Origin of the sequence: Pseudovibrio sp. W74, assembly GCF_001623085.1 — a bacterium.
GTDB lineage: Bacteria > Pseudomonadota > Alphaproteobacteria > Rhizobiales > Stappiaceae > Pseudovibrio.
In genome coordinates, this window is record NZ_LMCJ01000064.1 from 119041 (window position 1) to 176711 (window position 57671).

Annotated in this window: 50 protein-coding genes and 1 tRNA gene (1 of these 51 running past the window's edge); 18 read left to right on the top strand and 33 right to left on the bottom strand. The window is 50.8% G+C overall.

Annotated features, from left to right (window positions below; all coding sequences use genetic code 11):
• The 4 genes from PsW74_RS29565 to PsW74_RS27610 all read right to left on the bottom strand — a co-directional run.
• The coding region (locus PsW74_RS29565) for an efflux RND transporter permease subunit (RefSeq protein WP_208988192.1) at positions 1-1391 on the bottom strand (1391 nt) is incomplete at its 3' end.
• Positions 1392-1398: 7 nt separating this feature from the next.
• On the bottom strand, positions 1399-2553 hold the full coding sequence (locus PsW74_RS27600) for an efflux RND transporter periplasmic adaptor subunit (RefSeq protein WP_063286906.1): 1155 nt from the start codon (positions 2551-2553) through the stop codon (positions 1399-1401).
• Positions 2550-4073, bottom strand: a complete 1524-nt coding sequence (locus PsW74_RS27605) for an efflux transporter outer membrane subunit (RefSeq protein ID WP_082830730.1) — start codon at positions 4071-4073, stop codon at positions 2550-2552. Before PsW74_RS27605 ends, PsW74_RS27600 begins: the two co-directional genes overlap by 4 nt.
• A gap of 300 nt (positions 4074-4373) precedes the next feature.
• Entirely contained in the window at positions 4374-5498 is a 1125-nt protein-coding gene (locus PsW74_RS27610; protein WP_057464789.1) for a glycosyltransferase, read from the bottom strand.
• Between the two features lie 375 nt (positions 5499-5873).
• Here PsW74_RS27610 and purU point away from each other — a divergent pair, with 375 nt between their 5' ends.
• The 5 genes from purU (at position 5874) to PsW74_RS27635 (ending at position 9808) form a co-directional block, all read left to right on the top strand.
• Positions 5874-6731 (top strand): formyltetrahydrofolate deformylase, encoded by an 858-nt coding sequence (gene purU / locus PsW74_RS27615; protein WP_063286905.1) that lies wholly within the window; start codon positions 5874-5876, stop codon positions 6729-6731.
• Positions 6732-6739: 8 nt separating this feature from the next.
• Positions 6740-7666, top strand: coding sequence for a bifunctional methylenetetrahydrofolate dehydrogenase/methenyltetrahydrofolate cyclohydrolase (locus tag PsW74_RS27620; protein WP_063286904.1), 927 nt, complete (start codon positions 6740-6742; stop codon positions 7664-7666).
• Between the two features lie 244 nt (positions 7667-7910).
• On the top strand, positions 7911-8321 hold the full coding sequence (locus tag PsW74_RS27625) for a type III secretion system chaperone (RefSeq protein ID WP_063286903.1): 411 nt from the start codon (positions 7911-7913) through the stop codon (positions 8319-8321).
• A gap of 126 nt (positions 8322-8447) precedes the next feature.
• A complete protein-coding gene (locus PsW74_RS27630) occupies positions 8448-8921 on the top strand; it encodes a type III secretion system chaperone (protein ID WP_063286902.1) in 474 nt (157 codons plus the stop codon).
• Positions 8918-9808 (top strand): Rho GTPase-activating protein, encoded by an 891-nt coding sequence (locus PsW74_RS27635; RefSeq protein ID WP_063286901.1) that lies wholly within the window; start codon positions 8918-8920, stop codon positions 9806-9808. The genes PsW74_RS27630 and PsW74_RS27635 overlap by 4 nt, the downstream gene beginning before the upstream one ends.
• A 58-nt stretch (positions 9809-9866) precedes the next feature.
• On the opposite strand, the gene PsW74_RS27640 is transcribed toward PsW74_RS27635, so the two are convergent.
• A complete protein-coding gene (locus PsW74_RS27640; RefSeq protein WP_244271721.1) occupies positions 9867-10712 on the bottom strand; it encodes a lytic murein transglycosylase in 846 nt (281 codons plus the stop codon).
• 420 nt (positions 10713-11132) lie between these two features.
• Between PsW74_RS27640 and PsW74_RS27645 the strand changes: the two genes are divergently transcribed.
• Complete coding sequence (locus PsW74_RS27645) at positions 11133-12086, top strand: BMP family ABC transporter substrate-binding protein (RefSeq protein ID WP_244271724.1); 954 nt, start codon at positions 11133-11135, stop codon at positions 12084-12086.
• Positions 12087-12158: 72 nt separating this feature from the next.
• On the opposite strand, the gene PsW74_RS27650 is transcribed toward PsW74_RS27645, so the two are convergent.
• Positions 12159-13571, bottom strand: a complete 1413-nt coding sequence (locus PsW74_RS27650) for a PLP-dependent aminotransferase family protein (RefSeq protein WP_063286900.1) — start codon at positions 13569-13571, stop codon at positions 12159-12161.
• Between the two features lie 91 nt (positions 13572-13662).
• On the opposite strand from PsW74_RS27650, the gene PsW74_RS27655 reads away from it, so the two are divergent.
• Positions 13663-14259 carry a LysE family transporter gene (locus tag PsW74_RS27655; RefSeq protein WP_063286899.1) on the top strand — a complete coding sequence of 199 codons (597 nt, stop codon included), beginning with the start codon at positions 13663-13665 and terminating at the stop codon, positions 14257-14259.
• Between the two features lie 6 nt (positions 14260-14265).
• On the opposite strand, the gene PsW74_RS27660 is transcribed toward PsW74_RS27655, so the two are convergent.
• A complete protein-coding gene (locus PsW74_RS27660; RefSeq protein WP_063286898.1) occupies positions 14266-15228 on the bottom strand; it encodes a nucleoside hydrolase in 963 nt (320 codons plus the stop codon).
• 226 nt (positions 15229-15454) lie between these two features.
• On the opposite strand from PsW74_RS27660, the gene PsW74_RS27665 reads away from it, so the two are divergent.
• Complete coding sequence (locus tag PsW74_RS27665; protein ID WP_063286897.1) at positions 15455-15733, top strand: metal-sensing transcriptional repressor; 279 nt, start codon at positions 15455-15457, stop codon at positions 15731-15733.
• A 47-nt stretch (positions 15734-15780) separates the two neighbouring features.
• Entirely contained in the window at positions 15781-17100 is a 1320-nt protein-coding gene (locus tag PsW74_RS27670) for an MFS transporter (RefSeq protein ID WP_063286896.1), read from the top strand.
• A gap of 12 nt (positions 17101-17112) precedes the next feature.
• Here PsW74_RS27670 and PsW74_RS27675 read toward each other — a convergent pair whose 3' ends face one another.
• Positions 17113-17871 (bottom strand): class I SAM-dependent methyltransferase, encoded by a 759-nt coding sequence (locus tag PsW74_RS27675; protein WP_063286895.1) that lies wholly within the window; start codon positions 17869-17871, stop codon positions 17113-17115.
• Between the two features lie 91 nt (positions 17872-17962).
• Positions 17963-18625 (bottom strand): OmpA family protein, encoded by a 663-nt coding sequence (locus PsW74_RS27680; protein WP_063286894.1) that lies wholly within the window; start codon positions 18623-18625, stop codon positions 17963-17965.
• Positions 18626-18963: 338 nt separating this feature from the next.
• Between PsW74_RS27680 and PsW74_RS27685 the strand changes: the two genes are divergently transcribed.
• Entirely contained in the window at positions 18964-20784 is a 1821-nt protein-coding gene (locus PsW74_RS27685) for a carboxylesterase family protein (RefSeq protein ID WP_063286893.1), read from the top strand.
• 82 nt (positions 20785-20866) lie between these two features.
• On the opposite strand, the gene PsW74_RS27690 is transcribed toward PsW74_RS27685, so the two are convergent.
• The 3 genes from PsW74_RS27690 to PsW74_RS27700 all read right to left on the bottom strand — a co-directional run bounded on the left by PsW74_RS27690 (position 20867) and on the right by PsW74_RS27700 (position 22366).
• Positions 20867-20943, bottom strand: a tRNA-His gene (locus PsW74_RS27690).
• Positions 20944-21174: 231 nt separating this feature from the next.
• Positions 21175-21678 carry a phasin gene (locus PsW74_RS27695; RefSeq protein WP_057464801.1) on the bottom strand — a complete coding sequence of 168 codons (504 nt, stop codon included), beginning with the start codon at positions 21676-21678 and terminating at the stop codon, positions 21175-21177.
• A gap of 301 nt (positions 21679-21979) precedes the next feature.
• A complete protein-coding gene (locus PsW74_RS27700) occupies positions 21980-22366 on the bottom strand; it encodes a phasin family protein (RefSeq protein WP_063286892.1) in 387 nt (128 codons plus the stop codon).
• Between the two features lie 564 nt (positions 22367-22930).
• On the opposite strand from PsW74_RS27700, the gene PsW74_RS27705 reads away from it, so the two are divergent.
• The 4 genes from PsW74_RS27705 (at position 22931) to PsW74_RS27720 (ending at position 30294) form a co-directional block, all read left to right on the top strand.
• Entirely contained in the window at positions 22931-26167 is a 3237-nt protein-coding gene (locus PsW74_RS27705; RefSeq protein WP_063286891.1) for a PAS domain-containing sensor histidine kinase, read from the top strand.
• Positions 26168-26206: 39 nt separating this feature from the next.
• Entirely contained in the window at positions 26207-27175 is a 969-nt protein-coding gene (locus PsW74_RS27710; RefSeq protein WP_063286890.1) for a threonine dehydratase, read from the top strand.
• Between the two features lie 359 nt (positions 27176-27534).
• The gene (locus PsW74_RS27715) at positions 27535-28521 is read left to right on the top strand and encodes a Fe(3+) ABC transporter substrate-binding protein (protein ID WP_244271723.1); all 987 of its coding nucleotides are present in this window, start codon (positions 27535-27537) and stop codon (positions 28519-28521) included.
• Positions 28522-28554: 33 nt separating this feature from the next.
• Positions 28555-30294 (top strand): iron ABC transporter permease, encoded by a 1740-nt coding sequence (locus PsW74_RS27720; protein WP_208988193.1) that lies wholly within the window; start codon positions 28555-28557, stop codon positions 30292-30294.
• An 82-nt stretch (positions 30295-30376) separates the two neighbouring features.
• On the opposite strand, the gene PsW74_RS27725 is transcribed toward PsW74_RS27720, so the two are convergent.
• The 9 genes from PsW74_RS27725 to PsW74_RS27765 form a co-directional block, all read right to left on the bottom strand.
• Positions 30377-31003 carry a LysE family translocator gene (locus PsW74_RS27725; protein ID WP_063286962.1) on the bottom strand — a complete coding sequence of 209 codons (627 nt, stop codon included), beginning with the start codon at positions 31001-31003 and terminating at the stop codon, positions 30377-30379.
• Positions 31004-31076: 73 nt separating this feature from the next.
• Positions 31077-31340, bottom strand: a complete 264-nt coding sequence (locus PsW74_RS27730; protein WP_206599966.1) for a RidA family protein — start codon at positions 31338-31340, stop codon at positions 31077-31079.
• 111 nt (positions 31341-31451) lie between these two features.
• The gene (locus PsW74_RS27735) at positions 31452-32165 is read right to left on the bottom strand and encodes a YrbL family protein (protein WP_208988194.1); all 714 of its coding nucleotides are present in this window, start codon (positions 32163-32165) and stop codon (positions 31452-31454) included.
• Positions 32166-32241: 76 nt separating this feature from the next.
• A complete protein-coding gene (locus PsW74_RS27740) occupies positions 32242-32871 on the bottom strand; it encodes a CoA transferase subunit B (RefSeq protein WP_063286887.1) in 630 nt (209 codons plus the stop codon).
• 15 nt (positions 32872-32886) lie between these two features.
• Positions 32887-33582 carry a CoA transferase subunit A gene (locus PsW74_RS27745; protein WP_057460977.1) on the bottom strand — a complete coding sequence of 232 codons (696 nt, stop codon included), beginning with the start codon at positions 33580-33582 and terminating at the stop codon, positions 32887-32889.
• Between the two features lie 302 nt (positions 33583-33884).
• A complete protein-coding gene (locus PsW74_RS27750; protein ID WP_063286886.1) occupies positions 33885-34706 on the bottom strand; it encodes an ABC transporter permease in 822 nt (273 codons plus the stop codon).
• Complete coding sequence (locus tag PsW74_RS27755; RefSeq protein WP_063286885.1) at positions 34706-35707, bottom strand: ABC transporter permease subunit; 1002 nt, start codon at positions 35705-35707, stop codon at positions 34706-34708. The genes PsW74_RS27750 and PsW74_RS27755 overlap by 1 nt, the downstream gene beginning before the upstream one ends.
• A gap of 10 nt (positions 35708-35717) precedes the next feature.
• Positions 35718-36887, bottom strand: coding sequence for an ABC transporter ATP-binding protein (locus tag PsW74_RS27760; RefSeq protein WP_057460980.1), 1170 nt, complete (start codon positions 36885-36887; stop codon positions 35718-35720).
• A 74-nt stretch (positions 36888-36961) separates the two neighbouring features.
• The gene (locus tag PsW74_RS27765; RefSeq protein ID WP_063286884.1) at positions 36962-38053 is read right to left on the bottom strand and encodes a polyamine ABC transporter substrate-binding protein; all 1092 of its coding nucleotides are present in this window, start codon (positions 38051-38053) and stop codon (positions 36962-36964) included.
• A 720-nt stretch (positions 38054-38773) separates the two neighbouring features.
• Between PsW74_RS27765 and PsW74_RS27770 the strand changes: the two genes are divergently transcribed.
• Together PsW74_RS27770 and PsW74_RS27775 are read left to right on the top strand one after the other, a co-directional pair.
• Positions 38774-40174 carry a glutamine synthetase family protein gene (locus PsW74_RS27770; RefSeq protein ID WP_063286883.1) on the top strand — a complete coding sequence of 467 codons (1401 nt, stop codon included), beginning with the start codon at positions 38774-38776 and terminating at the stop codon, positions 40172-40174.
• Between the two features lie 463 nt (positions 40175-40637).
• Positions 40638-41921 (top strand): diguanylate cyclase, encoded by a 1284-nt coding sequence (locus tag PsW74_RS27775; protein ID WP_063286882.1) that lies wholly within the window; start codon positions 40638-40640, stop codon positions 41919-41921.
• 18 nt (positions 41922-41939) lie between these two features.
• Here the strand turns inward: PsW74_RS27775 and PsW74_RS27780 are convergent, their stop codons facing one another.
• From PsW74_RS27780 to PsW74_RS27790, 3 genes are all read right to left on the bottom strand, one after another.
• On the bottom strand, positions 41940-42692 hold the full coding sequence (locus tag PsW74_RS27780) for an SDR family oxidoreductase (RefSeq protein WP_063286881.1): 753 nt from the start codon (positions 42690-42692) through the stop codon (positions 41940-41942).
• Between the two features lie 30 nt (positions 42693-42722).
• Positions 42723-44201, bottom strand: a complete 1479-nt coding sequence (locus tag PsW74_RS27785) for an aldehyde dehydrogenase family protein (protein ID WP_063286880.1) — start codon at positions 44199-44201, stop codon at positions 42723-42725.
• 89 nt (positions 44202-44290) lie between these two features.
• On the bottom strand, positions 44291-46159 hold the full coding sequence (locus tag PsW74_RS27790) for an ABC transporter ATP-binding protein (RefSeq protein WP_208988196.1): 1869 nt from the start codon (positions 46157-46159) through the stop codon (positions 44291-44293).
• A gap of 249 nt (positions 46160-46408) precedes the next feature.
• Here PsW74_RS27790 and PsW74_RS27795 point away from each other — a divergent pair, with 249 nt between their 5' ends.
• The gene (locus tag PsW74_RS27795; protein WP_063286879.1) at positions 46409-47617 is read left to right on the top strand and encodes a hypothetical protein; all 1209 of its coding nucleotides are present in this window, start codon (positions 46409-46411) and stop codon (positions 47615-47617) included.
• A gap of 59 nt (positions 47618-47676) precedes the next feature.
• Here PsW74_RS27795 and PsW74_RS27800 read toward each other — a convergent pair whose 3' ends face one another.
• From PsW74_RS27800 to PsW74_RS27825, 6 genes are all read right to left on the bottom strand, one after another.
• Entirely contained in the window at positions 47677-48207 is a 531-nt protein-coding gene (locus PsW74_RS27800) for a DUF934 domain-containing protein (protein ID WP_063286878.1), read from the bottom strand.
• A gap of 7 nt (positions 48208-48214) precedes the next feature.
• On the bottom strand, positions 48215-48958 hold the full coding sequence (locus tag PsW74_RS27805) for a phosphoadenylyl-sulfate reductase (protein WP_063286877.1): 744 nt from the start codon (positions 48956-48958) through the stop codon (positions 48215-48217).
• Positions 48948-50603 (bottom strand): nitrite/sulfite reductase, encoded by a 1656-nt coding sequence (locus tag PsW74_RS27810; protein WP_063286876.1) that lies wholly within the window; start codon positions 50601-50603, stop codon positions 48948-48950. Before PsW74_RS27810 ends, PsW74_RS27805 begins: the two co-directional genes overlap by 11 nt.
• Positions 50604-50627: 24 nt before the next feature.
• Positions 50628-50933, bottom strand: coding sequence for a DUF2849 domain-containing protein (locus tag PsW74_RS27815; protein ID WP_063286875.1), 306 nt, complete (start codon positions 50931-50933; stop codon positions 50628-50630).
• An 11-nt stretch (positions 50934-50944) separates the two neighbouring features.
• Positions 50945-52414, bottom strand: coding sequence for a siroheme synthase CysG (cysG, locus tag PsW74_RS27820; protein WP_208988197.1), 1470 nt, complete (start codon positions 52412-52414; stop codon positions 50945-50947).
• A gap of 487 nt (positions 52415-52901) precedes the next feature.
• Complete coding sequence (locus PsW74_RS27825) at positions 52902-53807, bottom strand: LysR substrate-binding domain-containing protein (RefSeq protein ID WP_063286873.1); 906 nt, start codon at positions 53805-53807, stop codon at positions 52902-52904.
• Between the two features lie 97 nt (positions 53808-53904).
• On the opposite strand from PsW74_RS27825, the gene PsW74_RS27830 reads away from it, so the two are divergent.
• The gene (locus tag PsW74_RS27830; RefSeq protein ID WP_063286872.1) at positions 53905-54096 is read left to right on the top strand and encodes a hypothetical protein; all 192 of its coding nucleotides are present in this window, start codon (positions 53905-53907) and stop codon (positions 54094-54096) included.
• Between the two features lie 94 nt (positions 54097-54190).
• Here PsW74_RS27830 and PsW74_RS27835 read toward each other — a convergent pair whose 3' ends face one another.
• The 3 genes from PsW74_RS27835 to PsW74_RS27845 all read right to left on the bottom strand — a co-directional run.
• Positions 54191-54589 carry a RidA family protein gene (locus tag PsW74_RS27835; RefSeq protein ID WP_063286871.1) on the bottom strand — a complete coding sequence of 133 codons (399 nt, stop codon included), beginning with the start codon at positions 54587-54589 and terminating at the stop codon, positions 54191-54193.
• 134 nt (positions 54590-54723) lie between these two features.
• Positions 54724-56976, bottom strand: a complete 2253-nt coding sequence (locus PsW74_RS27840; RefSeq protein WP_063286870.1) for a hypothetical protein — start codon at positions 56974-56976, stop codon at positions 54724-54726.
• Positions 56977-57148: 172 nt separating this feature from the next.
• Positions 57149-57671 carry the 3' portion of an acetyl-CoA acetyltransferase gene (locus PsW74_RS27845; RefSeq protein WP_063286869.1) on the bottom strand. It continues 641 nt past the right edge of the window, so only the last 523 of its 1164 coding nucleotides appear in the window; its start codon lies beyond the right edge, outside the window; its stop codon occupies positions 57149-57151.

Here is a 57671-nt window from a genome sequence, read left to right on the forward strand (position 1 = left end):
GCGAATTCTGTAAACAGGGCGCCCGTTAAACCGCCCTGAAAGCCGATGGGGGCATACACCGCGACAAGAACGACCGTCATCGCCAGAATGGGTCTGCCGAGATCTTGCCCGGCTTGAACGGCAGCCTGAAACGGCGTGCTGCCTTCCGAGATGTGTCGTTCCACATCCTCCACCACGATAATCGCATCATCCACCACAAGGCCGATGGCAAGCACCAAGGCGAGGAGCGTGAGCAGGTTGATGGAGTATCCCAAAACCAGCATGATGAAAAAAGTGCCGATCAGCGATAGCGGGATCGCGATGATGGGGATGGCAACTGTGCGTGGAGAACCAATGAAGAGGAAGACCACAAACGTCACAATCACCAATGCTTCGAGAAGGGCACTGATCACCTCATCAATTGCTGCGTTGATGAAGAGACCGGAGTCGTAGACGATCCGTGCTTCCAGCCCCGGAGGCATGGCATTTTGGACTTTGGGCACGACCTCGCGCACCTGATCCAGCATGGCGAGTACGTTTGCAGCAGGCGCGGCCTGTACCCCAATGTACACTGCTGCCTTACCGGAATAGAGCACGGCCAGATCATAATCTTCAGATCCCAGCTCCACCCTGCCCACATCACGCAGGCGAATGATTGCGCCATCGCTTTCTGTGACAACAAGCTGACGGAAATCTTCAACATCAGTCAGGTTGGTGTTGGCCGTGAGTTCCACCTGCACCATCTGGCCTTTGGTGTTGCCCACACCGGAGATAAAGTCATTGCGGGCCAGAGCATTTGCGATATCCGTGCCGGTGAGGCCATAGGCGGCCAGTTTATCCGGGTACAACCATGCACGGATTGCAAAGCGTTTTTCGCCGTAAAGCTCAGCCGTTTGCACACCATCGATTGCCTGAATTTGTGGCTGGACAACACGGACGATGTAATCCGTTAGCTGATTGCGGTCGATCACATCAGAGGTGAAGCCGATGTACATGGCGTCGATGGTCTCACCGATTTGAATGGTGAGCACCGGGTTTTGCGTTTCCTGGGGGAGCTGGTCCAGTACTGAGCTGATCTGGGTATTGATCTCCGTGAGGGCTTTGTCGGCATCGTAGTTGAGCACCAGATTGACCGTGATGGTGCTGATTGTGCTGGCACTGGTCGAGGTCATGTAGTCGATGCCGTTGGCCTGCGCGATGGCTTCTTCCAGCGGGGTGGTGATGAAGCCCGCGACAGTCTCAGCGCTAGCACCGAACAAGGTGGTTGAGATGGTGATGACGGCGTTTTCCGTCTTTGGATACTCCAACACCGGCAGCAAGAAGATTGCGCGCAAACCCAGCGCCAAAATCATCAGGCTGATGGTGGAGGCCAGAACGGGGCGACGAACATAGATTTCTGTGAAACTGTTCATGGCCCACCTATTGCTCTACGGGTTTCGGGTCAGGGTCATTGAGTGGCAGCACGGAGTTGTCGATGACGACCTTGGATCCATTGCGCAGCTTAAGTTGCCCTGCACTCACCACCAGCTCATCCACCTTAAGGCCTTTTGAAATCACGATTTGATCGCCTCGTTTTGCACCGGTCTCGATAAAGCGCTGCTTGGCGGTGTAGACAGGTTTGTCCATGTGCTTTTCGTCGGTCTTGGTCAGCACATAAACGGTGATGCCGTAGGAGTTGTAGGTGATGGCCGTTTGCGGCACTGTGACCTGCTCTTTTGGCGCTGATATCACCGTTTGCACATCGACAAACATGCCCGGGATCAGCTCTTTGTTTGGATTTGCAAAGCGGCCACGCACTCTGGCGTTGCCGTTGTTGATGTCGACCTGCGCATCTAAGGCAACCACTTTGCCTTTGATGGACTTGTCCGGGTAAGTATCAGCCGAGACCTCAATTTCCTGATCGCGTTTGATGGTGCCCAGAAAACGCTGGGGTATGTAAAAATCAACGAAGAGATCATCAAGTTGCTGAAGGTTGACGTAGGACTGGGCCACATTGAGATACTGGCCAACGCTAACCTGCCGGATGCCCAAACGGCCTGAGAACGGAGCGCGGATGTTTTTCTTGGCAATGATCGCAAGCTGGTTTTGCACTTGTCCCTGAAAGTCTTTCAGACTCGACCAGTCGGAATCTATCTGCTGTTTGCTGACGGCGTTGATTTTGTACTGCTTCAGGTCTCTGTCCAGCGTTTGACGCGCCAGAGTTTCTTGAGCTTGCAAGGATTTTAGTTGCGCAATCTCCTGTGTGGTATCCAACTCAATCAGCAGCGCGCCTTTCTTGACATCCTCACCGGATGCGAAGTTGATATGGGTTACCGTGCCAGGAAGCTCAGGCGACAAATCTGTTCCCATGATTGCCACAAGCGTGCCAACTGCCGAGACTTTTTCGGTCCAGAGTTGTTTGGTGGACTTGTAGGAGGAGACTGTTTCGATCTTGTTTTGCAGACCGGATACGATTTTCCCAAGTACTCTGGATTTGTAAAGCTGGAACCCATAGAGCCCACCAAACGCTATGCCGACGCAAATCAACATAATGATCATGTGTTTTTTGGTGTTGGTTTTTTTGCGTTCACTCATGGCTGGTTCACCGGCTGGATCTGTTTGCGATTGAACGGCGGGACAGCCGAGATGATGGTCAGAGGTCTTCCATCCCTTATTGGTGCCGCATTGGGGCGGTTCCACCACCCTCCACCGAGTGCAAAGAACAGGGCGACAGTGTCTGTGAAGCGTACGGCTTGTGCCTGCACCAGATTTATCTTTGCTTGTTGGTAGGTTTGGACTGCAAGCAGCAGTGTTGTGAGGTCGATTGCGCCCAGATTGTATTGTTGCTGTGTCAGGCGCAGGCTCTTTCTTGCAGAGCGTTCGGCAGCCAGACTAGCTTTCAGGGCACGGGCATCATTCTTCAAAGCGCTGATCGCGTTGGAGGTGTCACCAAAGGCGGTCAGCACAACCTCACGATAGTTTGCAGCGGAAGACTCAAAAGCTGCAACGGCGGCTTTGCGCTGACTGTTGAGCGCTCCGGCATCAAATACGGTTTGGGCGACTGAGGTTGTGATTTGCCATGCGCCCGTTCCAGAAAAGAACAAGCGGTTGAATACTTCGGAGTCGTTGCCCGCATTCCCGGTAATCTTGAAACTCGGGAGCTGGTTGGCTAATGCAACACCGATGTTGGCACTGGCTTGCCAGAGTTGCGCCTCGGCAGAGCGGATATCTGGCCTTCGCGCGACCAGCTCAGAAGGCAGGCTTAACGGTAGTTTTCTTGGCAATTTCAGATCAGAAAGATCAAACTCCTTCACGATGTCCTGGGTGGGGTAGAAGCCGCCCAGCGTTTTGATCTGATTTTTCTGCACCACCAATTGTTGTTGGAGTGGTGGCAAAGTTGCCTTGGTTTGCTCCAGCGTTGCCAGCTGTTGCAGGACCTGACTTTCATCCACACCACCTAACCTGAACTGCGCTTGCAGGATGGCGAGTTGCCGCTGTTGTACCTTGATGATTTCTTCAGTCGCACGGATCTGCCCTCTGAGAGAGGCTTCCAGAATTACTGCATTCAACAGATTGGATGTGAGCGTCAGATGCGCTGCCTCAACCTGAAACTGCGAGTACTGAATGTTGGCGACTTGTGACTCAATGTTCCGGCGTGTGCCGCCCCAGACATCAAGCGTATAGGAGATGGCCAATGACAAGCTGTAGGTCGTGAAGAACGGGTTCAGGTTCGCAACAATCTCACTTGCTCCACCGCCACCAATAGGGAACTTCTGTCTGTTACGGCTTGCATTGCCAGTGACGGTTGGGTAGAGCCCTGCACCTGCCACGTAGGCATTTTCCTGTGCCTGTCTGAGATTGGCTTCAGCTTGAGCAATTGTGGGGCTGTTGGCGACTGCAAGGCTGACATACGTGTTGAGGGCTTTTGACTCGAACAGCTCCCACCACTCTCCCGGCAGGTCTCTTTGAGTAGAGAAGTTCTGTGAGGCTCCACCCTGAATGTCAGCGGACACAGTCGCACCGGGATCATTGCGGGTAAACTTGGCTTCTGGTGAGAGCTCTGGCCTTTTGAAATCCGGGCCTACCATGCAGGCTGACAGCAGGAAGAACAGCATAAGAGAGGAACGCCGACACACCGTAGGCGCAGGAGAACTCCTCGTCTTGCTGCAAAACCCGAACCAGACACTCAACAGTGGTGCTCCAATGACCTGTATCTTTTATTGGCGGAGAACGAAGCTGTACGCACACTCAAACACTGGCCAAGAACACGGCTGACCTTAGGGTACTTGATGCTGATTTTGCAGGTCAAACACGCTTGTGGTGTGTGCCGGGTTATCCCACGCTAATGGCGTGAGGCATCCTATTTTACCTAGTTATATTAACTAGTTAGGCTGCATATTCCATGGAGGTCACTCTTAGTGCAGGTCTGTGACACGCTCAGAAATCATGGAGAGGAGCAGTTTCTCATAGGCATCAATTGCACGTTCCTGAGAGAAATCACGTGCTCTGGTCGCCAAAGTGTCGTCAGATCTATCGCACTTCACTGCTGCGAGGATCGCTTCTGATAGTTTGTCTGCGTCACCTGATGGAACAAGCCAGCCATTGCGGACATCGCTCAATACTTCGCGGGCACCAGCGCCGCTGTCGAGCGCAATGATGGGTGTTCCCAAGGCCATTGCCCGCACCAGTTCTCCGGACACGCTGTCTTGCTGAGATGTTGAGACATACACGTTGGCCGCTCTCAGGAACCTCTCCGGTTTGGTGACTTCACCCGGCATGGTGACGATATCATCGAGCGCAAGATTGGAAGCCAGCAGCTGGAGTTCTTCCTGCTCCTCTCCCTTGCCCAACAGATACGCCCGCAGATTATCCTTGTAACGGCTGAGCGCCATGGCGCGGAGGAGTTGGTGATGGGCATGGCGACTGGACGGGGCCCCGACACTTATCACCTTGCTGGTGCCGTGCGTTTCGAACCACTCCTCTTCAATCGGCTCTGCTGCCGTTTCAAACACATTCATTTCAACGAGAGGATTGTAGATGACACTGATCTTTTCTTTGGGCACCTGCTCGCAAAGATCAACGACATGTTCGATAGACTTGAGCGTACAAATCACCCGCTCTGCTTCACGATAAATCAGCGGGACTGCTATGGTGGCTGCGCTCTTTTGGGTTTTCAGCGCAAGACGATCTGAGATGGTAACCGATGAATGGAGCGTGATCGCCACAGGCACCTTCAAACGCGAGCGTGTTTTGACGGCGGACAGGCAGGCTATGTTGCTGCCTGTGCCGTGAGAGAGAATGATATCCGGCTTCTCTTTTTCGACCAGTCTGGCAACGCCTGCTGCAGCTGCGGCGGCTCTGGCTTTTTCCAGAAAGACCGGTGTAATTCGTGGTGAGTAGTGGGAAAGGTCTCTTGGTTTGCCCGTCAGGGTAATCAGAGTGATGTTGTGTTGACGCGCAGCAAGGCCGTTGGAGACCACCTCAGTGATCTCAGTAATGTCTTCATCAAGGAAGCTTTCCTGTACTATAAAGAGCTTCATGACGCGCCCCCGGCCCACCGGTCGAACAGATGCGCCTCCAGACACTCGAAAATCTGGTTTTAAGAGCACGCACCGAAGCTCAATCTAGAAATCTACGGTGTTGTTCTCAATCTGGTTGATTTGATACCCGATTATCTCCCAATGCATTTATCAGGGTAATTCCTTACTTGGCACCCTATCTCCTGCCTATCTGGATCTGTCTGCACAAGCTTAGTGGTTTTAGTGGTTTCTACCGTGGGTATGAAAAAGAATCACATTGCTGCAGCACAATGCTTTTTTCTGCATCCCAGTGTTGATTTACCCTTTAAAAATTAGGTGCTCCCGCCTATTGTGCGCGGCAGCAAATTCAGTTCAAACGTGTAGATTAAGCCTCCTATGAACACCAAGGCCAACTATGTGCTCACCCTTTCCTGCGGAGACAGAAAAGGGATCGTAGCAGCGGTTGCAAACTCAATCGCTTCTCAAAACTGCAACATCTGTGAAAGCGCTCAGTACGGCGATGCAGAGACAGATCGCTTTTTTATGCGCATCTCTTTCAACGCACCGGACGGAATGACCAAAGAACAGTTTGAAGAGGGCTTTGGCCCTGTTGCAACAGGCTATGGTTTTGACTGGAAGGTGCACGATCTTTCCAAGAAGCCTCGTGTTCTGGTGCTGGTCTCACAGATGGGGCACTGTCTGAACGACCTGCTCTACCGCAACTCCACTGGCCAGCTGCCGATGGACCTTGTGGCGGTTGCTTCCAACCACACCAAGTATCAGTCCCGCGTTGAGCATGAGCAGATTACCTTTCACTATCTGCCAGTGACCAAAGAAACCAAAGCGGAACAGGAAGCCCAGATTGTTGATCTGGTAGAGCGCGAAAACATCGATCTGGTGGTGCTGGCGCGTTACATGCAGATTCTCTCCAATGAGCTCTGTGAGAAGCTTGCGGGCAAGGTGATCAATATCCACCACTCTTTCCTGCCAAGCTTTATAGGTGCAAAACCGTATCACCGGGCCCATGCACGCGGCGTCAAGATGGTTGGTGCCACCGCGCACTATGTAACCGCAGACCTTGACGAAGGACCAATCATCGAGCAAGACGTGAGCCGGGTTGAACACTTCCATTCGGTGAACGAACTCATCGCCCAGGGGCGTGATACGGAAAGTCAGGTTCTTGCTCGCGCTGTCCGCTATCATCTGGAGCACCGAATTCTCCTTAACGGTGACCGTACCGTGATCTTTAAATAGGACTTGCCATGAGTGAGGCTCTTATTATCGACGGCAAAGCCATTGCTGCATCTGTCACCGACGAGATTGCTGCACGTGCTGCACGCCTTGAATCTGAGACAGGTATTAAGCCGGGTTTGGCTGTTGTGATTGTGGGTGAAGACCCTGCCAGTCAGGTTTATGTACGCAACAAGGGCCGAACCGCAAAAGCATGTGGTTTCAACTCCGTCACACACACGCTATCAGCTGATGTGAATGAGGAAGAGCTTCTGACTCTTGTGACATCACTGAACGAAGATGACACCATTCATGGTATTCTGGTTCAGTTGCCTTTGCCAAAGCACATCAGTGAAAATAAGGTCCTCGATCTCATTAAGCCTGAGAAAGACGTCGACGGGTTCCACCCGATCAATGTTGGCCTGCTGGGCAGTGGCAATACTGACCGTGCACTTGTGCCATGTACTCCTGCTGGCAGCGTGTTGCTGGCAAAGAAAGCACTTGGCGATAATCTTTCCGGCAAAACCGCTGTGATCGTTGGTCGTTCCAACATTGTTGGTAAGCCGATTGCTCAGCTGCTGCTGCAAGAGCACTGCACAGTAACGATTGCTCACTCCCGCACCAAAGATCTTCCTGATGTGGTTCGTTCTGCAGATATTGTTATTGCTGCCGTGGGACGTCCGCAGATGATCAAGGGCGACTGGTTGAAGCCGGGAGCGACTGTTATTGACGTGGGCATCAACCGCATTCCAGCACCTGAAAAGGGCGAAGGCAAAACCCGTTTAGTGGGTGATGTGGCGTTTGATGAAGCACTCGGTCACACAGCTGCTATCACCCCGGTTCCACGTGGTGTTGGGCCTATGACCATCGCGATGCTGATGAGCAATACTCTGACTGCTGCACGACGTCTGATGGGGCTGGACGAGGAGCCGCCGCTCTTTGAAGCCCTGAACAGCTAGGCCATTTCGCCAGGCAGGCAAACATTCTTTGTTTTCAAGTTCGCCTGTTCAGTTAAAATAGATCCATAGATAAGGCTCCGAAACACCTTCGGGGCCTTTGTTATTTGTAATGGTGTTCAAGTTCAGATCACATCTGCAGTTTGTCTTTATTTGCATTCCCCCACCTTAATGTTCCTTTCAGCACATCTCAGGTGTTGGCAACTCGCTAGCTTCCTCTCAAGCAACGTAATTGAGGGGATGCACGATGCATCATGTGGACCGTATCGTCCCGGTTATTCGCGAGACGCTTGGTCTGCCGGAGTTGAAGTTTGACGAAGCCGGGCATGTGGCCCTGCTTTTTGAGGACAGCTTTTCTGGTGTCTTGAGCCGCATTGACGGCAACAATCTGGAATTCAGTTTCTATCTGCCGGGTCTGGACATCAACCAACCCCACATCCTGAAAGCAATGCTTGCTGCCAACTGTCTTGGCACATCGACCGCAGCCGGACGTCTGGCCATTGATGAAGACAAGATGCAGGCACTTTATTGCGAGCGTTGGTGCCTCTCTGACGTGCAGGAGGACACAGTTCCTGAGCGCCTGATCGATGCCGTTTCAACGGCTGCCTTCTGGCTTGCTGAGGGCACAAACACCTTACTTCAGAATGACTTCGTATAAACGCGTAGCAACACATTTGAGTGCTGAAAAGAACAGAATAGCTGCAAGAGGAATACTAGTCTGATCTTAACAGCAGGAAATATTTAAGCAGAAAGATTCGTCTGCTTCAGAAAAGTCGAGATAGCAATGCGTCAACTACTGGATGAACTCTTCAACGAGATCGGGCGAAGGATTGGGCTTGATGGACTGTGTTTGGATGAAGACAACACGCTCTTGCTTGGACTGGAGCAAGAACTCTTCATGACTGTTCAGTGGCGCGATGAGACGCAGACACTCTTGTTCAATGCAGTGTTGTGTACGCAGCCTTGCGATGATCAGGAGAAGATGAAGGCCCTGATGCAGACGAACTGTGTTCTCACACACGGACACGGCATGAGCTTCAACCTTGATCCGGCGACAGACCATATCAACCTGTCTCAGGTGGTTAGCATTACCGACAAATCTTCCTTCACGCTGCAAGAAAAGCTGGATCTGTTCATTAGCACATCTGCTGCCTGGCATGAGCGATTGAACAGCACTGCTCCTCTTCAAATGGACTGGCAACATTCTGCCAGTGTTGCAGCCGAGTCTTCTTTTGAAACTTTGGGTATGAGAGTATGACCAATATTAGCCTTTCACATTTTCAAAGCGCAGCCGAAAGCGCTGCTATTAGCGGTAACCTGAACCAGAAGCTGACTGTTACAGACGGCGGCGATCTGCAAACCCGTGAGGCCAGCTCCACACTCGCTGGGAAGTTGGTTTCCTGGCACAAACTGAGCTCTTCTGAAGGCACTGCCAAAGCTCAAGATCAGGGCGCATTCCGCACTGCTTTGCAAGATAAGTTTGGCAAGGAGCTTGGTGAGCAGGCTTACAAACACGCCTGCACAGCTTGCGGTTACACCGATGGCAAAGCCCACAGCCTAACGGCCGAGCAGATTACAACTGGCATTGATTTCGCTGTAAGGCATAAGCATGAAGCCGAAGCACAGAACAAGAGCATTATTGAATATTTTAAACAGAACCCAGAGCAGTTGTTGACCGTTGGTCTAACCCGCGTAAATGGCAGCAAAAACGAGATCAACAAGCTGATTGCGAACAGGACGTCCCAGGACTTTGATAACAACGTGCATGGCAAAGTAGAGCACGAGCTGGCGGGTGCGTTTAAGCAGAACCTCAGAGATAACATGAGTGACACTGAGTTAGCGAAGGTGTTGGACTTCGTGAAAAGTTATGATCCAGTCCTCGAAAATCTGCCTGCGCTGAATGGGTTACCAGAAATGGTGCAAGACACAGTAAAGTTTTCTGCGATGATCGCGAACAAAGCAGATGTTAACAAAATGCAACCCTCAAACCTTTCCATCGTATTTGGCCCTAATGTCGTAAAAGATGATAGCTTAGCCCCTATGGAGCAAATTGGTCTCATTGAGGTTGGAAACAAATTCTTTGCTGCGTTGGTTGAACGCGAGCTGCCTGACGATTACTATTTACGTATACCGAAAAACGATTAAACAAAAAAGGCCGCTGAGAGGAGAACTCAGCGGCCTTTTTTCTATTTCTCTGGCTGGATTACTTGCTTAGTTTTTCAGCCATGATCTGGATTGTTTTGACATATACGCCAGCACGGTTCCAAGAGCGGATCACCTCATAGTTAGGTGTGCCCGGTCCCCAAGGTTGACCCGGTCGCCAGCCGTAAGACATGAGGAAGTGCGCGGTGGAAGCCAAAGTATCTGAGGTGTTGTACAGCAGATCCCGTTTGCCATCGCCGCTGTAATCAATCGCGAACTTGATGTAGGAAGATGCGAGGAACTGAGTCTGACCCAACTCACCTGCCCAAGCTCCCTTCATTTCGCTCGGCTTCAAGTCGCCCTTCTGGACGATGAGCAGCGCATGATAGAGCTCGTTGCGGAAGAAATCAGCACGGCGGCAATCATAAGCCAACGTTGCTAAAGAGCGTATGGTGCTCATGTTGCCTATGCCACGACCATAGCCAGTCTCAAGACCCCAGATGGCGGTGATGATCTCACGCGGAACGCCAAATTCGTTCTCGATGCGATTGAAAAGCCGATCGTGCTTTTTCATCAACTTGCGGCCCTTATTAATGAGCGCATTGTTGACGCGGAGCTTGTAAAACTCGTCGAAGCTGAGTTTGAAAGATTTCTGGTTCCGGTCATACCCAATCACCTTGCGGTTATAGGTTATGCCATTCAAGGATCTGTTCAAAGTTGCCTTTGAAATGCCCTGAGACTGGAGTGTCTTTTTATAGGACGCCAACCAGCGGTCAAAGCCCGCCCCTGTATCGCCACAGGTTGCAGCTTGAGCAGAAGACACGCCTAGCAAAACCAGACCAGCGCCAAGTAATAGCCCGGCTTTTCTGGTTTTGAACTTAACCTTGTCAATAAATGATTCGAACACCCCAAACTCCTGCATGTTCACTAAGCAATTTTGATCGTTCTAACGAATAAAAGTAGCCAAATTGGCGGATAACTGAAAATTTTTGCAGTCCTAATATATTTATTCGCATTTTAACCTTGATCCTAACACCGGCATGTGTCCAACTAAAGGCCGTACACATAACTGTTTTCAACATGCCTGATCGTTTTGGACAACCTATAGGCGCATAATTAAGGACAAGCTAACACTTAGCTGGACTTACGCAGGGGAAGTTATGCACTTAGACGTTCACCTCAATGAGGTGAGTCTCCAGGTTGGGATTTAGTGGTGAAGACGGACTTGGGGACAGGGCAACGTAAAGGTTTCCCATTGGGATATAACGGAGGAATGGGTATGAAATCCATCAAAACCATCGCTGCAACTGCAGTATTGGCAGCAGCAATGAGCACAACTGCTATGGCAGCGGACTTTAAGCCTGCAGTTATCTTTGACATGGGCGGCAAGTTCGACAAGTCATTCAACGAAGCTGCCTATAATGGTGCTGAGGCTTTCAAGGCTGAGACCGGTATCGAGTATCGCGAATTTGAGATCTCCAACGCTTCCCAGCGTGAGCAGGCTCTTCGCAACTTCGCTCGTCGTGGCATGAACCCAATCGTAGCGATGGGCTTTGCGCAGGCTGCTCCAGTTGAAAAAGTTGCTAAAGAATTCCCAGATGTCAGCTTTGCTATCATCGACTCTGTTGTAGATCTGCCAAACGTACGTTCTGTTGTCTTTAAAGAGCAGGAAGGTTCTTACCTTGTTGGTATGATGGCAATGCTCGCATCCGAGACCGGCAAGGTTGGCTTTGTGGGCGGCATGGACATTCCACTGATCTCCAAGTTCTCCTGTGGTTACAAGCAGGGCGCACTGACCACCAACAAAGACGGTGAAGTCTTCGCAAACATGACTGGTACTACTCCAGCTGCATGGAACGATCCGGTTAAAGGCGGTGAGCTTGCTAAGTCTCACTTCGCACGTGGCGCAGACGTAATCTTTGCTGCTGCTGGCGGTACCGGCCTTGGTGTTCTTCAGGCAGCTGTTGATGAAGACAAGAAGTTCATCGGCGTTGACTCCAACCAGAACCACCTGGCTCCAGGCAAAGTGCTGACCTCCATGGTTAAGCGCGTTGACGTAGCTGTTGCAAATGCATTCATGGATGCAAAAGAAGGCAACTTCACAACCGGCATCCAGTCTCTTGGCCTTGCTGAAGACGGTGTTGGCTATGCAATGGACGAAAACAACGCTCCACTGGTTAGCGAAGAAATGAAAGCAGCTGTTGAAGCAGCTCGCGCAGACATCATTTCCGGCAAAATCACCGTTCATGACTACATGAGCGACATGGCTTGCCCATACTAAGATTTGCTTAGTATGCTGGCTTAGGTCAGATATTAGCCCCTGCCTGAATACAGGCAGGGGCTTTTTTATGCTTTACCCCACCATTGGCCTTGGGGCTTGTATATCTTCCAGATGTTCGATTGATGCTTTCAGAAGAGATATCGCTTCTTCAAAGTGCTTATGATGCGCGATCGTTGACAGGCTGACCCGCAATGCGTTGATGTCCGTGCGCGGCATAGCCTGAAAATTGCGATGTGACAGCACTTCCACGCCTCTCAAAAGAGCCGCTTGCGCCACCAGCTCCGCACTTTGCTGCTGGGGGAGATGCAGCCATGTGAAGAGTTTCTCCTCACCCCCTTGTAGCGTGTTGTCCGGAAACACCTCTTTTATGTACTGATAGCGCTGTCTGAGAACTTCTCGTTTTCTTTGCAGTGTTTCTTGCAGTTCCCCACCTGTAATCCATCTGGACACGATCTCTACATTGAGCGGGGCTGCCATCCATGTGCTTTCGCCGATGGCGTTGGCAAAAGCCGTTTTGACATTGCCCGGCACATGGATGTAACCGGTGCGCAACCCGGCTGACATGACCTTGGACGGGGAGCCAATCAGGACAGTGTTCTCGGGCACCAGCTCCAAGAAGCTCTTCTGCTTGCAAGAAATGAAGGGCGTATAGGGATCATCCTCAATGACGGTGAGGTTGTGCTTTTCAATCACAGTTGCCAGTCGCTGGCGCTCTGCGTTACTCAGTGTATGAGTTGTCGGGTTTTGTGCATTCGGTATCAGAAAAACACCGCGGATATCATGTTTGGTGCAAGCATCCTCCAGCGCTTCAGCAGACATAGCCCCCATATGCCCGTTCTCATCCCGTTCAGCTTCGATGGGTACAATTTGCAAACCCAGAGCCGGGAGAACAGACAGAATGGGCGGATAGATCATCTCGTCTACCGCAATTGCGTCGCCTCGGTTGAACATAGCCAACATGGCGATCTGAATACCGTGTTGCGCCCCACATGTAACCAGAGTCTGGCTGGCATTTGCCGGAGCGCCATAAAACTCTGAGAGAAACTGAGCGCCTATCTCCCGATGATAGAACGTTCCCTCAGACGGGCCATATTCGTTCAGGGAATTGACCAGAGGATCATCGCTCAATTCCCTGAGCATTTGACCCAGATCCGGATTTAGGTGAGCGAGGCCTAGATTGCGAGCTAAATCATAGCTCTGAATGCCTTCGGTGTTGGGCATCAGCATCAGCGGTGAATGCACATTTGCTGTCTTGGCAATGAATGTGCCCCTGCCCGTTTCTCCGCGCACCAGTTTTCTACGCTCAGCCTCAGCATATGCTCGCGTGATTGTACCGAGCGTTACTCCAAGCTGATAGGCGAGCTCGCGCTGAGGCGGAAGCTTGTCACCTTCCACAAGGCGGCCAGTTTGAATGTCTTGTTCCAAAGCCGTTGCAATACTTAGGTATTTTGGGCTTGAGAGCTTGTTTGGGTCAGGCTTCCACATTGTATTCATAACAATAAAGAGATTGATAGATACGATCGATACAATAATTTAGCACATCGTGTAGATTGTATCAATTGACTGGAATAACAATATGGATTGGGCAACACTCAGCGCATTCGCGATTTTTGTAGCCATTATGACCGGCACTCCGGGGCCGGGAAACCTCACCTTCATGGCGATTGGTGCCAGCGCGGGTTATCGCACTGCTTTTCCGGTTATCATTGCGGCAGAGCTGGGCAGCCTACTGCTCAACCTCTGTGTGGCTTTCGGACTGGGACAGTTGATGGCGCGCGGGGGACTGATGGTCAACGCATTCAAGTTTGCCTCCATGGCCTACATGACCTATCTGGCCTGGCGCATTGTGCAGTTGAACATCAAGCCAAAAGGCGAAGTTAGCTTGCCGACATTTTGGGAAGGTTTGCTCATTCATCCACTTAGCCCCAAAACCTGGGCAATGAGCCTGGTGGCGTTTACCAGCTTCTTCGCGGCCAATGGTATGGGGCTTTATGAGAATGCGGCGATCCTGACAGCTGGCTTTTTGATCGGCGGCATGATCTCTCACAGTGTGTGGGCAATGGTTGGGGTTTCAATTCTTAAGGTGATTGGCGAAGGCGTTTTGATGCGCGGCATTACAATAGCTATGGCTATCGCCATGCTTGCAGCAACTGCATGGTCCTTGCTTCTCTAATTGTTTTCACTGGTGGCGCGAGGCAAGCGCTGCCAGTGTTCCTTCCAATATACGTTCCACTTTAGGGCGGTCTGCCCGCTCCATGATGCCGATAATGGGTGCCTGCGTTTTACCCTCGTGATCCAGAATAGTCGCACCGCGGGCAAACTCTCCACCTGTTTCAACGAGTACGCCGCAAACAATAGTTCGGGCGATAACCTCAGAGTCCAACAGGGCAGCAGCTGCCAATGGATCAGGCAGAATGAGAAGGTCTTCGTGGTACCACGTCTTGCCACGCTCTCGCATGAACGTACACATATGCTCTGCAAACTTGGCTGGGATCGTATCTCCCAAACGCTCAAATATACCATCGACCACATCCCCCGGGAGGGCATCATGGAGGCTTGGTTCCCATGGAATGAGCGTTGTGTTGATCGCCTGTGAAAACACTGCCTTTGCCGCTTCCGGATCGCAAAGGATGTTGAACTCAGCTGCGGGCGTAACGTTGCCGCGTCCGTGGCAGGTTCCACCCATAGACCAGATGCGATCAACTCCTTCGACCAGATCCGGCTCCTCGCGCAAGACTTCTGCCAGATTTGTGAGTGGTCCAATGGTCAAGATCTGAAGCTTTGGCCCACCCAGCGCAGCTTTGCGCAGAACATCCCGGAGAGCATTGTGTGCTGTCTCACCTGAATGCCTCAGGAGGTGCTGAGGGCGTTCCACACCGCCTAACCCGTCTGGTCCATGAACATAAACAGCATCAATACGCTCGCCGGAAATTGGATCAGAAGCGCCTTTATGGACGGGAATGTCTGCATTGCAGATGGCGAGCGTGTCCAGAATGTTCTTTGTTGCCTGCTCCAGATCGACATTGCCGAATGTAGTCGTGATGAAGTCTATCTTCTTGCCCGAGCCGATGAGCATCATGAGTGCGATGGCGTCGTCAACACCGCCATCCGTGTCCACTGCAAAAACAAAATTATCCGGCACGTCATTCTCCTGGCACGCCTTGTTGGCAGTGCATATCCATCAATCAAGCTCAGTTTCAGCATTCTGCGTTGGTGAGCAAGCCCTCGTTTCCTCAGGTCTTCAGGCCACCCTGCTGTCATCCGTTTGTCGCGGACGATACCACGAAGGGTTATTCAAATGATTTAACTGCACATTTGTTAAACTCAGTCGGCTTGCAATATCCCCCTAGGGGGGATAATAGTGAAACATGACTGAAAAGCACACACACCAGTCCCATCCGGGAATTGTTAATCGCCTAAAACGCGCTGACGGGCACCTCAAATCCATTATCGGCATGATCGAGGATGGTCGCCCATGTGTGGAAATAGCTCAACAACTTCATGCGGTTGAGAAAGCTGTCATGCAGGCAAAGAAGACCCTGATCTACGATCATCTCGATCATTGTCTTGATGACACTGTCAACAATCCGGATGCAAATTCTGAGCAGACGATTGAAGAGTTCAAAGCAATCTCCCGTTACCTCTAGGGGGATATAGTCAACTCAAGAAAACAAGAAGCCAAAGGAGTTTCCGCGTGCTGTCCGTACTCGCGAACCGAACCTATCGCCACCTGTTTCTTGCTCAAGTCATTGCCTTGTTTGGTACTGGTCTTGCCACTGTCGCCCTGAGTCTTCTGGCGTTTAACATCACCGGAGAAGACGCTGGTTCAGTGCTTGGAACTGCCTTTGCGATCAAGATGATTGCCTATGTTGGGCTGGCCCCGATTGCAGCTGCGTTTGTTGAACGGTTGCCGCGACGTGCTGTGCTGGTGGGGCTGGATCTCATCCGTGCGGCGGTTGCTCTTGCGCTACCGTTTGTGACTGAGATCTGGCAAATCTATCTGCTTATCTTTGTGCTGCAGTCCGCTTCAGCAGCCTTCACGCCCGCATTTCAAGCGGTTATTCCTGACGTGTTGCCAGAAGAGAAAGACTACACCAACGCTCTGTCATTGAGCCGTCTTGCTTATGATCTTGAGAACCTGCTCAGCCCGACGATTGCGGCTGGCTTGCTGTTGGTGATCAATTTCCATGGTCTGTTTGGTGGTACGGTGATCGGTTTCCTCGCCTCTGCAGCTCTTGTCGTTTCCGTCACCTTGCCAAAGCTCAAACCGGTCGAGAACCAGCGCACAATCAAACGCATGACGCAAGGCACCCGCATTTACCTCAGCACCCCTCGCTTACGCGGAATGTTGGCTGTTTATCTGGCTGTCGCAGCTGGCGGGTCCATGGTGATTGTGAATACGGTGGTGATTGTACAAGGCACATTTGGCCTGCAAGCTGATGATGTTGCCATTGCTCTTGCTTGTTTTGGTGCTGGCTCCATGATCACAGCGCTCAGCCTTCCTAAAGTTCTGGAGCGTTTTAAAGACAGAAGCGTCATGATCTTAGGTGCTAGTATCATGGCCGTTTGCCTCAGCTTCGGGTTTATGTTGAGCAGCTTTACGCAGTTGCTTCCGCTCTGGTTCCTGATTGGCCTTGGCTATTCTGCTGCACAAACACCCTCAGGCCGGGTTTTACGACGCTCTGCGAGAGGTGGAGATCTTCCGTCAGTGTTTGCGAGCCAGTTTGCGCTCAGCCATGTATGCTGGCTGATTGGTTACCCAATGGCTGGCTGGGTTGGCGCTCGTTTGGGCATTCCGGTCAGTTTTCTCTTCATGGCAGTATTGGCGTGGATCAGTGTTTTCGCAGCAATGCTGCTGTGGCCGAGCAAGGATGCAAAGAAGCTGCGGCATTCCCACGAGGACCTGCCAGACAATGATCCACATTGGTCAAAGGGCGTCGACAAAGTAGGCAAGAGCCACGTGCATGAGTTCAAGATTGACGACCTACACACACGATGGCCTAGCAGCCTATAAAGCAGCTGTTGCTCAGAGACGGCCCAGTCGCATTGCAATGGGCCAACTGATCTTGCGGGGTTGCTGAGGATCTCCCCAAAGGCTGGTTAGCTCTTTTGCGAAGCTTTTCATCAGGCTTTGCTTGCCGGCCTTTGCCGCTACTTTGACAGAGGACCACGTGCGCACGTAACCGAGGAACTGCTCCAGCGTCCATTCTCGCTCAATAGACATCTCCGGAGACTCGAGCTCCTGAAACGGGAACTCAAAACTGGCGTATCCGCTGTCGACGTGCTGGCGCTCTGGTGGCCAATAAGAGCCGATTTCATCGTAATAGAACTGGCGAAAACGGGCGTTGCATTCATTATGATTGATGGAGAGAACGCCATAACTGACGAGTGCGAGCACACACTCCGGTGCTGAAACACGTCTGACTTCCTCATAAAAACTTGCCAGATCAAACCAATGCGCAGACTGTGCGGCGACAATCAGATTAAGGGACGCATCTTCAGCTGAGCAGTGTTCTGCTGGCTCCACCGCAAAGCGAATGTTTGGAACGGGTGCTGCGTTTTCGATTTGGGATGCGCTGACATCTGTGGCAAGCACCTGCCTGAAATGCTTGGCGATCATGCCACTGAATTGACCATTCCCGCAGCCAACATCCAAAGCCAGATTGTGCTGCTGGCATTGTGAGGCCAAAAACTCAACAAGCTCGGCAGGATAGGTTGGGCGGTACTTTGCGTAGCTCTCTCCAGCATTCTGGAAATGTGATGCAGCCAGATTATCCTGTGTCATATGCAAACCTCCCCTATTGACGGTGGGAGACTAACAAAAAACGCGGCCCCAGTAAGGGACCGCGTTCTAAAACTTTTGCCTGTCTGAAAGATTAGTTCAGAGGAGACAGGATGATCTCTACGCGGCGGTTCTGCGCGCGGCCAGCTTCGGTTGCGTTGGACGCGATCGGGCTGGTCAGGCCGTAACCTGCTGCAGAGATGCGTGCACCGTTTACACCCTGATTATACAGGTAGTTGCTGACGGAGTCTGCGCGGCGCTGAGAAAGCTGCAGGTTGAACTGAGCGGACCCAGTGTTGTCGGTGTGCCCGTAAACGTTCAGACGTGTCTGCGGGAATTCTTTCGCAACGAGAGAAACACTGTTGAGGACCTGCATTGCGCGGGAGGACAGAGTTGCCTGACCAACAGCGAAGGTCACATCGTTTGGCATGTTCAGTACGATCTGGTTGCCGTTACGGGTTACGGAAACGCCAGAGGACTGGAGCTGCTGACGAAGCTGCGCTTCCTGACGGTCCATGTAGTTACCGATACCACCACCGATCAGGCCACCAGCAGCAGCACCAACGAGCGCGCCTTCAACGCGAGCGCTTTTGCCGCCAGCGATCGCGCCGATGATTGCCCCTGTGGCTGCGCCAAGACCTGCACCGCCTGCAGTTTTGGAAACGCGGGACTCACCCGTGTATGGATTGGTTGTTGTACATGCTGCAACGGAAAGGCCGAGAACAACAGCAAACGCGGCGTGCATCAGTTTTTTCATTTAAAATTCTCACATCGTAATTTTTGAGGGTCAGATGAATCACAATGAATCTGCCCCCTATCGAACATTAACCCTATCAAAAGCCACTGGGCGCCTAATACAAGTGCCCAATGAGACAGTGTCCTTGAATTCCACCGGATTTGTCGCTGAAAACAGCCATTTTTATTGGTTTGTGATAGCAGTCACACAAATCACCACTGAATTAAACAAAGCCTTTTGACACTCAAAAATTTGCCACAATTTCCGCAAGGCAATTTAAAGCATGCTGTTTAACCCCGTTTTTTCCTAAAAGATGAAGACTAAGGGAAGCCCAAAAACAAACAAGAAGGTGGGGTTCCATGAAAACGGCGCTTGTCCTTGCATTCAGCATTCTCAGCATGACGTGGTCATTTGCTCAAAGCCCAAATGCAGATGACCAGCTGCTTTTTGCCCCTGACCAGCCAACACCGCCCGAGCAGCCCTGCATCACTCTCAGCAACAAGAAGATTCTTTGCGGGAAGGCTGATGATGCTGGAAGCCAGCTTCTCAGCGTGTTCAAGGGCGTGCAGTATGGGCAAGCAACGCGGTGGCAGCCTTCCAGTGTATTTGATGAGTATGAGCCCAACGGCTACGAGGCATTGCAATACGGCGCTCGTTGCCCTCAACCGATCTGGAATCCAAAAGATCAGCTGCGCGGTGAAGAAGACTGCCTCTATATGAATATCTGGGCACCGGCTGATGCTATCAAGAACCTCAGCAAACTGCCTGTCATGGTGTTTTTTCATGGTGGTGGCTTTATGGCTGGAGGAGCAGACAAGGCCTATCACGCTGCCAATAAAGAGATCATTGAGCTTTATTCCGGCAAATCGTTTGCTGCTGATCAGAACATTGTGCTCGTGACCGTCAACTTCCGACTTGGCATTCTTGGCACTCTGGCGACTGACGGGATCACCGGACAAGAGCCTTCCAACGGTGGCAATTACGGCTTGCAGGATCAACAAACCGCACTGACGTGGGTGCAGAAGCATATTTCATCATTTGGCGGAGATCCTGAGCAGGTCACGATCTTTGGTGTGAGTTCCGGAGCGATGGCTGTTGGCCTGCATATGTTCAGCGCTGATAGCTCTAAGGATCTGTTCCGCGCTGGCATCATGCAAAGCAGCGCATCTGCCTATAAGTATCGCAATAAAGAGGAAGGGCGTGACCTCTTCTACTTCTATCTAAAATGCCTGAGAGCTGTCATTCGCAATCCAGACTCGGATGAATGTGCGTTAACAGCACAGCTTGATGATCTGGAAAAAGCGAATACGCGACAAATTCTTCTGGCTCAGGCTTTGCTTCAGGATACGCTCTTCAAAAAAGGCGTGTTCCTGAGTGCCCTGCCTGGCAGCATAGCCTTTTCCCCCATCATCGATGGCAGTTTCCTTAAAGAACAGCCCAATGTGCAGATGGAAAAGGGTAATGAAAAGCCTCTGATGTTGGGGTTTAACAAGAACGAAGGCGTTCTGTTCGCGAACTTTATTGACGCGGCCGGGAAGCTAAACGCTGTAACTTTCAACGGGATTTTGGGTCGGGATTACGAAAACCCGATGCTGATTGTGGGCCGCGCTGGATATGGCGCACAAACTCCTGCTGCATATGGCTTGCGCCCGAAGACACCGGCCACGGCCCTTTCCAACCTTATTGGGAATTCAGTGCTCACCTGCCCTACCATGTCCGCCAACATCAAGCGGGAAAAGCCGAGCGATAACACGTGGCTTTATTTCTTCGCGCAGACATCTGTCGAGAACATGGAAAAGCCACCTACAAACCCGAAGGTGAATAATGCTTGCGGCCCACACAACCAGTGGAACAACGCCTGTCATGCATCGGAATTACCATTCGTGTTCAACACTATGCCGCCGGATGCGACACAAGAAGACAAAGACCTTGCTGTGAAGATGAACGCCCTTTGGGCGCAATTTGCAAAGACACCAACAGAGGGGCCGTCCAAAGACTGGAAATTGTGGAGCTGGCCGAAAATCGGCAACCCATCAAACTTCAATGTCCTGCAGGGTGCAAACATCGAGGCAACCTATGAGGATCTCTTCGAGCAATCCGATTGCGCGTTCTGGCTTGGGGAAGTTATTGAAAGGAATGCAAACGCCATTCTTATTCCCAAGCAGATACCTGAGGAATAATCCATTCTTTTCAAGGGAATAAGGAAAAGAACTGGCGAAGCAGATGATCTCAACTATCTCACTAAGGAGCCTTAAGAAGAGATGGTACAGACGAGTGGATTCGAACCACCGACCTTCGGAGCCACAATCCGACGCTCTAACCAACTGAGCTACGTCTGCTTGCCAGTGGCGCGGAACATAGGTAGAATTTTTAAGGTTGGCAAGTCCCTTGAAACATCAAAATGAAAAAAGTCCACAACACTGATAAAAAATCGCCAGTTACACACTGCAACTAGGTGGTTTCACTCTGTTTTTCAGAGGCTTAAACGCAAAATCCTCCCGCATGAGTTGCAAATTGCTATGCAATCCAATCGGGAGGATATGTACGTTCTTGAAAAAATTTAGCCGGAATTATGCCAGCTTCATATCTTTCATAGATTTGTCGAAAGCTTCTTTTGCAGGCTGAGACATTGTGGTCGCAAGTTTCGTTGCAGTTTCCTGCATCTCTCTCACCTGTTGGCTCATCGCATCATACTGTTTGCGGCTGTAAGACGACTGAAGCTCGATTGCTTCAGACAAGCTCTTCACACCGAACATGTCGCGAATGTGAGAGAATGCAGCTTCGGAATTGTCTTTCGCTGCATCGACAGCTTTCAGATTGATTTCCATGAAGCTGTCACGTGTCACTTCCATGGTCTCTTCAAGCATTGCAGATGCCTCTTCAGAAGCAGACTTCACTTTGGCATAACCTTCACGCGCCTGATCAACGCTCTTTTCGGTCATTTCCTGGATAAATGCAGGCACTTCCATCTTGTTCATTGCAAACACCTCATTCTCTACAGATTTGGCAGCTTTTGGAGCAGCCTGTTCAGTTTTCTTTTCGGATTTAGCAGTATCAATTTTCGCAGTAGTCATTTGGATTGCTCCTTATCGTCTTGGGAGAAACATAAAGGATCAAGGGGGAGAGAACCGTCTCCCCTTAGGTCAACTTGAGATTAATATAGGAGTTATTTTGTGCATTGCAACATTATTTTGCAGCGCAGCAATATCGATCGCGCTTAAGCTGCTGAAACGAAGAAGAAAACTTTTTTATTCTGGTGGTGCAAATCGCGAGTTTGCAGCGGTGGGTTTTAATGGCATACCCCGAACGAGGCGCTGATACGCCTCATTCCGCCGTTGTTTGGGCAGGAATCAGCCCTCTTAAAACCAAGGCTCCTCAGAAGTCTCCTGCTTTTTTTGCTGCATCCTTTACAGCGCGGGAGGCTTTCTCACCCATCTCTCGCATTTGTGCTCCACTTTGCTCCATCTGCTTGTGCAAGTACTCTTGCTGCAAGCCCACAAGCTCTTCCATATCGCGCGCCTGAAACATGCGCTGCGCTAATTCAAAAGCGGAATTCACATTTTGCTCGGCAAATGAAAGGGCCTGACGATGCATATCTGAGGAATCCACATGCATTGTGCTTGATGCATCTTCCATGCTGCTCACCGCATTTTCGGTTGCATCCATGAAATTATCAAAAGCCTTGCGTGCCTGATCAATGCTTCGATCAGCAAATTCACGCATTTGATCCGAAACTTCAAAAGGAACTTTTGTATCTGCCATGCTCAAGCCTCCACCATTGTTGATTAAGGTTTCATTCGCATTGTGGAAAGGGCCTATTCCCTCCCCTATTTGCAACTCGTTTACTCTGATGTGGCAATGCTATACTTAACCATAGGGAAAGAAAATAGGAGCTTAGACGAGCACCGCAGTTTACGGTACTTTAAGTATACAGGAATTGTGGGGTGAATAATTGGGCGGCTTGTATCTATTGGAATTGACAGATGCGAAGTTCGGCGCTCATTTGTTAAACTCTAAGCCTTTATCAGGATTTAGCTTTTGAAATTGCCGGTGGGTGGGTTGCCATAAATGGCAGGCTCTGGTTTTTCAAAGCTTACAGATAAAGTAGGGTGGGGCTATAATTGGAAAAATGTACCCCTGATAAATTGAGGCAGGTTTCTTTAGTAAGCTTACAGCAAAACCGCTGAAGTCGCTTACATGCCCGTTTCAAACCGGATATCATTTGATAGCACCGCCAATTTTGCGTTTTGGTGCCTGTGAAAGAGAGTAGATTGCGTTTCTCAACCAACCCCTTCTTGGGAAACCTTCAGAGTAGGGACCAAGCTCGTGGCTGACTTTGTCTTCAAACGCCGACAACGGCCGATCCGCTTCACTTGGGAGCTGGACCGAAACGGCTGCTTTCGTAGCTTCTCGAAGGAGTTCGCCGAGCTATTAGGCCCACAGGATGCCGCTTTGATCGGCCTCCCGTTCGATGCTGTCCGCAAAAAGCTGAGGATTGGTAAGGTCCCGGCGATTTCAAAAGCTATCAAAAAACAGCGTGCCGTCAGCGGTGCGACATTGCTTTGGCCTGCCTGCAATTCCAACAAGGTTGTTCCTCTCGATTTATCTGCTCAACCGGTAGAAACAAAATCAGGCGAGTATGATGGCTTGCGCGGATTTGGGGTTATCCGCAGCGTCGATGCAACGAAATCCGATGAACCTGTTGATCCGCTTACAGTTCTGACCAAGTTGCGTGCCGCGCTAAAAGAGGAAAGCGAAGATACTGAAGCTACCTCTGAACCGGCAAAGACAGAAACTCCTGTCAGTGAGCCTGATGTTGGGCTGACGCTTGAGCACAATCAGCCAGAACGATTTGTGCAGGGAGACGTCGCACCAATCGAAGCACTTTCCGAGACTGAGACACATCAGGTAACGGAAACTGTTAAGGCACCATTGGTTAAAGGCATTACGGCGCCAGGTTTCTTACAGAGTGAACCTGAGATTCCAGAGTTGATCGTTGATTTCAGCGAGGATGCAGAGGAAGAAGAGCAGGAAGTCGTTGAGAGTGCCGAACATCCTGAGCCGAAAACCTCTCCTGAGGCTGCTCCGGTTGAAGAAGTGACAGTCGCGGCGGCTCATGAGCCTGAAGCTGATGCTGATGCTGAAATCAACCTCCCAGCAGAACCGGATCTACCTGCATCAGACACACAGTCAGATGAAAATGGATTGCACTTTCTTCATGACGAAGAAGCAATTGCTGTTGAAGAGAATGAGGGGTTCCTTCAGCTGACGGATGCTGACGTCCTTCGCGATCCGACAGACCCTCTTGAAATTGCAGCTCCCGTTGAGGTCGAAGCGCAACCTGAAGAGATTTCTGAGCCTGAAACAGCTGATCAGACTGTTCCTGCTTCGGAAGGTCCTGAGCACGTGACGGCTGAAACTGATTTGCAGGCTTTTGAAGAGGATTTTACTGAGGCTGAGGAAGCTCCACCAGAGACTGCAGAACAGGTGAGCGCTGCTCCGTCAATTCCCGAGCCAACCAGTAAAGATGACTTTGAGCGTGCTATCGCAAACTTGCCGGACGCGCCGCAAAAGAAAGTCAGAACTGGTCCACGCAGTCTTGCGGAATTGACCAACAGCATTGTTCGGCTGGTAGATAAACATCCTGTTCCAAGAGAGAATGTTGGACTTTCCAAACCAGAGCGAGATGCCTTCGATAAGATTGCGCGGGCATTGGGTGCTGAGAAGAAAGATGAGCAAGCTGCTGTTCCGGCACAAGCTGAAACCGCAAAAACAGTTCCTGCTACACCCGAAGAGACAGCAACTCTCGCCGTAGCTGAAACTGATGTGGTGGAGACTGAGTTCCACGAAGAACCAAAGCCTGCAACAGCGACGAAAACTGACAACATTATTCCGCTGCCCGCTGAACCTGCGGCACGTGATGAAACCGTTGCGACTGAGCCAAAGCAGGACAACGTAACCCATGTGGTTCTGCCACGTGTTCCACCAGATATTGAAGAAGCTGCAGAACGCGCTCGTGAAAAGACAGGACGTATTCCTGACAAGCCGATTGTAGCGCCAATCGATCCGCGCCTTCTGGATCGCCTTCCGATTGGGGTCGCCGTTGTTCGCGACCGCGATGTTGTTTATGCAAACGACACTCTGCTTGAGCTGCTTGGTTATGAGCGCTTTGAAGGATTGAATGAAGCAGGAGGCCTTGAGGCAATCTTCGCAGAACCGGAAGAGTGCCCTACTCCAAGCTCTCAAACTGTAGACCGTATCGTACACGTACGGCTCGCAGAAGGTGGTGTGCTTTCCGTTGATGCGCGTATGCATGCTGTGCCTTGGAATGGTGCGCAAGCGCTCATGATCTCTGTGGTGGAGAAGATACAGGGTGAAGCAGATGCCCCTGCAGCTTCGGCTCACGTTCAGGCTGCAACTGGCTCCGAAAATCAAATCAAACATCTGCACACGCGCATTGAAGAGCTGGAATCCGTTCTCGCAACTGCGACAGACGGCGTTCTTGTAATGGATCAGCGCGGTATCATCCGCAGTGCAAATCACTCTGCAGAAGCCCTGTTTAATGCCGGCGAAGATGACCTTCTAGGTGCTCCGTTTACGACATTCCTTGCGGATGAGAGCCACATTGCAGCGCTGGATTATCTGGATGGATTGGTCGCCAATGGCGTTTCCAGTGTGCTCAATGACGGGCGTGAAGTCATTTGCCAAACACTGGACGGCGATATCTTCCCAACATTCCTAAGCATGGGGCGTGTCAGCCACGCAAACGAGCAACTTTTCTGTGCTGTGTTGCGCGATATCACGCAGTTCAAACGAGCTGAAGAAGAGTTGGTGAGTGCCCGGTACAAGGCGGAGAAAGCCAACACTCACAAGTCTGAGTATCTGACTAAAATCAGCCATGAAATCCGCACGCCACTCAATGCGGTGATCGGGTTCTCAGAAGTGATGCAGGAAGAGCGCTTTGGTGAGCTTGGGAATGTGCGTTACAAAGAGTACGCCCGCGATATCCATCGCTCCTGCTCCCATATGCTGACGCTGATCAACGACCTGCTTGATCTGGCCAGGATTGAAGCTGGCAAGATGGATCTGGCGTTTGAAGCTGTTTCTGCAGCCGATGTAATCAATGAGTGCGTTGCACTGCTGCAGCCTCAGGCGAATGATCAACGCGTTATTATTCGCGCCAGTACACCTCTGTCTGTTCCTAAGATTGTGGCGGATCCGAAAACGCTGCGCCAAATCACATTGAACCTGCTGTCTAACGCCATCAAGTTCAACCGGTCCGGCGGTCAGGTGATCATCTCGCTTGTGCTTGATCCGAGTGGTGAAGTGCACTTGCGCGTTCGGGATACTGGCCACGGCATGTCGAAGGCTGATCTGGAAGCTGCGCTTCAACCGTTCCGCCGCCTTAATGCCTCTTCTTCAACAGAAGGGTCTGGTCTTGGTCTTCCATTAACCAAAGCCCTTGTGGAAGCGAACCGTGCTTCGTTTTCAATAAATTCTGAAGAGGATGAAGGTACGCTGGCTGAAGTCACTTTCCCACCTCAGCGAGTTCTCGCCGAATAACGCGCTCCTGTGGTGGCCTGACCATCGCAGGAGATTCGCATGCTCACACTGGCTGCTTTGGAAGATGCTTCGCAGGAACTGCGGCGCCATATGGCCCCGACAGCGCTTTACAGCTGGCCCTTGCTCAATGACGCCTTGGGCTGCGAGGTCTTCATCAAGCACGAGAACCATGCGCCCACCGGATCGTTTAAGGCCCGGTGCGCTTTGCTTTATCTCCTACGCCAATCACAACGGCATGTCAGCTCTACAAGCTTTGTTGCCGCCACACGCGGTAACTTTGGACTGGGCATGGCGTGGGCAGCCAAAATGCTGCACCAGCGCGCAGCGATTGTTGTTCCTCAAGGCACTTCCAAAGAAACGACAGCGGCTATCCAAAGCTATGGCGCATTTTTGATTGAGCACGGCAAAGACTTTGAGGAGGCCCATACATTCGCCTGCCAGATGGCCGAGGATTCTAAGCAGGTGCTCTCCCCCGGCTTTGATTATGACCTTGTTCTGGGAGCCGCGACTTACGCGCTTGAGATCTTCCGTGCGATTAAGGATCTGGATGCCATCTATGTGCCTGTTGGTTTGGGCACTGGCATATGCGGACTAATTTCTGTGCGCGACCTCTTTGGCCTGAAGACAAAGATCATCGGCGTGGTCGCAGAAAAGGCGGATGGGTGCGCGCGCTCCATTGAAGTTGGTGAATATACACTCACGTCTTCAGCCAATACCTTTGCTGAAGGGATTTGTGTGCGAGGACCTGCCCGGGAAGCTTTTGCCTTAATCAGATCAGGCGCTGAGCGCATTATCCGTGTCAGCGAGGATGAGATTGCAGAAGCAATCCGTCTGCTTTATCGCACAACACACAATGCTTGCGAAGGTGCTGCTGCTGCTGGTCTTGCAGGCCTTTCAAAAGAGCGTGCCAACCTGCAAGACAAAAAGGCTTCTTTCATCCTCTGCGGGCAAAACATGAACCGCATCTGGATGGCACGAGTGCTGCAAGGAGACACTCCAACTCCTTAAAATTGGAATTGTTTCTGCATATGAACGTGAGTACTGCACTCCCTCCAGACCAGTTTGTTTTCAACAACTCTGAGTTTTTCAGTAAACTTTTCCTTGAGGCTGACATGAGCCGCAATTGAAAATCATTCGCAATTGCAGATGGATAGCACCTTAAAAGCTGAATTTCACAGTTTAGAATAGTTCTATCTCATTGTTTTCACGAAGTTTATTAGTTGACAGAGAAAGTCAAGTTTCCGATATAACGGCAAATGACAAGCGTTTGCAGACGCGTACAAGATCACTCAGGAGATGTTCCGATGAAGTCGTTGTTTAAGGGAATTGGGCTGACAGCAGCTGGTTTTGCACTTGGTACAACCGGTATGGTCGCATCAGCTCAGGCAGAAGGCGAAGTGAATATCTATTCTTACCGCCAGCCAGAATTGATCAAACCACTTCTCGATGCATTCACTGCTGAGACTGGCGTCAAAGCAAACGTTGTTTTCGCTAAGAAAGGTCTTGGTGAGCGTATGAAGGCTGAGGGTAAGAACTCTCCAGCTGACGTTCTTCTTTCCGTAGACATTGGCCGCCTACAGGGTGCAAAAGACCTCGGTGTTACTCAGCCAGTCGTTAGCGATGCAATCAACGGCAACATCCCGGCAAACTTGCGTGACTCTGACGGCCACTGGTTTGGTCTGACAACGCGCGCTCGTGTCATCTATGCTTCTAAAGACCGCGTTGCCCAAGATAGCATCACCTATGAAGAGCTTGCTGATCCAAAATGGAAAGGCCGCCTTTGCACCCGCTCTGGTCAACACGTTTACTCCATCGGTCTGATCGCTTCCATGATTGCTCACAAGGGTGAAGCTGAGACACAGAAGTGGCTGGAAGCTGTTCGTGACAACCTGGCACGTAAGCCAACCGGCAATGACCGTGCGCAGGTTAAGTCCATCTTTGCTGGTGAATGCGACATCTCATTGGGCAACACCTATTACATGGGCAAAATGCAAACCAACGAGAAAGATCCTGAGCAGAAGGATTGGGCAGCGTCAGTTCGCATTCTCTTCCCGAACACCGAAGGTCGTGGCACTCACGTGAACATCTCCGGCATGGTTCTGGCGAAAAATGCTCCGAACAAAGACAACGCTGTAAAGCTGATGGAATTCCTTGCTTCCGATGAAGCGCAGGCTATCTATGCTGCACAGAACTTCGAGTATCCAGTAGAGCCAGGCATCGCACCATCTGAACTGGTTGCCTCCTGGGGTTCCTTCAAAGCTGATGAAGTTTCTCTCAACGAGATTGCTGCTCAACGCGCAAAAGCGAGTGAGCTAGTTGATATCGTTGGCTTTGATAACGGTCCATCCAACTAAGTTCCAACAGGTAAATTGAGTTGAAGCCATTCCATGACATCCAGACACGGACATAGTGGATCGCCACAATACAGAACCGCCGCCCCCTCTTCTCGAGGGGAGCGGCTTCTTGCGTTTGGGACCTACTTTCTAACCGGCCTCGTTGTGATGCCGGTTCTTGCAATTGTTATTATGGCTATGGGCTCTTCGGGCAATCTATGGCCGCACCTTGTCTCAACAATTCTGCCACGTTCAATTGCCACCACATTCCAGCTGATGGTTGGTGTTGGTGTGATCGTGTTTGTCGTTGGGGTCAGCACGGCATGGTTGGTTACCATGTGCCGTTTTCCCGGGCGGCGCTGGTTTGATCTGGCACTGCTGCTGCCCTTTGCAGTCCCGACCTACATTATCGCGTTTTCATATGTTGAACTGCTGGATTACACTGGTCCGGTGCAAGGACTGATACGCGATATCTTTGGTTTCAAGACCTCTCGTGACTACTGGTTCCCTGAGATCCGCTCTCTTGGCGGCGCCATGTTTGTTATGGGGTTTGTGCTCTATCCTTATGTTTATCTGAGTGCACGCGCCTCGTTCCTTATTCAATCAGCTTGCGCATTGGATGTGTCCCGTACCCTCGGCGCAGGCCCATTTCGCCTGTTCTGGAAGGTCGCATTGCCGCTGGCTCGTCCTGCTATTGTGGTTGGTGTGACCCTTGCTCTGATGGAGTGCCTGAACGACATTGGAGCAGTGTCCTTTTTCGGCGTGCAGACACTTACATTTTCGGTTTATGACACATGGCTCAATCGCTCTAATCTGACGGGTGCAGCCCAGATCGCAACAATCATGCTGGTGTTTGTGCTGGCGCTGATGTTCATTGAGTATTATGGCCGCCGCAAGCAGCGTTTTCATCAGACAACGGGTACTTATCGTGCTTTGCCGAGTTACGAGCTGAAGGGCTGGCGTGGCTGGGTTGCTGTGGCTGTCTGTGCGCTGCCTATCATTCTGGGCTTTGTCTTTCCGTCATTGTTGCTTCTGAGCCGTGCAAGCCGCCGTGTGGAAGATCTGTTTGAACCTGCCCTTTGGGCTGCTGCCGGAAACACTCTTTGGCTGGCTGCGGTGGCCGCTGCTGTTTCTATCGGCATCAGCCTGACCCTTGCCTATCGCCGCCGCCTGTTTCCAAGCAGAGTAACAACGACACTGGGCCGAGTAGCTTCGATTGGTTACGCTGTTCCTGGCACTATTCTGGCCGTTGGTATTCTGTTCCCAGTCGCAGCATTTGACAACATGATCTCAGAGGGTTTTGAGGCCCTGTTCGGGTTTGGTACTGGGTTGCTTCTGATTGGATCAGGTACAGCGCTCATCTATGCTTATGTCGTCCGTTTTCTGGCTATGTCATACGGACAGATTGATGGCGGATTTGGCAAAATTACCCCGCACTATGATATGGCATCTCGTAGCCTGGGACAGACCGCGTGGGGCACCCTTGGCCGCGTTCATATGCCATTGATGAAGCCAGTCATTCTCTCCGCAACACTGCTTTCCTTTGTAGAATGCATGAAAGAGCTGCCTGCAACGTTGCTTCTGCGTCCGTTTAATTTCGAGACACTCGCAACAACGGTTTACAACGCAGCTTCTCGTGAAGCGTTTGAAGATGCTGCTCTGCCAGCCCTCTGCATCGTGCTGGTGGGCATCATTCCGGTGATTATGCTGGCAAAGACAAGTGCTGATACGTTCCGCGAGAAACGCGGCAACAAGCGCTTTTCCAAGGACACCTCAATGGTACCTGCTGAGTAAGAACGGAAAGAGTTTGCAATATAAAAAAGCCGCTGAAGATGTTCAGCGGCTTTTTTAGTATCTAATGAATCTGTATCCGATGTTATCTGGTTGCAGCTGCCAGTTTCAGCGCCATTCCAACAAAAACAACAGAGGCAATCCGGTTCATTACTTTCTGAGCAGTTATAGACTTGCTCAAACGATCGCCGATAGCACCTGCTGCGAAGGCGACTGAACCAAAGACCAGAATTGCAGAGAGCATAAATACCACCCCCAATTGCAAGAACTGCGGCATAACAGGACCGTAGGCAGGATCAACAAATTGCGGAAAGAACGAAAGGAAGAAGATCGCAACCTTGGGATTGGTGATGTTCATGATTACACCGCGACGGTACAGAGGGATCAAGGCAGAATGATCGACCTTATTTTGTTGTACCGGCTCAGGCTTCGCTCTGAAGGCTCCCCACGAGAGATAAAGCAGATACCCGACACCAAGCACCTTGACGAAGGTAAACGCCAACTCGGACGCCTGAAAAATCGCGGATACACCGAGCGCCACAGCCGTCGTGTGAAAAATCAAGCCGGTGCAAAGACCAAGCGTCACCGCGATACCCGCCATACGACCACACAATGCAGATTGTGTCAGCACGAAAATATTATCAGGGCCTGGTGCCAATGCCAGCAAAACAGTGACAGTGAAAAAACCAGCCAGTACATCTATTGGGATCACATAGTGCTCCATCCGTTCAGAAAACTGAAGCGAACAATGCCTCAACTTCCCGACCAGAGCAAGTTTCTTAGCTTTATGTGAGCGCTAATGTCACCTCAATTTCAATCTTAAGATCAGGATGGAAAAGCTTCTGAACTTCTACGAGTGAACTCGCTGGACGATGGTCACCATAAGCATCAGCCAGAACTGAGCGCAGCTCTCCCAAAGCTGACAAATCAGTAACAAAGATCATCACCTTAACAAGGTTCGCGAAGCTAACACCTTCTTCTTCAGCAATTGCGGAAATCTGAGAGACAATCTCTCTTGCCTGTAGATCTGTTTCCTGCGCCTGAGCCATGATTGCAAAAGCAGTCAGGCCCGAGATATGCAGTGCCCCCTGATGGACCCAGCATGTACATATGGACCAACTGCCTCAGGAATGTGAAAATTATGCTACCTTGCAGTCAATTTACAAGTTTTCATCACTTTTTTTTTGTTGATCCAATCCTTTAGACAACATTGGCCCCGGTTTCCAACTATAGCGACTACTCCGTTTTGTGTAGAACTCATGAAGTCGCTTTCCTGGATAAATATACTTACTAAAAAAATAATAATGCATTTTGATCTGAACGAATAGTGGAATATGCTCGAACCACTTTTTGCGAGCATGCCCGACTCCATCAATCAAAGTCAGCCTTAAGTCTCCATCTTCCAACTTTTGGACGCAAATGTTCCATGGACGAAGGTCACGACACAAAACCGCTTCCTGCACCAGATCATGACGAAATCGCTTCAATGCAGTTTTGAAGCGATTTGTTTCAATGAATTGCGGCTCATCTTCAAGCATCTTCATCAAAATTTGAGAAGGCCGACCAGTAATTTCATCTGTGATCAAATCAAACATAGCACCAAAACCGAAATTAGTTTCTATACGTCCTCGGTAGTTCGAAATGGCTACAAAATCTAACTGATCTCTTTGTTCCATCAACTGCTCGAACAAACACGCTTCTGCCAAAGTAACCCCTGCACCTCGCCCATCCTTTCGTGCATCAACCTTGATACAAATCTTCGGATTTTCAGGGTGCCGATAAACTCTACGGACCCCACCAGACGCAATCAAGAGCTCTTCATTTAGAGTGATCACAGAACAAATACCTTCGTTGAGAAGAAGAGTATTTAACAATTATTCTCATTACATACAAATAAAAAGAGAGGACAAATTGCCCTCTCTTGTCTTGTCTTGTCTAAGTGAAGTTTGGTTACTCTACCAAATTCGCTTCAGTTTTCTCTTTGATCTCTTCCAGAGTAACACCCTCAGCCATTTCTGCGACTTTCAGGCCGCCGTCGACTACGTCGAAGACGCCGAGGTTGGTGATGATGCGGTCGACGCATTTTACACCGGTGAGCGGTAGGGCGCACTTATGGAGGAGTTTTTTGTCGCCACGTTTGTTGGTGTGATCCATAATGACCACAACACGTTTAACGCCTGCCACCAGATCCATTGCACCACCCATGCCCTTGACCATTTTGCCAGGGATCATCCAGTTTGCGAGATCTCCATCTTCGGAGACTTCCATCGCACCGAGGATGGACAGGTGGATATGACCGCCACGGATCATCGCAAAGCTGTCTGCAGAAGAGAAATAGCTGGTACGATCCAGTTCAGTGATGGTCTGCTTACCTGCATTGATCAGATCTGCATCGACTTCATCTTCAGTCGGGAACGGGCCCATGCCCAGCATGCCATTTTCTGACTGCAGAGCTACATTCATTCCGTCTGGAATGTAGTTTGCGACCAGTGTCGGGATGCCGATGCCGAGGTTAACGTAGAAACCATCTTGCAGTTCTTTTGCCGCACGGGCGGCCATTTCGTCACGATTCCAAGCCATGATTACTGCCCTCCCTTAAGCTTCGCGCGTAGTGCGCTGCTCGATGCGCTTTTCAAATGTGCCAACAACGATGCGGTCAACAAAGATACCTGGAGTATGGATCTGATCCGCATCCAGCTCACCGATCTCGACGAGCTCTTCAACTTCTACGACAGTGGTCTTGCCAGCTGTTGCCATGACCGGATTGAAGTTGCGCGCTGTCTTACGGAAGATCAGGTTGCCTTCTTTGTCAGCTTTCCATGCACTCACGAGAGCTACGTCTGAAACCAAACCGGTTTCCATGATGTAGGTATCACCGTTAAAGTCTTTGTGCTCTTTGCCTTCAGCAATCAGGGTGCCAACACCGGTTTTGGTGTAGAAGCCCGGGATGCCTGCACCACCAGCACGGATGCGTTCAGCAAGGGTACCTTGAGGGTTGAATTCCAGCTCAAGATCACCATCCAGATACTGACGCTCGAAAGTTGCGTTTTCGCCAACGTAAGACGACACCATCTTCTTGATCTGGCGCGTCTGCAACAGCAGGCCCAGACCGAAGTCATCAACGCCTGCGTTGTTAGAGATGGCGGTCAGGTCTTTCGCACCAGAATCTCGCAGCGCAATAATCAGGTTTTCAGGAATGCCACAGAGACCAAACCCACCTGCCATGACGGTCATGCCATCAAAGGTAAGTCCTTCCAGAGCAGCGGCAGCACTTGGATAAACTTTATTCATTATAAACTCCCAATACATGAGTTGGTAGAACTCACGCTTCTCATTCTCCAGAACGCAAGCAATACCGCCTTTTCATGCTGGCAATGGGACCTGACCCTCCATCCGGATCAGCATCCTGCCGTTCCCTCCTAGGGAAAATAGGTATAGCGACAGCAATGTTGATAGCTGTGTTTTATGTCCTCGCCAAGTGCTCTTTGTACAGAGAGCGACTATTTATTGAGGTGAAAACCACAAAGCTGGGAGGAATGAGTGTTTGCGGTGCACAATTTTTTAGAATGTAACACTCAGACCCATGAAAATTCTTAAAGATGAGCTGCTGCGAGTCGCTCTTCTTCCATGCGCTTGAACCTCTGCCTTTTGGTGAGGAGAGATGCCAAGATGACGCCAATCGTCACGATAACGACCAGTATCGTGCAAATAGCATTGATTTCTGGCGTCACACCTAATCTCACCTGAGAATAAATCTTCATAGGCAAAGTGGTTGATCCGGGTCCGGAATTAAAGCTCGCAATTACTAAGTCATCCAGTGACAATGTGAATGCCAGCATCCAACCTGCGAGCACTCCTGGCAGGATCTGAGGGAGGGTGATGCGGAAGAATGTTCTGACAGGAGGACAGCCCAGATCCATTGCAGCCTCCTCTAAGGAGCGGTCAAATCCAGAAAGGCGGGATTGCACGACAATCGCCACGTAGCACATGGAGAATGTGGTGTGGGCAATCATGATCGTCCAAAAACCGCGATTTTGATCAATAGCCACAAACAGAAGCAGCAATGACAACCCGAGGATGACTTCTGGCATCACAAGTGGTGCGTAGATCATCCCCGAGAACAAAGTCCGTCCGAAGAAGCGTCCTTGCCGGGCTAAGACCAGCGCAGCCAATGTGCCAAGAACAGTTGCAAGAGTTGCTGATGTGAGGCCGATACGAAATGTAACCCACGCAGCTTCCAACAGCTGTTCGTTTTGCAGCAAGGATGCATACCACTTGGTGGAGAAACCGGCCCAAACCGTGACCAACCGAGATTCATTGAAGGAAAAAACAATCAGAATGACGATGGGCAAGTAGAGGAAGCTGAACCCCAAAACCAGTGATGTGAGATTAAACCAACTCGGTTTTGACGGCATTACACGTCCCCTTCGTTGCGTCGGGTCTCGTGCCGCTGAAACAGCAAGATTGGAATCACAAGCAATACCAGAAGAACAATTGCCACCGCGGACGCAACTGGCCAGTCCCTGTTGGAGAAGAACTCAACCCATAGGGTTTTCCCGATCATCAGTGTTGATGAGCCTCCCAACAGGTCGGGAATGACGAACTCTCCTACGGCTGGAATGAAGACGAGGAAACACCCTGCAATCACGCCGGGCATGGCAAGAGGGACTGTTACCCGCCAGAAGGTCTTCCAGGGTGGACAACCCAGATCCTCTGCAGCTTCTATCAGGGTCGTGTCCAGTTTCTCTAAGGAAGAATAGAGCGGGAGGACCATGAAAGGCAGGTAAGAATAGATAATGCCAATGTAGACGGCGATGCTGGTGTTGAGGATAACCAGAGGCTCATTAATGACACCGATCGTGATCAGTGCCTGATTGAGCAGGCCATCAGTTTTCAAGATGCCGATCCACGCATAGACCCGGATCAAAAAACTGGTCCAAAACGGCAGGATGACCATCATTACCAGCGTTGGTTGCCAGCTTCTTGGTGCCCTAGCCATGCCGTAAGCAAGAGGGAAGCCAATGAGCAAGGTCAGCAATGTAGATATGAAAGCTATTTGCAGGCTAGAGACATAGGCGCGCCAGTAGAGGTCATCCTCTGTTAGCCAGATGTAATTATCTAGCGACCAGCGCTGCGCAGCTTCCCAAAGTCCAAGCAACCCCCTTCCCCAATCGATTACCGGCAAGTAAGGCGGAATTGAAACGGCTGCTTCAGACAACGAGATCTTTGCAACAATCACAAACGGAACAAGGAAGAAGAGCAGTAGCCAGACGTATGGCACACAGATGAGTGCGAAGCGGCCCCATTTTCCAGTTGGATTGGTCGGTGAGTTCTCCGGTGCCTGAAGTTCATGACGTGGCGGTGGGATCGTTTCTGATCTCATGAGGTCGGTTGATGAGAGGTTGGGGTCAGTCATTTGCCACCTCTCATCGTGTCAAGATCACGCCGGCGTCGCTGTCCCATGACAGCCAGACCTGATCTTCCCAAGTGATCGGTCTTTCAACCAGCCGTGCTGTATTGGCAACAATCGCCCGCAGCGTCTCTGTCTCAGCCACTTTGATATGATAGATGGACACGTCGCCCATGTAGGCGATATCCCAGACTTCTCCTTGAATAGCATTAGTGCCTAAGCGATCTGGTTTATCGAAGGAGATACGCATCTTTTCCGGACGGATGGCTAGAGCAGCGTGGTCGCCCACGTTTGCAGAGGTTGGATAGCAAACATCCAAATGGCTACCCAGAACAGATGAGAACATCTTGACGTCCTCAAGTTCCTTATTGGTGACTTGCCCGTCCAGTACGTTGATGTCACCAATGAATTCCGCCACAAATCGGGAGTTGGGTTGCTCGTAGATTTCTCCCGGTGTCGCATTTTGAAGGATCTTGCCCTTATCCATAACCGAGATGCGATCTGCCACGGTCATCGCTTCTTCCTGATCATGGGTCACGATCAGAAACGTCATCCGCAGTTGTTCTTGCAGATTGATCAGTTCCAGCTGGGTTTCCTCACGAAGCTTCTTATCGAGCGCAGCAAGAGGTTCATCGAGGAGGAGCACTTTGGGGCGTTTGGCGAGGGATCTCGCGAGTGCAACACGTTGGCGCTGACCACCGGACAACTGGTGCGGCTTGCGTTTGGCAAATCCTTCCAGCTTGACCAGACTAAGCATCTCCATGACTCTGCTTTTGATCTCCCTGGAAGGCAATCCGTCCATTTCCAAGCCAAAGGCGATGTTCTTTTCGACGTTCATGTGCGGGAAGAGCGCGTAGGACTGGAACATCATGTTGACCGGGCGCTTATATGGCGGCACGCCGGCGAGGTCTCGCCCTTCCAGAAAAATCTGACCTTCAGATGGAGCTTCAAACCCTGCAAGCATTCTCATCAAAGTGGTTTTACCGCACCCAGACCCGCCCAGCAGGGCATGGAACTCACGCTTGTAGATTTTGAGAGAAAGATTATCAACGGCAACAAAATTGCCAAAACGCTTGGTGATATTCCGAAATTCAATAAAAGGCTGCTCGCTCGGGTCGTCCCAAGGTGAAAATGCACGACGTACGGGGCCAAGCGGTTTCTTCGCCAATACTCCAATCCTTTTCAATGGCCTGCTTGGTCAGTGGTTCAAGGTAGGATTGCATCTCACGGAGCAACCCTACGCTTGCAGGCCTATAGTTTTTAGTGACCGGTTTTGACAGTTGTGAAGGTTCGGTTCATCAAGCGCTGTGCTTTGAGCGGCTTGGCACCGATGGTGTAGAGGCGCTGTTTCACCTCATCTGTGGGGTAGATATTTGGATTTGAAGTCACTTCTTCATCCACCAAAACTGTCGCGTCTTTGTTGCCGTTGGCGTAGTAGACATAATCCGACATTTTGGCGATCACTTCCGGGCGCATCAGGTAGTTGATGAACTCATGCGCTTCTTCAACGTGCTCTGCATCAGCGGGAACTGCGATCTGGTCAAACCACATCTGGGCACCTTCGTTCGGCAGGATGTAGGTGACCTCAACACCCTTGTCAGCCTCTGCAGCGCGGTCTGCCGCCTGCAGCACATCGCCAGACCAACCGTAAGCCAAGCAGATGTCACCGTTGGCAAGGCCGTTTACAAACTCAGAATTATGGAATTTGCGAATGTAAGGGCGGATCGTTTCCAGAAGTTCGCCAGCCGCTCGAATGTCTTTCGGATTGTTGGAATCTGGGTTTAGACCCAGGTAATGCAGCGCAGCCGGGAACATTTCATCCGGCTCATCCATCACATATACACCACACCCTGCGATTTTTGAGAGCTCTTCAACGTCAAACAACAAATCCCAACTGCCGATTGGAGCGTCAGGATTGAGTACACGCACCTTTTCCTCATTTACCCCATAGCCAGAGGTGCCCCACATGTAGTTGACGGAGAACTCATTGCCTGGATCGAACACTTCAGTACGCTCTTGCAGAAGTGGATCCATGTGCTTGAGATTTGGAAGTTTGTCCTTGTCGAGCTTCTGATAGACGCCTGCCTGAATCTGACGCTGAAGGAAGGTTGCACTTGGGACAACCACGTCATAGCCAGTCTTGCCAGTCAGCAGCTTTGTTTCCAAAACCTCATTGGAATCAAAGGTATCGTAGTTCACAGTGATACCGGTCTCGTTCTCGAAGTCTTTGAGAACCTGCGCATCAACGTAGTCGGACCAATTGTAGACATTTACAATACGATCCTTAGCATTGGCGGCAGACAAAGAGAGAACCAGCGCTGCTGCTCCCGATAGCAAAATTACGGTTTTCATTCTCAAATACTCCAATCTCAAACACAGGGGCTCAAAGCACCTTGGCGAAGCGAGCCTCTGCATATAGCCGCCATGGTATATCCTTCTGGTGGCAGATTAATTTCGGCCTACATTCCAACCCAATATTTTACAGGAATGCCGTAGGTTCGTTGGGTGTCTCAGGCACCCAGCTCTCAGGTTCTCTCAACACTATCAGGGTTTCTAGTGTGCAGCCTTAACCCGTGTCCAGAAGCTGTTGGCTAGAATCAAAGGTTTTATTGAGAACAATGATTCCGACTTTAATCTCAGAAGCACTAGAAACTTCTTCATCACTGCCGTCTGGTCAACGGTCCGCTATCTGAAGTGTCTTCAACTGTGCTGGGAACCTGAAAGAAGCCACAGAGTGTCATCAGACATTGTTGGCTCTTATTCATCATCCAAAATTCAAGAAAACAACCAGTTCTCAATGCTGTAGGCTGGCTTAGATGACCACATTATCACCTTAAGTAAGCATTGTAATTTTGTTAGAGTTAGGCGTAATTACACACTCGGAACGATTAAAGAGAAGGTACAATTAAACTTCCACAAAACAACATAGTTTCCGACTTGAGCAGACCTCTGCTAGACTACTACCCCAACCAGAAGCAAGCTGGATCTTATAGCAGCCGCAAAGAGCTGAATTACTTTTCATGAGTGAAACGCTGCCACGAACATTTGGTAGCAAACCCAATTGGAAGTCCTATGAGTTCTGAAATTAATCCGGATGATGAAGCGGCGCTTAATATGCGCGGTGTGAGCGACCTTGAAGAAGCCCGCATCTGGCTGCAAGCCCGGAACATTGGAGATATTGAGTGTGTTGTACCTGACGTTGCCGGGGTACCACGCGGCAAGATGATGCCGACAAACAAGTTTTTCAGCAGCAACACGCTGACAATGCCCTCCTCTATTTTCGCCCAGACTATTTCTGGCGATTACCCTGAGGATGATGATCGGTTTCAATATAATCCGACGGATGGCGACCTTTATTTCAAGCCCGATTATTCAACGCTGACCATTGTCCCTTGGGAGACTGACCCAACAGCTCAGCTCCTGCATGATGCTTTCACCAAGGATGGGAAGCCCTTCCCGATTGCTCCGCGCAATGTTCTAAAGCGCGTTCTTGAGCTTTATGATGCTGAGGGCTGGCAACCAATTATCGCCCCTGAGGTGGAATTCTATCTGGTTAAGCCCAATACCGATCCCGATTATCCGCTGGAACCTCCAGTTGGTCGTTCTGGTCGCCCTGAAGTTGGCAGGCAATCTTATTCAATCTCCGCTCTCAATGAGTTCGACGAGTTGATTGACGACATCTATGATCTCTCTGAGGCTCAAGGACTAGAAATCGACACCCTTATTCATGAAGAGGGTGCTGCTCAGATGGAAATCAACTTGAGACACGGCCACCCTCTGGAGCTGGCGGATCAGGCGTTTATGTTCAAACGCACCATCCGCGAGGCCGCGTTGCGTCATAACATTTACGCCACCTTCATGGCCAAGGCGATGTCCTCTCAGCCAGGGTCATCTATGCATATTCATCAGTCTATCCTTGACCGGGAGACAGGACAGAACATCTTCAACAGTGCAGATAATGAGGCAACGCCTGCCTTCTATCATTTTATTGGTGGGCATCAGCGTTACATGCCCGCTTTAATGCCGATTATGGCGCCTTATGTGAACTCCTACCGCCGTTTCGCGCGCGATAGCGGGTCTCCAACCAACCTATTCTGGGGCTACGACAACCGCACTGTGGGGCTTCGTGTTCCTAGTTCGTCTCCGGATGCGCGACGGTTAGAAAACCGGGTGCCGGGGTCTGATGCCAATCCGTATCTCGTTATCGCTTCCAGCCTTGCCGCCGGATACCTGGGTATCAAAAAAAGGATTGAGCCTGATAAGCCGAGAGATACCGACAACAGTGAGGTTATGAGCAAACTTCCGCGTACATTACTTCATGCCGTTGATGAGTTTGAAGCAGACGATGATTTGCTGGAGATTTTCGGCGAACAGTTTGTTGCCACATATCGGGCCATCAAACTTGAAGAGTACGAGACCTTTATGTCCGTTATCAGCGCCTGGGAACGAGAATACCTGCTGATGAACGTCTGATTCCCACTGGATGGGGTGTGACTTTCACGCGAAACTGTGGATACCACACCCCTTAGTTGAGTGGATGATGTCCAGCAATTTTAACTTTCATAATATTTACTAGAGCCAGTCACAGCATAGTTCTTAAGAGATACTTCCAGGGAACTTAATTTAAACCGATTTATATTTCGAATTTAACTAATTACAAATACATATGCGGATCGAATTTTCGTCAAAACATCACAAAAATGTGAGATTATACGAAATTATACTTACATATTTTTGAATTCACTGGGTATTTAATTTCAGAATTCCTAGTCTATCATGCAATTTTTGATTTTATTTAATTTTATCACAACTTTATGCCTAATTTTAAATACATTTCAAATGTTGTTTATTACAAACCATATTCGAGGCTATTGATGGCGGTTAATAGGTTGCAAACGCAATTTAAATCGCATTTGCTGGTTTTTGAGGACATCACATGCCAGATCAGAAAAAGAGCATTCTTCTCGTTGAAGATGCCAATTTCTTTGCTCGCGTAACTGAAAGCGAGATTGAGCGTGCGGGGCATTATCATGTCACGACAGCGAAAACGTATGCTCAGGCAAAAACTATTTTAGAAGAAGGTAAGGTAAAGCCATTCCTTGCTCTTGTTGATCTGACGCTTCCAGACGCGCCGGATGGTGAGGTTGTAGATCTGACTATCGACGCCGGACTGCCGACAATCGTGTTCTCGGGGCGTTTTGACCAGGGTACCCGACGATCAATTCTGAAGAAGGGGATTGTAGATTACGTCCTCAAGGATTCTCCTGCGAGCCTTGGTTACCTTGGTGAGTTGGTCAATCGCGTCGATAGGAACCTCAGCACCAAAGTATTGATCGTGGACGATTCCTCGCATGCACTGGCGTTGTTAAAGAAGCGGCTTCAGCTCTATTGCCTTCAAGTGATCACGGCTACTTCCGGCGAAGAAGCGTTGGAAACACTCAAGCAAAACCCTGATATCAAGTTGCTGATCATTGATCATTTGCTGCCGGGTGCGACTGGCTTTGAAGTCATGACGCAGATCCGACGGAGGCATAGCTTTAGTACTTTGGCAGTCATCGGAATCTCAGCAACAGATGACCCAGCCCTTACTGCGAAGTTTCTGAAATCCGGTGCTAACGACTTCCTGAACAAGGCGTGCACACCTGAGGAGCTGATGCTGCGCGTTTCGCAGAACCTCAATCAGTTGGACCGCATAAGTGAACTGACCGAGATGGCTCATCGTGATCCGATGACAGGCCTGTTTAACCGTCGCCACCTCTACAACGTCGTCGATAAGCTTCATAAAGACCAGATGCTCGCTGGCAAGGAGATGCGATATGCCATGATCGACATTGACCGCTTTAAGCAGATCAATGACAAGTTTGGCCATGAAACCGGAGACAACCTGATTATCTCTGTCGCGCATCGCATTTCGGATCTCCTGCCGCCAAGAAGCGTCGCCATTCGAATTGGCGGAGACGAGTTCTGCGTTGCACTGCCTGATATCGATGAGCCCACATCCAAGCAGTTTCTCTCTGAGCTCAGAAGTTCCATGCCGGTCACAGATCCCGGGAACGACGAGCATACGTTTGCACCAACGATCAGCGTCGGGCTTTCAGCGGGTACTGAGAACTCACTGGCGAGCGCTCTCAGGGTTGCAGACCGTTGCCTGTACAGAGCCAAGAAATCTGGCCGCAACCGCATTGTAACGTCTTCTGCAACCACTCTTGATGCCATGTAGTCTGACGGCACCCTGCCGTCAGATTGTCCTACCTCCGTCGACTTCCAAAGCTACACCGGTGATAAACTGAGCTTCATCTGAAGCAAGCCAGAGTGCTGCGTTTGCAATGTCTTCTGGTTTAGAGAAACGCCCCAAAGGAATGCTGTCACGAAACTGCTGGCGCTTTTCTGGGGTGTCTTCTCCCATGAAGAGTTCCAGCATGCCGGTTTCTCCGGCCACTGGACATAAAGCGTTGACGCGAATGTTGTGAGGAGCAAGCTCGACCGCCATGGATTTGGTCGCTGTGATGACCCAGCCCTTGGAGGCATTGTACCAAGTGAGCCCGGGACGAGGACGGATGCCCGCCGTGGACGCGGTGTTGATGATGACACCACCGCCCTGTCTTTCCAGCTCAGGCAAAGCTTCAAGCGTTGTCAGATAGATGGCTTTGGCATTCACCTCTAGGATGCGGTCAAAATTGTTTTCATCTACCTGTGCTAAAGGGCAGTTGCGGTGGGTGTAGCCAGCGTTGTTGACGACGACATCCAGCCGCCCAGTTTTCTCAATTGCATAAGCAACCATCGCTTTCACATCGGAGCGCACGGTCACGTCTGTCTCGATGGCATGTGCTGTGTCACCGATTGCGTCTGCAAGATTTCTTGCTGCAACTCCATCGAGATCAGCGATGATGACCGCTGCCCCTTCTTGCGCGTATTTTTGAGCGATGCCTTCCCCAAAACCAGCTGCACCACCCGTGATTATCGCAGTTTTTCCTTCCAATCGTCCTGACACGCTTTTCCTCCCCACGTGTGAAAGTCCGCCTTAAGCGTGACTGACAACAATGGTCTTCAGAACAGAGAATTCTTTAAGTGCTTCAAAGCCTTTTTCCCTGCCGTGACCAGATTTCTTGACCCCACCAAATGGCAGTTCAACCCCTCCACCTGCGCCGTAGGTGTTTACGAAGACCTGGCCGGATCGGATGGCTTTGGCAACACGCGTTGCTCTTGCGATGTCCTTGGTCCAAATGCCGGCTACGAGCCCGTAGGGAGTACCATTGGCAATGCGAACAGCTTCTTCTTCCGTTCTAAACGGAATGAGCGAGAGAACCGGGCCAAAGACTTCGTCCAGCGCAAGTGAGTGATCTGTTGGAACCGGACCATAGACTTTTGCTGTGGTGTAATAGCCCTCTGTCGGCGCATCCGGGGCGATTGTACCTTCCCCAATCAGCGGAATGCCGTCTGTTTCCGCCTGCTCACAGAAAGCGTTTACACGGCGGAGTTGGCTGGCGTTAATCAATGGTCCGAGATCTAGATTATCTTTGTATTGGCCTGAGACAGTGTTTCTAAAGGCGGTTCTGAGTGTATCAACTGTCTCTTCCCAACGACTTTGATGCACCAGAACACGCGATCCAGCAGAACAGGTTTGACCGCCATTCTTCAAGATGCAGTCCTGAATGACAGGTAGTGCTTTGTTCAGATCAGCATCTTCGAAGATTATTTGCGGGGACTTACCGCCAAGTTCCAATGTACACCCGATATGATTGCGAGCGGCTGCGGATTGGATCAGAGTCCCCACATCCGGCGATCCGGTGAAGGTGATGAAATCTACCTCAGGATTGTAGGAGAGCGCAGCTCCAGCCTCTTCTCCTAAACCTGTTAAAACGTTGAGTGTTCCAGCTGGAAAACCAGCTTCAACTGCAAGATTGGCTGTTTCAATAATGGATAAGCAGGCATCTTCGGAGGGTTTGACGACCAGTGTATTGCCCATGGCTAACGCTGCTCCTGCAACGCGCGCGAAAATTTGCATGGGGTAGTTCCATGGCACGATGGAGGCAACGACGCCATGCGGCTCGCGAACTGTCATTGCGAGATAATCAACCGCAATCGGTAGCGTATCTCCTGTGATTTTGTCAGCCGCTCCACCATAAAATTGGAAGTACTGGGCGGCAGCATCGATGTCCCCGTAGCCCTGGCTTAAGGGTTTACCGGTGTCACGTGCCTCAAGCTCTGCCAGATGGTCCCGGTTTTGCGAAATCAACTCCGCAAACCTTAGTAAACGCTCTCCGCGTTGCCCCGCAGATAGCGAAGCCCATTCCTTTGAGGTGAGCGCTGTTCTTGCAGAAGAAACCGCTTTCCCGACATCAGATGCAGTACACCGAGGAATCGTTGCGTATGGCAAGCCCGTGCTTGGGCAGATCATATCAATGGTTTCTCCAGAGGATGCATCACACTGTAAGCCATTGATAATTGATCTGTATATTTTCAAATTCTGAGAATTAAGTGTCGCGCTAAACTCTGTCATACCGCCCCCCTCGGATGATAAGCTTTGTGCTGGTCATCCAAACGCTAGTTCATGTAAGAGGGCGGCGCAATTCTCTTCTTGGGGGAGTTTTACTGGGTTTCTGTTGGTGTCAAATCTGTTGCTGAACTCTTTACTCCATAAAACTGATTGTGCCACAGCTCTGCATATATCCCGTCTTTCGCCAGTAATTCCGCATGCGTTCCGGCTTCAACAATCTGCCCTTTGTCCATCACGATCAGCCTGTCCATTCTGGCAACCGTGGTCAGACGATGGGCGATAGCGAGGGTGGTTTTGTCCTTCATCACATCATTCAGGATCTCCTGAATATCCGCATCCAGCTTGGTATCCAACGCCGAGGTTGCTTCATCCAGTATCAGGATTGGTGGATTTTTCAGGAACACACGGGCCAATGCAATCCGTTGGCGCTGCCCACCGGATAGTTTGATGCCACGTTCACCTACGAATGCCTCAAAGCCTTTTCGGCCTTTGTTGTCTTCCAGTGCCTCAATGAACTCCAAAGCATGCGCTCGGCGGGCAGCTTCGCGAACATCCTCCATCTCGACATCATCTTTTCCAAGCGAGATGTTGTCGAAAATAGACCTATGAAACAACGAGGTATCCTGTGTCACCAACCCGATTTCTACACGTAGAGATTCCTGCGTGACACTTCGCAGATCCTGATGATCAATGGTGATCGCTCCACCTTCAACGTCATACATGCGCAGCAGCAGATTCACGACGGTTGATTTGCCAGCACCTGAGTGACCGACGATACCTACCTTCTCACCGGGTTGGATGATGAAATTCAGACCTTTCACAATCGCGGTTTGCTGGCCGTAGGCAAAGTCGACATTGTTGAACTCAATAAGACCCTTCTCATAGTGAAAGTTCTTGGCCTCAGAATCGTCAACAAGGCCAAGCGAGTGCTCCATGGTTCTGGCGGTGGATTTAAATGAGCCATATGAGCGGAAAAGGCCGGTTAACTGAGCAAATATTTCCAGCAGTTTGCCTTCCAGGCGAATGGCAAAACCAAGGACGATTGCAACTTCACCTGTTGTGATTGCCTGTTGATGCCACAACGCAAGACTTAGGCCCGTAAATGCAGCAAGACCACATGCTCCGACGAGTGCAACAAGCATCCGTGATGTAACCACTGTGGAGCGAAACCTAACTATTGCCTCTTTGAAACCTCTGAGCTGACTTGTGAAATGGCCAAGCGCACGATCATTACCCTGAAAGAGTTTCACAGTCTGAATGTTGGAGTAAACGTCAACAACAGAACCATTCACGGCATGAGCGATATCTGCTCCTTCTTTTGAAGCATCGCGAATGATTGGCACGCGGATATACGCAAGGACAGCAAACAATCCGATCCAGATAAGCATGACTACCCCAAGATACCAATGCAGCCATGACAAGGCGATCAGGAGCGACCCTGCAAAGAAAAAGTTTGGGATGACAATTCCAATCCCTGCCCAGAACAGTTCTGCAACTTCGCGCCCACCTCCAAAAGTTTTACTGGCAAGGTTTCCCGCAAACTCCTTTTGAAAGAACGTCATGTCCTGATTGAGTAGTCGATCAAAGAACGTGACACGCGATGAGGTGAGAATATTAACGTGAAGTGTCAGTGAAATCAGAACTTCATAAGCAATTGAAAATACTGGCTTTGCAATAAGAAATGCGACCGCAGCAGTCACAATCAGCCACATATTCTGCTGCCAGAACAGCTCTGGTCCACTCGCTTCCATCTGATCAATCAGGAAGCCAACAAATGACAGCAGGAAGACAGTCAGAATGGTTTCGACCAGCACCACCAGCAATAGAACCAGAGTGTGCTTTGGAAAGATAAACACGAGAGAACGCAGTTGTTGTAAATGCGTCTTGCTCTCCCATTCCATATGATTTTTGGCAAATGGGTCAACATGATTGGTTGCCCACTGATAAAGCGCATTCAGCACGGTCTGCTCCGGGAGACAAAAAGAGAACACTTAGACTATCGCGCGACTCGGCTTGTGAAAACCCAGAAGAATTCATCTACTCAAATTTGAACTCGAGACTGTGTCATTTTGTGCAAGTTCTAGCACAACGCTTATTTTACCTTATTAAATTCAATGCATTATATCTATATTAGATTTTTCTAATTTTATGTATTGTTATTTTAGTATTTTCTAATATGCTAATTTCAACTTCAAAAAAGGATTAGCCCAATGCGTTATCTTTCTAATTTAGGTGAGCGGTATTCTCCTCTGTACTTTTTGTCCGCCGTTGGTGCAGGTGGCTTGGCAATTAGCTTCTTTATGTACCTTATGTGGATGACACCACATAAGGGATCTCCTATCGCCAACTTTGCCTCTTTGACTGAGGCCTTCAACAACGGTTCCATCGCTATGCAGGCGCTGATTGTTGTGGCCGCGGTTGGTATTATCTTCTTCTCAGTTTTGCACTTTCGCTTGCTGTTCTGGAATTTCTCCGAATACGGAAAGTGGAAACAAACCAAGGTTTTTGAAGGCTTTAAGAATTCCAATGCGGAAAGTCAGCTGATGACTATTCCATTGGCTCTTGCCATGACAGTCAATGTCAGCTTCATCGCGGGTGCGGTGTTTGTGCCAGGCCTTTGGAGCATTCGCGAAATCCTGTTCCCCTTCTCCCTGCTGGCATTTGCAGCTATCGGAGTATTGGGTTTCCGCATCTATCTGGACTTCATCTCCCGTGTCCTGACAGAGGGTGGATATGAGTGCGCAAAGAACAACAGCCTTGGTCAGATGATCTCCGTGTTCGCATTTGCCATGATTGGCGTTGGCTTCTCTGCTCCGGCAGCTATGAGTCAAACCAAGGTGATTGCGGCAATCGGCATTGCTGGTAGCGCTCTGTTCATCGGCGCAGCCATTGTGATGGGGACAATCAAACTGATCCTCGGCTTCCGTTCTATGATGGAGCACAAGGCAGCGGGTGAAACCACACCAACACTCTGGATCATTATTCCGTTCCTGACCGTTGTTGGCATTGCAATCTACCGCATCAAGATGAGCCTTGCACATAACTTCGATGCACCGGTAACTGCTGGCGGTATCTATGTTTTCCTGATCAGCCTGTTCGCAATCCAGATCCTGTTTGGTCTGATCGGCTGGGCAGTCATGAAGCGGGTTGGCTACTATGACCGCTGGATTGCTGGTCCGGACAAGTCTCCAGGTTCTTACGCGCTGGTTTGCCCTGGTGTTGCATTGTTCGTCTTCGGTAATTTCGTAATCAATGCGGGTCTTGTGAAGCTTGGTGTTCTTGGTTCCATGTCCATCGCCTACTTCGCGCTGTACGCCCCGCTGATTGTAATCCAGATCGCGACAGTCTGGCTGTTCCTGAAGCTCAACGGAAAGATGCTTTCAGCGTCCAACCAGCTACAGGCTCAACCAGCAGAATAAGAAAAAGGCGGGTGTTTGACCCGCCTTTTCTCATTAAACTTGAATATCTTGCTCTAAAATCAGATTGGACGCCGCGCCCATGGTCTCGTACCAGCGGGCGCTTCTTTTCGCGCAAAGACTGGCTGCGTGTAGGCGGTGACCTCATTGAGGTTGCCGGACTCCAGATCAGCTCGTAGACGTGGGTTGTCCAGCGCGAAACTGTTGATGCCGACGCGGAGCATGAAGCCAATCTGATCGAGAATGAACGGACCAACCGCACGGATCTCGCCACCGTAGCGCAATCCATCTCTCAGGATGCGGGCAGCAGAGAAACCTCGGCCATCTGCGAAGCTTGGGAAGTCCACTGCAATGAGTTCCAGCGCCTCAAGATGATCAGCCAGTTTTTCTGCTTTTTCACCTGCACGCAGCACAACACCCAAAGTCAGATTTGCTTGCTTAAGCTGTTGTTCTTCTGCCAGAAAACGCTCCAAAGAGAAGATAAGTTTCCCCTCGGCTGGCAGGGCTTCATCCTCTGTGATGTAAGCCCAGTCATCAGCAACGATCTCGTCGTTCTTGAAGATCTCAGTGGTCTTTTTGAGTTCTGTTGTCATTTGAACCTCAGATGCTGTGGGCTGCGCCGCCCTTGGACGCACTTGAGAAATGAATTCCACATTCAGTTTTGTCCTGACCGCGCCAACGACCTGAGCGTGGGTCTTCGCCCGGAGCAACCTTGTCTGTGCAAGGCATACAGCCGATGGAAGGATACCCTTCTGCGACCAGCGGATGTGGTGGCAGGCCATTATCCTTTGCGTATTGAAGGACTTCGGCAGCGGTCCAGTTGGCCAGCGGGTTCACTTTGATACGGCCTTCTTCGACCTCAAAATGCTCCAGACTGGCTCGAGTGTCAGCCTGATGGCGTTTGCGACCAGAGATCCAAGCTTCGAAGCCACCAAGCGCTTTTGCGAGTGGAACCACTTTGCGGATGTGACAGCACGCATCAGTATCAGACGCCCAGAGAGCACCTTTTGGATCTTTCTCAGCAAGATCTTCTGGTTCAGGCGTGATGACACGTACGTCTAAAAGCCCAAGTTGCTCAACCAGCTCGTCACGATAGCGCTTTGTTTCGCCAAACAGTTTGCCGGTGTCGACAAACAGGACTGGTGTACGCACGTCGATCTGAGAGACCATGTGAAGCAGCACGGAGCTGTCCGCGCCAAATGAGGACACCAGAGCCATCTCTCCAGAGAATTGCTCTGTGAGCGCATGCTGCAGGATGTCCTTAGCATCGCGCTCGGAATACATCCGGTTCAGCAGCTTCACCTGTGCCTCCAAAGAGGCCTTATGTGATTGACTATGCTCCATAAAGAGCGTCCTTAAATGGCTGATCACCCAAGCGGCGATAGGCGTCGATGAAGCTTTCGTCCTCATCCAGGCGGTTCGCCAAATAGGTATCGACAACAGTCTCAACGGCATCAGTAATCTCTGCTTCCGGGAAGCCGCGGCCGATGATTTTGCCGATAGATGTGTTCTGATCTGCAGAACCACCCAGTGTAATCTGATAAAGCTCTTCGCCTTTACGGTCTACGCCCAAAATGCCGATGTGGCCGACGTGGTGGTGACCACAGGCGTTGATGCAGCCGGAGATTTTCAGTTTCAAATCACCAATTTCGTTCTGGCGCTTAACCTCTTCAAATCGCTTGGATATTTCCTGAGCAATTGGAATTGAGCGAGCATTTGCCAGAGCACAATAGTCCAGACCCGGGCAAGCGATCATGTCGGTGATCAGGCCAGCATTTGAATCTGCGAGCTCGTTTGCCTTCAGGATCTTGTAGACAGTGGGAACATCTTGCAGCTTCACGTGCGGCAGAACGAGGTTCTGCTCATGTGTGACGCGCAATTCATCATGTCCAAACCGTTGTGCTACATCAGCAATTACGTCCATCTGATCGGCAGTTGCATCCCCCGGCGCTCCGCCAATTGGCTTGAGCGAGATGGTGACAGATGTGTAACCCTCAGCTTTGTGCGCATGCAGGTTGCGGCTGGAGAACAAGGCCAGATCGCGGTCTTCGCGCTTGGCTGCTTCCAGCTCTGTGCTAATCTTTGGCAGGGCTTCAAAAGATGGTGGTGCGAAGTATTCGTTGATGCGGACCACTTCTTCATTTGGCAGATCGAGAATGCCGTTTTTGGTTGCCTCGAACTCGGCCTCAATATCCTGCTTCAGTTCTTCCAGACCGGTTTCGTGAACCAGAATCTTGATGCGAGCCTTGTACTTATTATCACGACGGCCATAGCGGTTGTAGACGCGCAGGATCGCCTCGCTGTAGGCCAGCAAGTCATTTTCCGGTAGGAAATCCCGTACCTTACGGCCTACCATCGGCGTACGGCCCAAGCCACCACCGACGAACACCACAAAGCCGATTTCCCCGTCTTCATTGCGGGTCAGCTGCAGGCCAATGTCGTGCACCTGCACGGCAGCGCGGTCATGTTCAGCGCCTGTGATCGCAATCTTGAACTTGCGTGGCAGGAACAGGAATTCCGGGTGTAGCGAAGACCATTGGCGCAGGATTTCGGCATAAACACGTGGGTCTGCGAACTCGTCTGCGGCTGCGCCTGCGAACTGGTCGGAGGTGACATTGCGGATACAGTTGCCAGAGGTCTGGATGGCGTGCATCTCGACGTCGGCAAGTTCATGCAGGATCTGAGGCGTATCAGAGAGCTTTGGCCAGTTGAACTGGACGTTCTGGCGCGTTGTGAAGTGGCCGTAACCTCTGTCGTAAGTCCTTGCAATATGGGCAAGTTTACGCATCTGGTTTGCATTGAGCGTGCCGTATGGAATTGCGACACGCAGCATGTAAGCGTGCAGCTGCAGGTAAAGACCATTCATCAGGCGGAGCGGCTTGAACTCGTCTTCGGTCAGCTCGCCAGACATACGGCGGCGGACCTGATCCTCGAACTGGCTCACGCGCTGATTAACAAAGTCGCGATCAAATTCATCGTAGCGGTACATGGAAACTCCTGAATCTAAAAGGACTTAGGCCGAACGCAAATGGCGTTCGGCTTGCTTGCCGAGGTCGAGACGAGTGGTTGGCCCTTGTGCGCGAATGCGCTCTTTCAGGCTCTTTGGCTGCAAATGGCCGTCTTTCAGTTCCAGATCAATCGCGTAGGTGCCGAGAACGTATTGTTTGTCTTCACCGGCTTTCGCGAAATCCAGAGCTGAGGCCATGTCTTCGTCGGAGCCCAGAACCCAGGCTGCTTCAACAAACTCGACCCACTCTCCGTTGTGGCCGAGCCAGACGACATCACCATCGACCAGTCTGTTGGCGGTAATAGTTTTCATCGGGTCTCTCCCTAGGCTGCGACAACAGCCGGTAACTTCTCGAATTTAATTGGACTTAGAGGGAGCGAGCGCGACTGATCTGCGTGGGCCACTGCCTTACCAATGATGATAAGTGTGGGTCCGGTGACACTGTCGTGCTGCTCAAAATTACAAAGGTCTTGCAGGGTGCCTGCAAAATTGCGTTCTTTTGTCTGAGCTGCGTTCTCAATCGCCATGACAGGCGTGGATAAGTCCAACCCGGATTTTGCCAGCAAGTTGGCAACTTTTCCTGCAACGGTGCGCCCCATGTAGACGGCGGTTGTCGCCCCATTCAGAGCAAGGTCCGCCCAGTCCGGGAGGACATCTCCATGCTGGTTATGCCCTGTAGCAAACACCAGTGAGGAGGCAACCCCGCGTAATGTCAAAGGAATTTGCGCACTGGCGGCCGCGGCAAACGCTGCGGTGACACCGGGTACAATTTCAAAGTCCACATCATGCTCACGCAGCGCGGCGATCTCTTCTCCAGCGCGGCCAAACACCATTGGGTCCCCTGCCTTCAGGCGGACAACTCGTTTGCCGGACTTGGCAGCGGAGACCAATAACTGGTTGATTTGCGTTTGCGTTGAACTGTGCGTTCCTTTGCGTTTTCCTACGCTAATGCGTGTTGCATCGCGGCGCCCCATGGAAACCACGGCATCCGGTACCAATGCATCATAGAAAATAACATCTGCTTCTTGCAGGACACGCTGTGCACGCAGGGTCAGCAGGTCTTCTGCGCCCGGGCCAGCGCCCACGAGCCAGACATATCCCCGCTGATCCTGCTCACTGTTCAGCAAGCGATGCGCTTCGGTCAGAGCCTTTTGTGTCTCACCAGCAAAAGTGTTCGCAGCTATAGTCCCTGAAAAAAATTCAGCCCAAAAGCGACGACGCGCACTTCCCGAAGGCATCAGCTTACCAACTGTAGCACGGAAGCTGTCTGCCAACCTTGCGAGTTGACCGGCTTCACGTGGTAACAAGGCTTCAACCTGTGCGCGGATGTGGCGGGCATAAACAGGGCCAACGCCTGTTGAGGTGATCGCCACGGCAACAGGTGCGCGATTGACCATCGCACCGGTGTAAAAATCACAAAGCTCAGGACGGTCCACTGCGTTGACCGGGATGCCTTTCTCACGAGCAGCTTCTACGATCTCACGATCCAGCTCTTCTTCATCAGTGGCAGCAAACACCAGGGCTGCGCCATCCAGATAAGCCGGTTTGAACACGCTAAGCATGAAGACGCCGTCCGCGTCTGCCACCGCTTCAGCCAAAGCTGCACTAGGGCGCTCATGGCTGACAACGCGGATGTGCGCTTTGGTTTGCGCCAGAAGCCTCACCTTCGCAGCAGCTTCATCACCACAGCCAACAACAACAACCATTTTGCCTTCAACCTTGTGAAAGGTTGGAAAGACAGCGAGTTTATTGCTCTCGTCCTGTTGTGTGTTGAAGCTCTCTACCAAAGCCATTGCGCTCTCCAAGCGTTTTGGGATCATTTATGCTGGAGTGAATTCTTATCCGAAAACCGGTTCCCACTTTTCGGGAATGCACTTCATTGGGAGCGAGTTTACAGAGTAGAGTTCCTCTAAGCTCGGTATGGCATTCCAAAGCTGGATGAGTGCGTAGAAAAGATTTTTTTCATGCGCTCGAACGGAGGAAAGATGCCCTGACTTTAAAAACGGCACTCGTGAAACATCATTCTACATTTACAGCAGATATGACCACATAAGCTCTCAAAATTACCATCACATTTGCTGATTGAGAAAATAAATCTACATACCCCTAACATCCGTTAGAGCAACGAACACCAGAAATGAAAACCTATCAATTTCGACGAACTCGTATTTTAAAGAATCTGGTTCTTCGCGTTTTACAGGTTGCTACCACGCGTTTAATGCGGAGTGCGACATGGATGAAATCAGTTCCAGCTTATCCTGTTAAATCTTCCAAACAGGATCAGACAGCATAGCCAGCCTTGTCTTTTTCCATTTCGCTCAATATCCAGTCTCGGAACAGCTTTATTTTGGGGTTGTTTTTCTGCGTTTCACGGTAAACAAGCCAAACTGGATTTTCAGCCGTGCACTTTAATGGGAAGGGCTGGATAAGCAGGCCATTACGCAACGCACTTGAATGAAACAACGGTGTCAGAATCGCAACACCATGCCCCGCAATCGCGATATTTCCATCAACAGTTTGCGTGCCCATTTGGGAAACGGGTTGGTTTGAAAAATCGGGATCTTTCACGCCAGCTGCTTCAAACCAGTTTCTCCACCAAGGATCTCCTGTATCAATAATGGGAAGTTTCAGCAGGTCTTCAGGCTTGTTCACACCGCCAATACTGTCAGCAAGTCTTGGACTTAACATGGGAGTATACGTAACTTCGGCTAGTTTGTGACAACATAACCCAGGCCACTTTTTTGGGCTGTTTCTGATCCCCATATCAATATCAGAGGATGCAAAATCAACAACACCGCCAGAGGCTTCCAATTGAACAGCAATTTTGGGGTTCGCCATCTGAAACTCTCCGATACGCAACGAGAGCCAGTTCATGGCAAAGGTGGGAACCACACTTAGCTTCAGTGTCCCATCCTGCGTTCCTTGCACAGCCGAAAAGCCAGCACGAATAGACTGAAAAGCCTCATTTGCAACTGCCGCAAGTTGCGCACCTGCCTCCGTTAAAACAACTTGTCTTCCTACCCGATTAAACAAGGGTTTACCGGCACGATCTTCCAGCACTTTTATCTGATAACTCACCGCTGCTTGCGTCATTCCCAGCTCCTCCCCAGCACGGGTGAAGTTGGAATGTCTCGCTGCAGCTTCGAAGGCGCGAAGAGCATTGAGTGGTGGCAGACTGTTCGGCATCTTTGATAAAATCTCCTTATGCTTTCTTCCCTATATTCGATTGGACTGTAAATGCAACCTCCGGCATTAATTCCCCAACAACAGCAGGAGAAAAAGCATGGCAGATTTCACCGTTGAGGCTCATAAAATCAAAGTATCATCAAATATTTTCAATAGGTTAGCTAAAGTATTTAGAGATATTTTCTTTTCAATGAAAAGCGGGAGTGAGCGTTTAGATGCACGTGATCTGCCAGCACACTTACAAAAGGATATTGGGGTCAACTTAGAGCTAGGCCCAAATGTCAGATGAAGTTACATAAGATCGTCATATGATTCTTATCACCCTCTGTTATCCCCTAAATCATCCCAAACTAGCAAATTCAAACTAAGAATGCAGGTCCACCTCACCCGCCATAGTGTGCGCTGACGATGACGCGGACTTCTACCAGGGCGCCTTCACGGCGGAGGCCGGCGGCTTCGATGGCGGTCCAGGCTGGGTAGGGTTTGGAGAAGAACTCGAGGCGGATGGAGTCGAACAGCTCGAAGTGATCGCGCAGGCCGATGTGGTAGCTGGTCATCTCAACAACAGCATCCATATCGACGTTGGCTTCACGCAGGATGCATTCGATCTTTTTGAAGGTGTTGCGGAACTGGGCTTCGGGGTCTTCCGGCATCTGGCCGCTCATATCCGCGCCTGTCATGCCACTCAGGAAGATGTGGTTTCCCGAGAAGATAGCTGGTGACATGTTGAGCTGTTCTGAAACGGATTGAAACTCGTGCGGGAGCACTAAACGCTTGACCATGAAATACCTTTCTTGCACGTGCCTTCGGGAGCTTCGAACGAACCGAAGACATGCAAACTATAAAACCGCCCGCAGAACCTAGCAGAGGGCGGTGAAAATCCAAATGATGTTGTCGTGAGACTGGCTTGCTTCTTTTACTTGAAGGCGGAAGGAATAAACTCCACGGCCTTGCAAGGGATGTATTTACCGCGCCGGATCAGATTTCGGGAAGCTGATTTGTAGACGACATCCTTGAGCACCAGATAGGCTGGTAGTTTGGCGTTGGAGCCATAGACCTTCATAATCATATCTGCCCATTTTTTTGCCAGGTCGCTTGGTTTTTCGACGATAGGTACGCCGTTGTGCTTTTCGCCAGTGTATTTGAGGATTAGTTCTTTTTGGACAGCAGGCTTTGAGAGGGCTGCTAATGCACCTGTCAGTGAGGCTTCCTGGTCTTTTGTTCTGCCGTCTGCTTCTGTCCGGCCCCCTTCCGGTGCTCCGTCGGTCTCTTCTACTTCCTCCTCTTTTTCTTTAACGACGACGTTGTAATGGTTCTTCTTGCCACTTTCGTCAGGCTTGAACTCGATCTCGAACATCATTACCCAAGGCTGTTTGCTGGCCCATTTCTTGATGTTCTTGAGACTGGTGCCCTTGCTCATTTTTGCGATCACCTGCTGGAGAATGTTTTCCTGCAGGGCGTTGAAGGCTTCATGGGCTTCGCCGAAGCTTTCCAGCATGCCCTCGCCTTTGGAGCTGAGGAATTTCTCCAGCTCCTCTTTATGTGCTTTCAGCTTTTCAGCTTTGCGGGCCTGATCTGCCTTCAGGTCAGCAATGTTATCTGCAAGCTCTGCCAGATCTCCAGCCATGTTTTTGGGTGCTGCGCGAAGCTTTTGGGCCGCCTGAACAGACTCCGAGGTCTCCTTATACGTCACCACATGGACTTTCTTTTCAGGCTTGCCGCGTTTGAGTTTTCCTTTGAGGCCAGAGCGGTTTTCGCGGTACCAGACTTCCTTCACTTCCATATAGTCCGGCAGTTGATCCGATATGTCCTGTCCTTCTTTTTGAGCTGTCAGCAAAGTTTTGGCCCATGCCATGGAGGCCTCACTGGGAATGCCCACAAATGGTTTGCCGTCCGGTCCTGTTTCACCAGTCTCGCGGTGAGACATGGAGGCCATCATCTGGCCTGAGCGAAGGCCGTTGAAGACCAGCTCCGGCGTGGTTGCGAGCTCGGTTTTGGTTACAGCTTTGTGGGGCATGTCCACGTGGTTATCGACCATCGGGTCGCCGGTGCTTGCCGGTGTTTCCGGTGCTTTTCGTGTTTCTGATGTGATGGAAAAGTTGCGGCCTTCTTTTTTTATGTTGACCTTCACCATCTGGGCCCATGGCTGCGTTTCTGCCCAGGCCAGGCTCTTCTTCATGTTGTTGCTTTTGTCCAGATGAGCCAGCACCATTTCTTCTGCCGTGCGCTGTAAGCCAGAGGTGGCGAAAACAGCTTTGGGCCGCTCATCTGACAATTGCAGGACGGCTGCTTCGACTTCAGCTCCCCGATTGATTGCAGCTTCCACGCAGTTGGTGCAATTGAGCGCGAAGGCCATTTGCTTGGAGGTGGCGGTGCCATAGGCGATGGCTTCTTCTTCCAGCTCGGCCAGTCGTTTCTTTTCACGCTCTGACACCGCATTGGCTTTGGCTTCATGCAGGGTCTTCATCATGGTGTCGCCAAAGGCTTTTTCGTGCATCAGCTCTTTGGTTGAGGCCACTAGCTCATTGCCCAACACCTTCATATTCTGGCTGAAGAACATGATGGTTTCGCGCTGTGCTGTGTCCATTTGGTTGGAAGGGGTATCGCTGGCCTGACGGAGATAGGCTCTGAACTCGGGCGCGGTTGACTGATCCTGAAACACTTCGCGGGTCAATTGACGGGATTGTTTTTTCAGCTCGATTTCGTGCTGCATCAGCACCATTTGCCGGGCTTTATTATCACTCTCCCCCAGAGTGCCTTTGACCAGTCGATCCCATTTGACGGCCTCCGGGTCCGCATAGGCTGCACCCAACGGGTCTTCATCATAATGGGATTTTTGGGACTGGTAGGAGTTGAGGCGCTGGGTGAAGCCTTCGGTGGATTTGATGCCGGCGTCTTTCAAAGCTGCTGAGAGAGGTCGTTTCTTACGTTCCGCGGCCGGTGTGCCTTCAACGATGTAATCTGCGATATCAGGTTCTGTGGTCCACTCTGGTGTGTCTTCGTCCACTTGCGAGCCAATCGCCGCGCTTGCCTCAGAGGTTTTGCTGGTGACGCTTGCAGAGCGTTTCTTCCGGCCACCGCCAACGAGATCATGGAACTTCCAGTTCATCTCTGAATAGACTTTTTTCAGCCAATCATCGTACTTGGGGGCTGACTCTTGTCCTGGCATCGACACACCTCTCCTAACCTTGCGTCAGACAAGAGGTTTACCACGATCACATTGGCGTGATGATGTTGGTTTGAGGGCTTAGTTAGCGATTGGTGAGCTGCAAGGCCACAATGCAAAAGAAAAGCCCCGGCGGACCGGGGCTCTGATACTCATTTGTCTGGTTTTGCCGGGTTTACTTGAGGCGCTGCATCACAGACACATAGTTGGCAACGGCTGCGCCGCCCATGTTGAAGATGCCGCCGAGCTCTGCACCATCCACCTGAATGCCGCCAGCTTCGCCTACCAGCTGCATGGATGTGAGGACGTGCATGGACACGCCAGTCGCACCGATTGGGTGGCCTTTGGCTTTCAGACCGCCAGATGGGTTGACCGGCAATTTGCCGTCCTTCTGGGTCCAGCCTTCCAGAATGGCTTTCGCACCCTGACCTTCTGGCACCAGCCCCATGGCTTCATATTCGATCAGCTCAGCGATGGTGAAGCAGTCGTGGGTTTCAACAAAGGACAGGTCTTCAACGGTGATGTTGGCCATGGAGAGCGCACGCTTCCAAGCTTCCGTACAGCCTTCGAACTTGAGGATGTCGCGCTTGGACATTGGCAGGAAATCCTGCGCATGCCCCATGCCGCGGAAGGCAACAGCCTTTTTAGCGGAGAGCGCTGTGGTGGTGTCTGTGAGAACAATGGCTGCTGCGCCGTCA

Bases quoted from the DNA above. Each gene is read 5' to 3' on its own strand.
- PsW74_RS27600 (WP_063286906.1), bottom strand. From the start codon at position 2,553: ATGAGTGAACGCAAAAAAACCAACACCAAAAAACACATGATCATTATG.
- PsW74_RS27605 (WP_082830730.1), bottom strand. From the start codon at position 4,073: ATGCTGTTCTTCCTGCTGTCAGCCTGCATGGTAGGCCCGGATTTCAAA.
- PsW74_RS27610 (WP_057464789.1), bottom strand. From the start codon at position 5,498: ATGAAGCTCTTTATAGTACAGGAAAGCTTCCTTGATGAAGACATTACT.
- purU (WP_063286905.1), top strand. From the start codon at position 5,874: ATGAACACCAAGGCCAACTATGTGCTCACCCTTTCCTGCGGAGACAGA.
- PsW74_RS27620 (WP_063286904.1), top strand. From the start codon at position 6,740: ATGAGTGAGGCTCTTATTATCGACGGCAAAGCCATTGCTGCATCTGTC.
- PsW74_RS27625 (WP_063286903.1), top strand. From the start codon at position 7,911: ATGCATCATGTGGACCGTATCGTCCCGGTTATTCGCGAGACGCTTGGT.
- PsW74_RS27630 (WP_063286902.1), top strand. From the start codon at position 8,448: ATGCGTCAACTACTGGATGAACTCTTCAACGAGATCGGGCGAAGGATT.
- PsW74_RS27635 (WP_063286901.1), top strand. From the start codon at position 8,918: ATGACCAATATTAGCCTTTCACATTTTCAAAGCGCAGCCGAAAGCGCT.
- PsW74_RS27645 (WP_244271724.1), top strand. From the start codon at position 11,133: ATGAGCACAACTGCTATGGCAGCGGACTTTAAGCCTGCAGTTATCTTT.
- PsW74_RS27650 (WP_063286900.1), bottom strand. From the start codon at position 13,571: ATGTGGAAGCCTGACCCAAACAAGCTCTCAAGCCCAAAATACCTAAGT.
- PsW74_RS27655 (WP_063286899.1), top strand. From the start codon at position 13,663: ATGGATTGGGCAACACTCAGCGCATTCGCGATTTTTGTAGCCATTATG.
- PsW74_RS27665 (WP_063286897.1), top strand. From the start codon at position 15,455: ATGACTGAAAAGCACACACACCAGTCCCATCCGGGAATTGTTAATCGC.
- PsW74_RS27675 (WP_063286895.1), bottom strand. From the start codon at position 17,871: ATGACACAGGATAATCTGGCTGCATCACATTTCCAGAATGCTGGAGAG.
- PsW74_RS27680 (WP_063286894.1), bottom strand. From the start codon at position 18,625: ATGAAAAAACTGATGCACGCCGCGTTTGCTGTTGTTCTCGGCCTTTCC.
- PsW74_RS27685 (WP_063286893.1), top strand. From the start codon at position 18,964: ATGAAAACGGCGCTTGTCCTTGCATTCAGCATTCTCAGCATGACGTGG.
- PsW74_RS27695 (WP_057464801.1), bottom strand. From the start codon at position 21,678: ATGACTACTGCGAAAATTGATACTGCTAAATCCGAAAAGAAAACTGAA.
- PsW74_RS27700 (WP_063286892.1), bottom strand. From the start codon at position 22,366: ATGGCAGATACAAAAGTTCCTTTTGAAGTTTCGGATCAAATGCGTGAA.
- PsW74_RS27710 (WP_063286890.1), top strand. From the start codon at position 26,207: ATGCTCACACTGGCTGCTTTGGAAGATGCTTCGCAGGAACTGCGGCGC.
- PsW74_RS27715 (WP_244271723.1), top strand. From the start codon at position 27,535: ATGGTCGCATCAGCTCAGGCAGAAGGCGAAGTGAATATCTATTCTTAC.
- PsW74_RS27720 (WP_208988193.1), top strand. From the start codon at position 28,555: ATGACATCCAGACACGGACATAGTGGATCGCCACAATACAGAACCGCC.
- PsW74_RS27730 (WP_206599966.1), bottom strand. From the start codon at position 31,340: ATGGCTCAGGCGCAGGAAACAGATCTACAGGCAAGAGAGATTGTCTCT.
- PsW74_RS27740 (WP_063286887.1), bottom strand. From the start codon at position 32,871: ATGGCTTGGAATCGTGACGAAATGGCCGCCCGTGCGGCAAAAGAACTG.
- PsW74_RS27745 (WP_057460977.1), bottom strand. From the start codon at position 33,582: ATGAATAAAGTTTATCCAAGTGCTGCCGCTGCTCTGGAAGGACTTACC.
- PsW74_RS27750 (WP_063286886.1), bottom strand. From the start codon at position 34,706: ATGCCGTCAAAACCGAGTTGGTTTAATCTCACATCACTGGTTTTGGGG.
- PsW74_RS27755 (WP_063286885.1), bottom strand. From the start codon at position 35,707: ATGACTGACCCCAACCTCTCATCAACCGACCTCATGAGATCAGAAACG.
- PsW74_RS27765 (WP_063286884.1), bottom strand. From the start codon at position 38,053: ATGAAAACCGTAATTTTGCTATCGGGAGCAGCAGCGCTGGTTCTCTCT.
- PsW74_RS27770 (WP_063286883.1), top strand. From the start codon at position 38,774: ATGAGTTCTGAAATTAATCCGGATGATGAAGCGGCGCTTAATATGCGC.
- PsW74_RS27775 (WP_063286882.1), top strand. From the start codon at position 40,638: ATGCCAGATCAGAAAAAGAGCATTCTTCTCGTTGAAGATGCCAATTTC.
- PsW74_RS27785 (WP_063286880.1), bottom strand. From the start codon at position 44,201: ATGACAGAGTTTAGCGCGACACTTAATTCTCAGAATTTGAAAATATAC.
- PsW74_RS27795 (WP_063286879.1), top strand. From the start codon at position 46,409: ATGCGTTATCTTTCTAATTTAGGTGAGCGGTATTCTCCTCTGTACTTT.
- PsW74_RS27800 (WP_063286878.1), bottom strand. From the start codon at position 48,207: ATGACAACAGAACTCAAAAAGACCACTGAGATCTTCAAGAACGACGAG.
- PsW74_RS27805 (WP_063286877.1), bottom strand. From the start codon at position 48,958: ATGGAGCATAGTCAATCACATAAGGCCTCTTTGGAGGCACAGGTGAAG.
- PsW74_RS27810 (WP_063286876.1), bottom strand. From the start codon at position 50,603: ATGTACCGCTACGATGAATTTGATCGCGACTTTGTTAATCAGCGCGTG.
- PsW74_RS27815 (WP_063286875.1), bottom strand. From the start codon at position 50,933: ATGAAAACTATTACCGCCAACAGACTGGTCGATGGTGATGTCGTCTGG.
- cysG (WP_208988197.1), bottom strand. From the start codon at position 52,414: ATGGCTTTGGTAGAGAGCTTCAACACACAACAGGACGAGAGCAATAAA.
- PsW74_RS27825 (WP_063286873.1), bottom strand. From the start codon at position 53,807: ATGCCGAACAGTCTGCCACCACTCAATGCTCTTCGCGCCTTCGAAGCT.
- PsW74_RS27830 (WP_063286872.1), top strand. From the start codon at position 53,905: ATGGCAGATTTCACCGTTGAGGCTCATAAAATCAAAGTATCATCAAAT.
- PsW74_RS27835 (WP_063286871.1), bottom strand. From the start codon at position 54,589: ATGGTCAAGCGTTTAGTGCTCCCGCACGAGTTTCAATCCGTTTCAGAA.
- PsW74_RS27840 (WP_063286870.1), bottom strand. From the start codon at position 56,976: ATGCCAGGACAAGAGTCAGCCCCCAAGTACGATGATTGGCTGAAAAAA.